56 protein-coding genes, 1 pseudogene and 1 other annotated feature (1 of these 58 running past the window's edge) are annotated in these 57,671 nt (G+C 51.5%); of the genes and pseudogenes, 26 read left to right on the top strand and 31 right to left on the bottom strand.

Annotated features, from left to right (window positions below):
• Positions 1-35 precede the first annotated feature (35 nt).
• From aroD to C2U41_RS07615, 3 genes and pseudogenes are all read left to right on the top strand, one after another.
• A complete protein-coding gene (gene aroD, locus C2U41_RS07625) occupies positions 36-794 on the top strand; it encodes a type I 3-dehydroquinate dehydratase (RefSeq protein WP_003836605.1) in 759 nt (252 codons plus the stop codon).
• A 155-nt stretch (positions 795-949) separates the two neighbouring features.
• Positions 950-2,545 (top strand): annotated as a pseudogene (locus C2U41_RS07620) (acyl CoA:acetate/3-ketoacid CoA transferase).
• Between the two features lie 13 nt (positions 2,546-2,558).
• A complete protein-coding gene (locus C2U41_RS07615) occupies positions 2,559-3,710 on the top strand; it encodes an acyl-CoA dehydrogenase (protein WP_003836610.1) in 1,152 nt (383 codons plus the stop codon).
• 54 nt (positions 3,711-3,764) lie between these two features.
• On the opposite strand, the gene C2U41_RS07610 is transcribed toward C2U41_RS07615, so the two are convergent.
• Positions 3,765-4,655 (bottom strand): AraC family transcriptional regulator, encoded by an 891-nt coding sequence (locus C2U41_RS07610; protein WP_003836612.1) that lies wholly within the window; start codon positions 4,653-4,655, stop codon positions 3,765-3,767.
• 474 nt (positions 4,656-5,129) lie between these two features.
• Between C2U41_RS07610 and C2U41_RS07605 the strand changes: the two genes are divergently transcribed.
• The 5 genes from C2U41_RS07605 (at position 5,130) to fadK (ending at position 10,208) form a co-directional block, all read left to right on the top strand.
• Positions 5,130-5,894: an electron transfer flavoprotein gene (locus C2U41_RS07605; protein WP_003843472.1), complete on the top strand. Its 765-nt coding sequence runs from the start codon at positions 5,130-5,132 to the stop codon at positions 5,892-5,894.
• Between the two features lie 21 nt (positions 5,895-5,915).
• On the top strand, positions 5,916-6,851 hold the full coding sequence (locus C2U41_RS07600; RefSeq protein ID WP_054528317.1) for an electron transfer flavoprotein subunit alpha: 936 nt from the start codon (positions 5,916-5,918) through the stop codon (positions 6,849-6,851).
• A 57-nt stretch (positions 6,852-6,908) separates the two neighbouring features.
• The gene (locus C2U41_RS07595; protein ID WP_003836619.1) at positions 6,909-8,198 is read left to right on the top strand and encodes an FAD-dependent oxidoreductase; all 1,290 of its coding nucleotides are present in this window, start codon (positions 6,909-6,911) and stop codon (positions 8,196-8,198) included.
• Positions 8,195-8,488 (top strand): 4Fe-4S ferredoxin, encoded by a 294-nt coding sequence (locus C2U41_RS07590; protein ID WP_003836621.1) that lies wholly within the window; start codon positions 8,195-8,197, stop codon positions 8,486-8,488. Before C2U41_RS07595 ends, C2U41_RS07590 begins: the two co-directional genes overlap by 4 nt.
• An 82-nt stretch (positions 8,489-8,570) precedes the next feature.
• On the top strand, positions 8,571-10,208 hold the full coding sequence (fadK, locus tag C2U41_RS07585; RefSeq protein WP_103848941.1) for a medium-chain fatty-acid--CoA ligase: 1,638 nt from the start codon (positions 8,571-8,573) through the stop codon (positions 10,206-10,208).
• Positions 10,209-10,275: 67 nt separating this feature from the next.
• On the opposite strand, the gene ppsA is transcribed toward fadK, so the two are convergent.
• Entirely contained in the window at positions 10,276-12,654 is a 2,379-nt protein-coding gene (gene ppsA / locus C2U41_RS07580) for a phosphoenolpyruvate synthase (RefSeq protein ID WP_003030548.1), read from the bottom strand.
• A 327-nt stretch (positions 12,655-12,981) separates the two neighbouring features.
• Here ppsA and ppsR point away from each other — a divergent pair, with 327 nt between their 5' ends.
• The 8 genes from ppsR (at position 12,982) to C2U41_RS07540 (ending at position 21,064) form a co-directional block, all read left to right on the top strand.
• A complete protein-coding gene (gene ppsR, locus C2U41_RS07575; protein WP_003030553.1) occupies positions 12,982-13,815 on the top strand; it encodes a posphoenolpyruvate synthetase regulatory kinase/phosphorylase PpsR in 834 nt (277 codons plus the stop codon).
• A gap of 126 nt (positions 13,816-13,941) precedes the next feature.
• Positions 13,942-14,988: a 3-deoxy-7-phosphoheptulonate synthase AroH gene (gene aroH, locus C2U41_RS07570; protein WP_049003462.1), complete on the top strand. Its 1,047-nt coding sequence runs from the start codon at positions 13,942-13,944 to the stop codon at positions 14,986-14,988.
• Positions 14,989-15,157: 169 nt separating this feature from the next.
• Positions 15,158-15,346: a hemin uptake protein HemP gene (hemP, locus tag C2U41_RS07565; protein WP_003030556.1), complete on the top strand. Its 189-nt coding sequence runs from the start codon at positions 15,158-15,160 to the stop codon at positions 15,344-15,346.
• A 74-nt stretch (positions 15,347-15,420) separates the two neighbouring features.
• Positions 15,421-17,403 carry a TonB-dependent hemoglobin/transferrin/lactoferrin family receptor gene (locus tag C2U41_RS07560; RefSeq protein ID WP_103848940.1) on the top strand — a complete coding sequence of 661 codons (1,983 nt, stop codon included), beginning with the start codon at positions 15,421-15,423 and terminating at the stop codon, positions 17,401-17,403.
• Positions 17,404-17,450: 47 nt separating this feature from the next.
• Positions 17,451-18,482, top strand: coding sequence for a hematinate-forming heme oxygenase ChuS (gene chuS, locus C2U41_RS07555; protein WP_003843464.1), 1,032 nt, complete (start codon positions 17,451-17,453; stop codon positions 18,480-18,482).
• The gene (locus C2U41_RS07550) at positions 18,479-19,300 is read left to right on the top strand and encodes a heme/hemin ABC transporter substrate-binding protein (RefSeq protein ID WP_003843463.1); all 822 of its coding nucleotides are present in this window, start codon (positions 18,479-18,481) and stop codon (positions 19,298-19,300) included. The genes chuS and C2U41_RS07550 overlap by 4 nt, the downstream gene beginning before the upstream one ends.
• A complete protein-coding gene (locus C2U41_RS07545) occupies positions 19,300-20,292 on the top strand; it encodes a FecCD family ABC transporter permease (RefSeq protein WP_103848939.1) in 993 nt (330 codons plus the stop codon). Before C2U41_RS07550 ends, C2U41_RS07545 begins: the two co-directional genes overlap by 1 nt.
• Complete coding sequence (locus C2U41_RS07540; RefSeq protein ID WP_103848938.1) at positions 20,285-21,064, top strand: heme ABC transporter ATP-binding protein; 780 nt, start codon at positions 20,285-20,287, stop codon at positions 21,062-21,064. The genes C2U41_RS07545 and C2U41_RS07540 overlap by 8 nt, the downstream gene beginning before the upstream one ends.
• Here C2U41_RS07540 and selO read toward each other — a convergent pair.
• The 14 genes from selO to thrS form a co-directional block, all read right to left on the bottom strand.
• Positions 21,061-22,503, bottom strand: a complete 1,443-nt coding sequence (gene selO / locus C2U41_RS07535) for a protein adenylyltransferase SelO (RefSeq protein ID WP_016150131.1) — start codon at positions 22,501-22,503, stop codon at positions 21,061-21,063. The genes C2U41_RS07540 and selO overlap by 4 nt on opposite strands.
• Before the next feature lie 61 nt (positions 22,504-22,564).
• Complete coding sequence (locus C2U41_RS07530; RefSeq protein WP_003836643.1) at positions 22,565-23,278, bottom strand: EAL domain-containing protein; 714 nt, start codon at positions 23,276-23,278, stop codon at positions 22,565-22,567.
• A 316-nt stretch (positions 23,279-23,594) separates the two neighbouring features.
• Entirely contained in the window at positions 23,595-24,059 is a 465-nt protein-coding gene (locus C2U41_RS07525; RefSeq protein WP_003836644.1) for an NlpC/P60 family protein, read from the bottom strand.
• 77 nt (positions 24,060-24,136) lie between these two features.
• Positions 24,137-24,886, bottom strand: coding sequence for a vitamin B12 ABC transporter ATP-binding protein BtuD (btuD, locus tag C2U41_RS07520; protein WP_003030567.1), 750 nt, complete (start codon positions 24,884-24,886; stop codon positions 24,137-24,139).
• Entirely contained in the window at positions 24,886-25,437 is a 552-nt protein-coding gene (locus tag C2U41_RS07515) for a glutathione peroxidase (protein WP_016150130.1), read from the bottom strand. The genes btuD and C2U41_RS07515 overlap by 1 nt, the downstream gene beginning before the upstream one ends.
• 60 nt (positions 25,438-25,497) lie before the next feature.
• The gene (gene btuC, locus C2U41_RS07510) at positions 25,498-26,478 is read right to left on the bottom strand and encodes a vitamin B12 ABC transporter permease BtuC (protein ID WP_003832584.1); all 981 of its coding nucleotides are present in this window, start codon (positions 26,476-26,478) and stop codon (positions 25,498-25,500) included.
• Positions 26,479-26,631: 153 nt separating this feature from the next.
• A complete protein-coding gene (gene ihfA / locus C2U41_RS07505) occupies positions 26,632-26,931 on the bottom strand; it encodes an integration host factor subunit alpha (RefSeq protein ID WP_003030571.1) in 300 nt (99 codons plus the stop codon).
• Positions 26,932-26,935: 4 nt separating this feature from the next.
• Positions 26,936-29,323: a phenylalanine--tRNA ligase subunit beta gene (pheT, locus tag C2U41_RS07500; RefSeq protein WP_103848937.1), complete on the bottom strand. Its 2,388-nt coding sequence runs from the start codon at positions 29,321-29,323 to the stop codon at positions 26,936-26,938.
• 15 nt (positions 29,324-29,338) lie between these two features.
• Positions 29,339-30,322, bottom strand: a complete 984-nt coding sequence (pheS, locus tag C2U41_RS07495) for a phenylalanine--tRNA ligase subunit alpha (RefSeq protein WP_003832580.1) — start codon at positions 30,320-30,322, stop codon at positions 29,339-29,341.
• Between the two features lie 124 nt (positions 30,323-30,446).
• Positions 30,447-30,571: a sequence feature (Phe leader region), on the bottom strand.
• A complete protein-coding gene (gene pheM, locus C2U41_RS29490; protein WP_001386830.1) occupies positions 30,522-30,566 on the bottom strand; it encodes a pheST operon leader peptide PheM in 45 nt (14 codons plus the stop codon). (Overlaps the previous feature by 45 nt.)
• Before the next feature lie 120 nt (positions 30,572-30,691).
• Positions 30,692-31,048, bottom strand: coding sequence for a 50S ribosomal protein L20 (gene rplT / locus C2U41_RS07485; protein WP_003030578.1), 357 nt, complete (start codon positions 31,046-31,048; stop codon positions 30,692-30,694).
• Between the two features lie 55 nt (positions 31,049-31,103).
• Complete coding sequence (gene rpmI, locus C2U41_RS07480; RefSeq protein WP_003030583.1) at positions 31,104-31,301, bottom strand: 50S ribosomal protein L35; 198 nt, start codon at positions 31,299-31,301, stop codon at positions 31,104-31,106.
• 96 nt (positions 31,302-31,397) lie between these two features.
• Positions 31,398-31,940: a translation initiation factor IF-3 gene (infC, locus tag C2U41_RS07475; RefSeq protein WP_048997935.1), complete on the bottom strand. Its 543-nt coding sequence runs from the start codon at positions 31,938-31,940 to the stop codon at positions 31,398-31,400.
• A gap of 3 nt (positions 31,941-31,943) precedes the next feature.
• Entirely contained in the window at positions 31,944-33,872 is a 1,929-nt protein-coding gene (thrS, locus tag C2U41_RS07470; protein ID WP_003832572.1) for a threonine--tRNA ligase, read from the bottom strand.
• Positions 33,873-34,176: 304 nt separating this feature from the next.
• Here thrS and yniD point away from each other — a divergent pair, with 304 nt between their 5' ends.
• Positions 34,177-34,284 (top strand): small membrane protein YniD, encoded by a 108-nt coding sequence (gene yniD / locus C2U41_RS07465; RefSeq protein ID WP_003030590.1) that lies wholly within the window; start codon positions 34,177-34,179, stop codon positions 34,282-34,284.
• 164 nt (positions 34,285-34,448) lie between these two features.
• Here the strand turns inward: yniD and C2U41_RS07460 are convergent, their stop codons facing one another.
• The gene (locus tag C2U41_RS07460) at positions 34,449-35,207 is read right to left on the bottom strand and encodes a DUF481 domain-containing protein (protein WP_003840911.1); all 759 of its coding nucleotides are present in this window, start codon (positions 35,205-35,207) and stop codon (positions 34,449-34,451) included.
• Between the two features lie 287 nt (positions 35,208-35,494).
• Here C2U41_RS07460 and pfkB point away from each other — a divergent pair, with 287 nt between their 5' ends.
• Positions 35,495-36,424: a 6-phosphofructokinase II gene (gene pfkB, locus C2U41_RS07455; RefSeq protein ID WP_003843456.1), complete on the top strand. Its 930-nt coding sequence runs from the start codon at positions 35,495-35,497 to the stop codon at positions 36,422-36,424.
• A 270-nt stretch (positions 36,425-36,694) separates the two neighbouring features.
• A complete protein-coding gene (locus C2U41_RS07450; protein ID WP_103848936.1) occupies positions 36,695-37,555 on the top strand; it encodes a fructosamine kinase family protein in 861 nt (286 codons plus the stop codon).
• Positions 37,556-37,619: 64 nt separating this feature from the next.
• On the opposite strand, the gene C2U41_RS07445 is transcribed toward C2U41_RS07450, so the two are convergent.
• Positions 37,620-38,156 (bottom strand): YniB family protein, encoded by a 537-nt coding sequence (locus C2U41_RS07445; protein ID WP_003030600.1) that lies wholly within the window; start codon positions 38,154-38,156, stop codon positions 37,620-37,622.
• Positions 38,157-38,323: 167 nt separating this feature from the next.
• Between C2U41_RS07445 and hxpB the strand changes: the two genes are divergently transcribed.
• From hxpB to tcyP, 4 genes are all read left to right on the top strand, one after another.
• Positions 38,324-38,992 (top strand): hexitol phosphatase HxpB, encoded by a 669-nt coding sequence (gene hxpB / locus C2U41_RS07440; RefSeq protein WP_003840908.1) that lies wholly within the window; start codon positions 38,324-38,326, stop codon positions 38,990-38,992.
• A gap of 147 nt (positions 38,993-39,139) precedes the next feature.
• Positions 39,140-39,901, top strand: coding sequence for a 2-dehydro-3-deoxy-D-gluconate 5-dehydrogenase KduD (gene kduD / locus C2U41_RS07435; protein ID WP_103848935.1), 762 nt, complete (start codon positions 39,140-39,142; stop codon positions 39,899-39,901).
• Positions 39,902-39,984: 83 nt separating this feature from the next.
• On the top strand, positions 39,985-40,584 hold the full coding sequence (locus C2U41_RS07430) for a metal-dependent hydrolase (RefSeq protein ID WP_103848934.1): 600 nt from the start codon (positions 39,985-39,987) through the stop codon (positions 40,582-40,584).
• A gap of 135 nt (positions 40,585-40,719) precedes the next feature.
• Positions 40,720-42,111, top strand: coding sequence for a cystine/sulfocysteine:cation symporter (gene tcyP, locus C2U41_RS07425; RefSeq protein WP_003843455.1), 1,392 nt, complete (start codon positions 40,720-40,722; stop codon positions 42,109-42,111).
• A gap of 63 nt (positions 42,112-42,174) precedes the next feature.
• Here tcyP and cedA read toward each other — a convergent pair whose 3' ends face one another.
• Complete coding sequence (cedA, locus tag C2U41_RS07420) at positions 42,175-42,417, bottom strand: cell division activator CedA (protein WP_229235686.1); 243 nt, start codon at positions 42,415-42,417, stop codon at positions 42,175-42,177.
• Between the two features lie 213 nt (positions 42,418-42,630).
• On the opposite strand from cedA, the gene katE reads away from it, so the two are divergent.
• Positions 42,631-44,889 carry a catalase HPII gene (gene katE, locus C2U41_RS07415; protein ID WP_103848933.1) on the top strand — a complete coding sequence of 753 codons (2,259 nt, stop codon included), beginning with the start codon at positions 42,631-42,633 and terminating at the stop codon, positions 44,887-44,889.
• Positions 44,890-44,925: 36 nt separating this feature from the next.
• Here the strand turns inward: katE and chbG are convergent, their stop codons facing one another.
• The 7 genes from chbG to osmE form a co-directional block, all read right to left on the bottom strand.
• Positions 44,926-45,684, bottom strand: a complete 759-nt coding sequence (gene chbG / locus C2U41_RS07410; protein ID WP_049003634.1) for a chitin disaccharide deacetylase — start codon at positions 45,682-45,684, stop codon at positions 44,926-44,928.
• Between the two features lie 12 nt (positions 45,685-45,696).
• The gene (locus tag C2U41_RS07405) at positions 45,697-47,052 is read right to left on the bottom strand and encodes a 6-phospho-beta-glucosidase (protein WP_103848932.1); all 1,356 of its coding nucleotides are present in this window, start codon (positions 47,050-47,052) and stop codon (positions 45,697-45,699) included.
• A 124-nt stretch (positions 47,053-47,176) separates the two neighbouring features.
• Positions 47,177-48,019, bottom strand: a complete 843-nt coding sequence (chbR, locus tag C2U41_RS07400; RefSeq protein ID WP_103848931.1) for a transcriptional regulator ChbR — start codon at positions 48,017-48,019, stop codon at positions 47,177-47,179.
• Positions 48,020-48,029: 10 nt separating this feature from the next.
• Positions 48,030-48,377, bottom strand: coding sequence for a PTS N,N'-diacetylchitobiose transporter subunit IIA (gene chbA / locus C2U41_RS07395; RefSeq protein WP_032936091.1), 348 nt, complete (start codon positions 48,375-48,377; stop codon positions 48,030-48,032).
• A gap of 54 nt (positions 48,378-48,431) precedes the next feature.
• Positions 48,432-49,790, bottom strand: coding sequence for a PTS N,N'-diacetylchitobiose transporter subunit IIC (chbC, locus tag C2U41_RS07390; RefSeq protein WP_003030619.1), 1,359 nt, complete (start codon positions 49,788-49,790; stop codon positions 48,432-48,434).
• An 87-nt stretch (positions 49,791-49,877) separates the two neighbouring features.
• Entirely contained in the window at positions 49,878-50,198 is a 321-nt protein-coding gene (chbB, locus tag C2U41_RS07385) for a PTS N,N'-diacetylchitobiose transporter subunit IIB (protein ID WP_003840900.1), read from the bottom strand.
• Between the two features lie 298 nt (positions 50,199-50,496).
• On the bottom strand, positions 50,497-50,838 hold the full coding sequence (osmE, locus tag C2U41_RS07375; RefSeq protein WP_003030621.1) for an osmotically-inducible lipoprotein OsmE: 342 nt from the start codon (positions 50,836-50,838) through the stop codon (positions 50,497-50,499).
• A 200-nt stretch (positions 50,839-51,038) separates the two neighbouring features.
• Here osmE and nadE point away from each other — a divergent pair, with 200 nt between their 5' ends.
• Complete coding sequence (nadE, locus tag C2U41_RS07370) at positions 51,039-51,869, top strand: ammonia-dependent NAD(+) synthetase (RefSeq protein WP_032936096.1); 831 nt, start codon at positions 51,039-51,041, stop codon at positions 51,867-51,869.
• Positions 51,870-52,000: 131 nt separating this feature from the next.
• Positions 52,001-52,888 carry an excinuclease Cho gene (gene cho, locus C2U41_RS07365; RefSeq protein ID WP_103848930.1) on the top strand — a complete coding sequence of 296 codons (888 nt, stop codon included), beginning with the start codon at positions 52,001-52,003 and terminating at the stop codon, positions 52,886-52,888.
• On the opposite strand, the gene ves is transcribed toward cho, so the two are convergent.
• The 5 genes from ves to astD all read right to left on the bottom strand — a co-directional run.
• Positions 52,848-53,423, bottom strand: coding sequence for an environmental stress-induced protein Ves (gene ves / locus C2U41_RS07360; RefSeq protein ID WP_003030626.1), 576 nt, complete (start codon positions 53,421-53,423; stop codon positions 52,848-52,850). The genes cho and ves overlap by 41 nt on opposite strands.
• A gap of 353 nt (positions 53,424-53,776) precedes the next feature.
• Positions 53,777-54,262 (bottom strand): ATP-independent periplasmic protein-refolding chaperone Spy, encoded by a 486-nt coding sequence (gene spy, locus C2U41_RS07355; RefSeq protein WP_103848929.1) that lies wholly within the window; start codon positions 54,260-54,262, stop codon positions 53,777-53,779.
• Between the two features lie 349 nt (positions 54,263-54,611).
• Positions 54,612-55,577: a succinylglutamate desuccinylase gene (gene astE / locus C2U41_RS07350; RefSeq protein WP_048216532.1), complete on the bottom strand. Its 966-nt coding sequence runs from the start codon at positions 55,575-55,577 to the stop codon at positions 54,612-54,614.
• Complete coding sequence (astB, locus tag C2U41_RS07345) at positions 55,570-56,913, bottom strand: N-succinylarginine dihydrolase (protein ID WP_003843447.1); 1,344 nt, start codon at positions 56,911-56,913, stop codon at positions 55,570-55,572. The genes astE and astB overlap by 8 nt, the downstream gene beginning before the upstream one ends.
• A protein-coding gene (gene astD / locus C2U41_RS07340) for a succinylglutamate-semialdehyde dehydrogenase (protein WP_032936103.1) crosses the window boundary here: on the bottom strand, positions 56,910-57,671 show its 3' portion. The gene runs 717 nt beyond the window's last position; the window shows 762 of its 1,479 coding nt (coding positions 718-1,479); its start codon lies off the right edge, out of view; it ends in the stop codon at positions 56,910-56,912. Before astD ends, astB begins: the two co-directional genes overlap by 4 nt.

The raw sequence follows: 57,671 nt of genomic DNA, 5'->3' as shown, positions 1-57,671 counted from the left end.
GGGCAAGCATTTGTAGAATAGTTAAAGGGTAATCAATGAAAACCGTAACCGTAAGAAATCTCGTTATTGGCGATGGTGCGCCGAAGATCATTGTGTCGCTGATGGGTATAGACATCGCAACGGTAAAAAGCGAAGCGCTGGCCTATCGCGAAGCGGATTTCGACATTCTGGAATGGCGCGTTGACCATTTCGGCGATGTCTCTTCCACAGATGCCGTGCTGGAAGCGGCTCGCGCCATCCGCGATGTGATAGCGGACAAACCGCTACTTTTCACCTTCCGCAGCGCCAAAGAAGGCGGTGAACAGGCACTGTCTGTCGAAAACTATATTGCACTTAACCGCGCGGCGGTAGACAGCGGTCTGGTGGATATGATCGATCTGGAACTGTTTACCGGAGACGAACTGGTCAAAGCGACCGTCGAGCATGCGCACGCGAAAAATGTCTTTGTGATTATGTCCAATCACGATTTTCATAAGACACCAGCTGCAGAAGAGATTGTCCAGCGCCTGCGTAAAATGCAGGAACTAGGCGCAGACATCCCCAAAATTGCCTTGATGCCGCAAAATAAAGCGGATGTTCTGACGCTGCTTAGCGCCACGCTGGAAATGCAAGAACGCTATGCCGATCGCCCGATAATCACCATGTCGATGGCTAAAACAGGGGTGATTTCACGTCTGTCTGGTGAAGTTTTCGGTTCAGCGGCAACCTTTGGGGCAGTAAAAAAAGCCTCCGCTCCAGGACAAATTTCGGTCACCGACCTGCGTACTGTATTGACAATATTGCATCAGGCTTAATTACAGATATATCCATATTAATATCAGTAATGCCCTACCCCAGATATTCGTCTAACCACGGATATCTGGCCGATGATTAAACTTTATTAAATAACTCACAATATTATTGTCGAATATAGCGACAGGTAGTCGCACGCATATAATCTGGAGTTCACATGAAATTTTCAAGACCAAATCGTATAGATGGTCGGGTACCCGTATTATCCGCAGCAGATGCAGTTAATTATATTCCTGATGAAGCAACTCTTTGTGTATTAGGTGCAGGTGGCGGTATTCTCGAAGCAACAACATTAATTAACGCGCTGGCTGAAAAATATAAAAACTCTCAGTCACCACGAAATCTAGCGTTGATTAGCCCTACAGGTCTGGGTGACCGTGCCGACCGGGGAATTAGCCCGCTGGCACAGGAAGGCTTAGTCAAATGGGCATTATGCGGACACTGGGGACAATCACCACGAATCTCCGACCTGGCGGAACAAAATAAAATTGCCGCCTATAACTATCCTCAGGGCGTATTAACCCAAACCCTGCGTGCATAGGCAGCCCACCAGCCTGGGATCCTCAGTGATATCGGCATCGGTACATTTGTTGACCCTCGCCAACAGGGCGGTAAGCTGAATGAAGTGACCACCGAAGATCTGATCAAATTGGTGGAAATTGATAACAAAGAGTACCTGTATTACAAAGCCATTGCGCCAAACATCGCCTTTATTCGCGCCACCACCTGTGACAGCGAAGGCTATGCCACCTTTGAAGATGAAGTTATGTATCTTGATGCGCTGGTGATTGCCCAGGCCGTACACAATAACGGCGGCATCGTTATGATGCAGGTGCAAAAAATGGTGAAGAAAGCCACTTTGCATCCGAAGTCGGTACGTATTCCCGGCTATCTGGTCGATATTGTGGTCATCGACCCCGACCAAACGCAACTGTACGGTGGTGCGCCGGTTAACCGCTTTATCTCTGGCGATTTTGTGCTCGATGACAGCCAACAAACTGCCCTGCCGCTCAATCAGCGTAAACTGGTGGCCCGACGCGCCCTGTTTGAAATGCGCAAAGGTGCGGTCGGCAACGTTGGCGTAGGTATTGCCGATGGCATTGGTCTCGTCGCGCGCGAAGAAGGCTGTGCTGACGATTTTATTCTGACAGTCGAAACGGGTCCGATTGGCGGCATCACCTCTCAAGGCATTGCTTTCGGTGCCAACGTCAACACTCGCGCCATTCTGGATATGACGTCCCAGTTTGACTTCTATCACGGTGGTGGGCTGGATGTGTGCTATTTAAGTTTTGCCGAAGTGGATCGCCACGGCAACGTCGGCGTACACAAATTCAATGGCAAAATCATGGGTACCGGCGGTTTTATCGATATTAGCGCCACTTCCAAAAAAATTATTTTCTGCGGCACGTTAACTGCCGGAAGTCTGAAAACGGAAGTTGCGGACGGTAAGTTAAATATCGTGCAGGAAGGTCGGGTGAAAAAATTCGTTAATGAATTACCTGAAGTGACTTTCAGCGGAAAAATTGCCCTCGAACGTGGACTTGATGTGCGTTACATCACTGAACGCGCTGTATTTACGTTAAAAGCAGATGGTCTTCATTTAATCGAAATTGCACCGGGAGTCTCTTTACAGGAAGACATCCTGGACAAAATGAATTTCACACCGATTATTTCCCCAGACCTGAAATTGATGGACGAAAGATTATTTATCGATGCCTCGATGGGCTTTGTATTACCCGACGCAGCCAATTAAAAGGAGTACCCTGATGGACTTTTCATTAACTGAAGAACAAGAACTGTTGCTTGCCAGCATTCGTGAGCTGATTACCAGCAATTTCCCGGAGGAGTATTTCCGTACCTGCGATCAGACGGCGACTTATCCGAAGGAATTTATGCGAGCCCTTGCGGACAACGGCATTTCGATGCTGGGCGTTCCGGAAGAGTTTGGCGGCATCCCGGCTGATTACGTCACCCAGATGCTGGCGCTGATGGAAGTGTCAAAATGTGGCGCGCCCGCTTTTTTGATCACTAACGGTCAGTGCATCCACAGCATGCGACGTTTTGGCTCCGCCGAGCAGCTGCGTAAAACAGCAGAAAGCACCATGGAAACGGGCGATCCGGCGTATGCGCTGGCATTAACCGAGCCGGGAGCAGGCTCCGATAATAATAGTGCCACCACCAGCTACACCCGCAAAAATGGCAAGGTGTATCTCAACGGACAAAAAACGTTTATCACCGGCGCTAAAGAGTATCCGTACATGCTGGTACTGGCTCGCGACCCGGAGCCGAAAGATCCGAAGAAAGCCTTTACGTTGTGGTGGGTGGATTCTAAGAAACCGGGCATTAAGGTTAACCCGCTGCATAAAATCGGCTGGCACATGTTAAGCACCTGCGAAGTCTATCTTGATGACGTTGAAGTGGACGAAAGCGATATGGTCGGCGAAGAAGGCATGGGCTTCCTCAACGTAATGTACAACTTCGAAATGGAACGCCTGATCAACGCCGCGCGCAGCACGGGTTTTGCCGAATGCGCCTTCGAAGATGCCGCCCGCTACGCTAACCAGCGCATCGCATTTGGTAAGCCGATCGGTCATAACCAGATGATCCAAGAAAAACTGGCGCTGATGGCAATCAAAATTGAAAACATGCGCAATATGGTGCTGAAGGTCGCCTGGCAGGCCGATCAGGAACAGTCGCTGCGAACCAGTGCGGCACTGGCAAAACTGTATTGTGCACGTACGGCAATGGAAGTGATTGACGACGCAATTCAGATCATGGGCGGACTGGGTTACACCGATGAAGCACGCGTATCCCGATTCTGGCGCGATGTCCGCTGTGAGCGCATTGGCGGTGGTACCGATGAAATCATGATTTACGTCGCGGGTCGCCAAATCCTAAAGGATTATCAGAATAAGTAAGCGGTATAACTGACCGGATAGCGCAGATACGCTATCCGGGACGGTGCGGGAGAATCAAACTTCAGGCATCAAGCATTCCTGCTCAGCAAGGTTATTTTTAAACTGCTTACGATAATCGCTGGGAGTACACCCCACATGCCGCTGAAAAAGTTTGGCAAAATGATCGACGTTTTCATACCCTACCCGCCACGAAATTTCCGCCAACGAGGCCTCCGTATTGGTCAGGGAAAATTTCGCTTCTGTCATTCGCCGTTGAATAACATAATTGATGGGTGATATACGATACTCGCGGGTAAATTCATGGCAGATATAGCTCACGCTGGCGCGGAATTTTTTAGATAACTGTTCGAGAGTAATTTTTTCGCGGAAGTTGTTATTTAAATAGACCAATACATCTTTAATTAAGACATCTTTTTTAATATATCCCTGTTCAGAGCGGTAAGCATTTTTAAAGTTTTCGTAATATAACACGGTTAATGCATACGCGAATGCGTCATAAGCGGAAGACGTCAGGTTGTTCTTGCTCTGCGGGAGCATCACCCCCAGCTCATTAAAAATACTCTTAATAACCTCTTTACCCTGGCTGACGCTAATGACCGGACACGAGTGCATCTGCAATAGCTGATTGTCCTGCCAACTGTTAAACCGGAAACCGTAGAGTGCGCAGGTGTAAGTGGTAGCAGGTGCGCTGCTATCAGATGCAACCGCATGCAATCGCCCTTGCTCAATCACCACAATGTCCCCGGCATGCGCGACATACAGCGAAGAGTCGATGATTAATCTTGCAACCCCCTTTTTAACATAGATAAGCTCCGTTTCATTATCATGAACATGATGTCCGGACTCCCAGTTAGGATCATCGCTAATGACGAATCGGGAAAATCTCGGCGTTTTCCCCTGCTCAAAAAGGGTCTCAATGGCATTATCAAAGCAGCGTTGATACATGACAACCTCCACCTAAAGGCAGTAATTTTGTGAATAATGAATATCGAAAAGTGAAAACGATAATAACGTTATACAACGTTATTCCTTGCTGGCGAAACAAAATTATTTGCGTCGACTGCAAGATGATACCTCCTGCCTCATTGCGTTGTTTTCCACGTTTATTTCCGTTTGATAAAAAACGAAAAGAATAAATGTTATTAATTCAACATTAACAATTTACATATCAGAAACAAATTAAGCGTAAAAACGATAAAAAACATGATGCATTTCGCAATTATCCTTCCCTGGTTTGTTTGCTCTTTTTTCTCTTCAGTACACAAGGCCGAGCTCTCGTTTATAAAACAAGCATTCCCGCAGCACTTTTTTTTGCAAGATTGTTGGGAATGAAAACAGATTGCCCCGTCGAAAACTGTCCCCTCTCTGCCGCAAACTATTTTCAGTTAATTTTCCCTACTGTGGATGACTGGAGATGCCATGAAAATAATAACCTGCTTTAAGTTGGTGCCTGAAGAACAGGACATTGTTGTTACCCCACAGCATTCGCTTAACTTTGACCGGGCCGATGCCAAAATCAGCCAGTTTGATCTGAATGCGATTGAGGCCGCGGCGCAACTGAGTGCGGAGGGTGATGAAATCGTCGCTTTAACCGTGGGCGGATCGCTACTGCAAAACTCCAAAGTGCGTAAAGACGTGCTGTCACGTGGACCGGACAGTTTGTTCATGGTGCAGGATCCGCAATTGGAGCATTCATTGCCCCGCGACACCGCTCAGGCGCTGGCCTGCGCGGCCAAAAATATGAATTTCGACCTGATGCTGTTCGGAGAAGGATCGGGGGATATCTATGCCCAACAGGTTGGCTTACTGGTTGGCGAACTGTTGCAACTCCCGGTGATTAACGCCGTCAGCAACATCCAACGTAACGGCGACCGCATTGTGGTTGAGCGCGTGCTGGAAGACGAGGTTGAAGTGATCGACCTGCCGCTCCCCGCCGTACTCTGCGTAACCTCGGATATCAACACGCCGCGTATTCCCTCAATGAAAGCCATTCTCGGCGCGGGTAAAAAGCCCGTCACACCATGGCAAGCCAGCAATATTGGCTGGACGCCTGCGTCACCGTTAGCGGAACTGGTAAGCCTCACCGTACCGCCACAAACGGAACGTAAGCATATCATTTTGGAAAATGACTCGGCTGAAGCCATTGCCGAACTGGCTGAACACCTGAAAAAAGCCCTGAACTAAGCTCAACGGAGAGAAATTGTCATGAGTAAATTAGCTAACGTATGGGTGTTCAGCGATAACGTAGAACGCTATGCAGAATTAATGACCGGCGCGCGTCAGTGGGGTGAGCATGTCCATCTTATTGTACAAGGCAGCGAACAGGCTAATCAGGTTAAACCTCTGGGTGCCGATGAAATAATCGTGCTCGAAGCCCCCTCCGGTTTACAGCGTGTAGAAAATTACGCCGAAACCATCGCGGCGCTGATGCAAGAACACGCCGGAATGCTGTTGATGCCAGCCACAAAGCGCGCGAAATCACTTGGGGCACGGTTAAGCATCCAACTCAATGCCGCGATGGTGAACGACGCAATATCGGTGACTCTTGAGGATGGCACAGTGTTCGCAGAGCACCGAATGTATGGTGGGCTGGCATTCGGCAAAGAAAAAATCAAAAGCGCGCTGGCAATTATCACTCTTGCCCCTGGCCTGCTTGAACCTGTAGCGGAAAACGCCTCGTACAACTGCCCTGTTGTCCCAGTAGCTTACATCGCACCGCTTCATAAAATTATGTGCCAGGAACGTCGCGCTAAATCCGTGAGCAGCGTGGACCTCAGTAAAGCCAAACGTGTGGTTGGCGTGGGTCGCGGCCTGGTTGCGCAACACGATCTGGAGATGGTGCATCAGTTGGCATCGGTACTGGGGGCAGAAGTGGGCTGCTCGCGCCCGATCGCCGAAGGCGAAAACTGGATGGAGCGCGAACGCTACATTGGCGTTTCTGGTGTGTTACTGAAGTCAGACCTTTATCTGACGTTGGGCATTTCAGGACAAATTCAGCATATGGTCGGTGGTAACGGCGCGAAAGTCATTGTTGCTATCAACAAAGACAAGAAAGCCCCTATTTTCAATTATGCCGATTACGGCCTGGTAGGCGACATCTACAAAGTTGTTCCGGCCCTTATCGAACATCTCAGCCGCTAATCCCCCCATTTAACGCACATCTCCCGCTGCCCTTGCAGCGGGAAAGGAGCATAAAGCATGTCAGATGAAAAATTTGATGCCATTGTGGTCGGTGCTGGCGTGGCGGGTACGGTTGCAGGCTACGTTATGGCTCTGTCCGGACTGGACGTGCTGGTCATTGAGCGCGGAAACAGTGCAGGCAGTAAAAATATGACCGGCGGAAGACTCTACGCGCATAGCCTTGAGCGCATCATGCCAGGGTTCGCGCAGGAGGCGCCGCTCGAGCGTAAAGTCACCCGCGAAAAAATCTCCTTTCTGACCGAAGAAAGCGCCGTCACTCTCGATTTCCATCGTGAAAAAGCTGACGCACCAACGCAGGATTCGTATACCGTTTTGCGCAACAGACTCGACCCATGGCTAATGGAAAAAGCGGAACAAGCTGGCGTGCAGTTCATCCCCGGTGTGCGCGTCGATGCTCTGATCCGCGAAGGTAATAAGGTCACCGGAGTCCAGGCCGGTGACGATATCCTGGAAGCCAATATTGTCATCCTGGCCGATGGCGTCAACTCTATGTTGGGGCGGTCCCTGGGGATGGTTCCTCCCTCTTCTGCACATCACTATGCCGTTGGCGTAAAAGAGCTGATCGGCTTACCTCCAGCGGTCATTGCAGATCGCTTCAACCTTTCAGGTAATGAAGGCGCGGCCTGGCTGTTTGCAGGCTCACCGTCTGATGGATTGATGGGAGGAGGTTTTTTGTATACCAACCAGGACTCCATCTCTCTGGGGCTGGTGTGTGGTCTGGGGGATATTGCCCATGCCACAAAAAGTATTCCACAAATGCTGGAAGACTTTAAGCAACATCCAACTATTCGACCATTGATTGCCGGTGGTGAATTACTGGAATATTCCGCGCATATGGTGCCGGAAGGCGGTCTGGCAATGGTTCCAAAGCTGGTCGATGACGGTGTGATGATCGTCGGTGATGCCGCCGGTTTCTGTTTGAACCTGGGTTTCACGGTGCGAGGTATGGATTTGGCCATCGCTTCCGCAGAAGCCGCTGCCCAAACAGCCATTGCAGCAAAAGAACGACAGGATTTCTCTGCCAGCAGCCTGATGGACTACAAACGCGCGCTTGAACAAGGCTGTGTGATGCGTGATTTACAACATTTTCGCAAGATCCCGGCGTTGATGGAAAACCCACGTCTGTTCACCCAGTATCCGCGTATGGTGGCCGACATCATGAGCGATATGTTCACCGTTGACGGACGTCCAAATCAACCGGTTCGCAAGATGATTATGTCCCATGCCAAACAAATCGGACTGATGAACTTACTGAAAGACGGTATCAAGGGGGCAACTGCACTATGAGTCAGGACAATACTGTTAACGTTGACGTCAAACTGGGCGTCAATAAATTCAATGTCGATGAAGGCCACCCGCACATCATCCTGGCCGAACATCCAGACCTTAATGAATTTCGCAAGCTGCTGAAAGCCTGCCCCGCCGGGCTCTATAAGCAGGACGAGAGTGGAAACATTCATTTTGATTCTGCTGGTTGCCTGGAGTGCGGAACGTGTCGAGTACTGTGCGGCGACACGATCCTCGACCAATGGGAATATCCGGTCGGAACATTTGGCATTGATTTTCGCTACGGCTAACGGATTTTACCTGTAGTACACCGGTTCGGCCACGCCGGCCATCCGGTCAGATGTATGCCGAAATCATCCAGGGAATAACTTCATGAGTATCACACTAACGTTTAACGCCGAACGTCGCGAAGTCTGGCGGCAACAGGGTTTATGGGGAGATGCTTCGCTTGGCGATTACTGGAACCAAACTGCCAGAGCCATGCCAGATAAAATCGCCGTGGTTGATAACCATGGCGCTTCATACACCTATGCCGCACTCGACAGCGCGGCCAGCAGTCTGGCAACCTGGTTTTTAGCCTGCGGTATTCAACCTGGCGATCGCATTGCCCTCCAGCTACCGGGCTGGTGCGAGTTTACGATTATCTACCTGGCCTGCCTCAAAACCGGGGCCGTTTCCGTACCGCTGCTGCCAGCGTGGCGTGAAGCAGAGCTGGTATGGGTGCTGAATAAGTGCAAAGCGAAGATTTTTTTCGCACCGACGCTGTTTAAACAGACCCGACCGGTCGATCTGATCCTGCCCTTACAAAACCAGTTGCCACATCTACAACAGATCGTTGCCGTGGATAAACTGGCTCCGGCAACGACCTCGCTAGCGCTCAGCCAACTGCTTTTAGCTCCGCCATTAACCCAAACGATTAATGTTCACGCCGATGAACTGGCGGTGGTGTTGTTTACCTCCGGTACCGAGGGAATGCCAAAAGGCGTAATGCTGACCCACAACAACATTCTTGCCAGCGAGCGCGCCTACTGTGCCCGCCTTAATCTCACCTGGCAGGATGTGTTTTTAATGCCAGCACCACTGGGACACGCTACCGGTTTTCTGCATGGCGTTACCGCACCGTTTTTAATCGGCGCACGCAGCGTATTGTTAGATATTTTCACCCCAGCCGCCTGTCTTGAACTGCTGGAACAACAACGCTGTACCTGTGTGCTCGGCGCAACGCCCTTCGTCTACGACATGTTGTGTAGCATGGACAAACGGCCAAGCGATCTCTCATCGCTACGCTTTTTCTTATGTGGGGGCACAACCATTCCACAGAAGATTGCCCGTGACTGCCAGCAGCTCGGCATAAAATTATTAAGCATTTATGGCTCGACAGAGAGTTCCCCGCATGCGCTGGTCAATCTCGATGATTCGCTTTCTCGCATGATGGATACCGACGGATATGCTGCTGCAGGCGTCGAAATTAAAGTCGTCGATGAAGCGCGCAATACGTTGCCTGTGGGTGTAGAAGGCGAAGAAGCCTCACGCGGTCCCAATGTGTTTATGGGCTATCTCGATGAACCCGAACTCACCGCCCGTGCGCTGGATCAAGACGGCTGGTATTACAGCGGCGACTTATGCCGAATGGACGATGCGGGGTACATCAAAATCACCGGACGGAAAAAAGATATCATTGTCCGCGGTGGAGAAAACATCAGCAGCCGCGAAGTTGAGGATATTTTATTGCAGCACCCCCGCATTCACGATGCCTGCGTTGTCGCGATGCCGGACGAACGCTTAGGTGAAAGGTCATGTGCTTATGTGGTGCTAAAACCGCCGCATCATTCGCTGTCACTGGAGTCAGTGGTAGCCTTTTTTAGTCGCAAGCGGGTGGCAAAGTACAAATACCCTGAGCACATTGTGATCGTGGAGAAATTACCACGCACAGCGTCCGGTAAAGTACAAAAATACCAACTGCGTCAGGATATTATTCAGCGTTTGAGCGTGGAGAGTGTTGCAGGATAAAGTGCCGGATGGAGACGCTAGCGTATCTTATCCGGCCTACGTTGAATAGGCCGGATAAGGCATGATGTTACTTGTTCAGTTCAGCCAGACTTAGCCAGGTCTGTACGACAGTGTCCGGGTTCAGCGACAGGCTGTCGATCCCCTCTTCCATCAGCCAGGCCGCAAAGTCTTCATGGTCAGATGGGCCCTGACCGCAAATACCCACGTATTTGCCCTGTTTCTTGGCTGCACGAATCGCCATTGACAGCAGCGCTTTCACCGCGTCGTTACGCTCATCAAACAGTTCAGAAACCACACCAGAGTCACGATCCAGACCCAGCGCCAACTGCGTCATGTCGTTTGAGCCGATGGAGAAGCCGTCGAAGTACTCGAGGAACTGCTCGGCCAGCAAGGCGTTAGACGGGATCTCACACATCATGATGATCTTCAGTCCGTTCTCACCGCGTTTCAGCCCCTGGCGTGCCAGCTCTTCCACCACCGCTTTCGCCTGGGCAACGGTACGTACAAACGGTACCATCACTTCAACGTTAGTCAGGCCCATGTCGTTACGGACACGTTTTACTGCATCGCATTCCAGCGCGAAGCAGTCGCGGAAGCTATCGGCAACATAACGGCCCGCCCCACGGAAGCCCAGCATCGGGTTCTCTTCATGCGGTTCATAACGCTCACCGCCGACCAGGTTGGCATATTCGTTGGACTTAAAGTCAGACATACGCACGATGACGCGTTTAGGATAAAACGCCGCTCCCAGCGTCGCGATCCCTTCCGTCAGACGACCAACGTAGAATTCACGCGGAGAATCGAAACCTTTCATCATGGCGCGGATTTCATTTTGTAGCTCAGGCGTCTGGTCATCAAACTCCAGCAGTGCACGCGGGTGGACGCCAATCATACGGTTGATGATAAATTCCAGACGCGCCAGACCGACACCTTCGTTTGGCAGGCAGGCGAAGTCGAAAGCGCGGTCCGGGTTACCGACGTTCATCATCACCTTCAACGGCAGATCCGGCATGGTCTCCACGCTGGAACTCTTCACGCTAAAATCGAGCATGTCAGCGTAAACATAACCGGTGTCGCCTTCGGCACAAGAGACAGTAACCTTCTCACCATCTTTCATGCGCTCGGTCGCATCGCCACAGCCCACCACGGCGGGGATCCCCAGCTCACGGGCAATGATTGCCGCGTGACAGGTACGACCGCCACGGTTGGTGACAATCGCCGCTGCTTTCTTCATGATCGGTTCCCAGTCCGGATCGGTCATGTCGGTAACCAGTACGTCGCCTGGTTCGATACGGTTCATTTCGCTGATGTCCTGGATGACTTTAACCGGACCCGCGCCAATGCGGTGACCGATGGCACGACCTTCAGCAATAATTTTACCCTGCGCATGCAGCGTATAACGCTCCATCACCTGGCCACGAGAACGCACGGTTTCAGGGCGCGCCTGCACAATGAACAGCTTACCGGTATGACCGTCTTTCGCCCATTCGATATCCATCGGACGGCCGTAGTGCTTCTCGATCTGCACCGCCTGCTTGGCCAGTTCCTGCACTTCTTCGTTAGTCAGGGAGAAAATGTCGCGTTGTTCCTGCGGCACATCTTCGATCGTTACCTGCTTACCGTGTTCCTGAGTCGGCGCGTAGATCATGCGGATTTTTTTCGAACCCATGGTGCGACGAACGATAGCCGGACGATTAGCCGCCAGCGTCGGTTTATGCACGTAAAATTCATCCGGGTTAACGGCCCCCTGCACGACCATCTCGCCCAGGCCCCATGCAGAGGTAATAAACACTACCTGATCGAAACCGGATTCGGTATCGATGGAGAACATGACGCCGGAAGACGCGAGGTCAGAACGCACCATCCGCTGCACACCCGCAGAGAGCGCTACGCCACGATGGTCATAACCCTGGTGGACACGATAAGAGATCGCACGGTCGTTAAACAGCGAGGCAAATACGTGTTTGATGGCAACCAGCACGGCATCAAATCCCTGGACGTTGAGGAAGGTTTCCTGCTGACCGGCAAATGACGCATCTGGCATATCTTCTGCGGTAGCGGAAGATCGCACAGCAAAAGAGGCATGGGCATCGTCCGCTGACAGCTGCGCGTAGGCATCGCGGACGGCATTTTCCAGCTCCGGCTGGAAAGGAGTGTCGATAATCCACTGGCGGATCTGCGCGCCGGCTTTTGCAAGCTCGGTGACATCGTCAATATCCGTTTTATCCAGCAGCTCATAAATGCGCTGGTTTACACCGCTCTGGTCCAGAAACTGGTTAAACGCGTCGGCGGTCGTTGCAAAACCATTCGGTACGGAAACACCCATACCTGAAAGGTTAGTAATCATTTCACCCAGGGAGGCATTTTTGCCCCCAACTCTGTCTACATCATTCATGCCGAGTTGGTTATACCAAAGCACCAGCGGTGACGAGCCATTGTTGGACATCGAACAATCCTTATATTTGAACGAGGTTAGGAAACTCAATTTTGCGTAATTATCTTTGCATATTTACTCCAGCGAAAAAAACGGTGAATCGTTCAAGCAACTTTATTTTTTATTTTTTCAGATTGTTTCCGCATTTGCGCAAACCCGCGAGCCACAGGGGATCTCCACAAAAACTACCGGTATAAACATTTGTTCCGAAAAATGAAATGTACTTTTCATTAATTATAAAAATACCGTTTCATTTTATAAAAAAGATGCAGCAATATTCGCTTCTGGCGAATTTTAATTTATGCTTTCAGAGAATTATGTCTGCCCAGGATGAGCAAAATGGATAATGCTGTTGATCGTCACGTATTTTATATTTCTGATGGTACGGCCATCACCGCCGAGGTCTTGGGTCACGCGGTGATGTCGCAATTTCCGGTCACGATCAGCAGCATTACGCTGCCGTTTGTGGAAAATGAGAGTCGTGCGCGCGCGGTTAAAGACCAGATTGACGCGATCTACCAACAAACTGGCGTGCGCCCTTTGGTGTTTTACTCCATCGTCCTGCCCGAAATTCGCTCAATCATTCTGCAAAGCGAGGGATTTTGTCAGGATATAGTACAGGCGCTGGTTGCCCCACTACAACACGAGATGAAGCTCGACCCTACACCTATCGCCCATCGCACGCACGGTCTGAATCCCGGTAACCTCAACAAGTACGACGCGCGCATTGCCGCCATTGACTACACCCTCGCCCACGACGACGGTATTTCGTTGCGCAACCTTGATCAGGCCCAGGTGATCCTGCTTGGTGTTTCTCGTTGCGGCAAAACCCCAACCAGTTTGTATCTGGCCATGCAGTTTGGTATCCGCGCCGCCAACTACCCCTTTATTGCCGATGATATGGATAATTTGGTGCTGCCCGCCTCCCTCAAGCCGCTGCAGCATAAGCTGTTCGGTCTGACTATCGACCCTGAGCGCCTGGCGGCCATCCGCGAAGAGCGCCGTGAGAACAGCCGGTACGCTTCGCTGCGCCAATGCCGAATGGAAGTTGCTGAGGTAGAAGCGCTGTACCGGAAAAACCAGATCCCCTGGCTGAACAGTACCAATTATTCGGTAGAAGAGATTGCTACCAAGATCCTCGATATCATGGGACTGAATCGCCGCATGTACTAGAATGCTAGTGCATTGGTTCGATTTTTTGTTATTATGCTCGCCACCAGGCAGGATGAGTGTGATATTGTGATGTACATCACTTCCCGGTAGTCCTGCCGTTGAAGCAACAAATTTCTGAGACAAGTAATGAACAGAACCGATGAACTCCGTACTGCGCGTATTGACAACCTGGTCACTCCAGCAGAGCTTGCGCAACGGCATCCTGTTTCATCCTCCGTCGCCCGTCATGTTACGGACTCCCGACGTCGGATAGAAAAAATTTTAAATGGTGAAGATCCCCGTTTACTGGTGATCGTAGGTCCCTGCTCGATTCACGATCTTGATGCCGCGATGGAATACGCGACACGATTACAGACGCTGCGCACAAAGCACCAGGCGCGTCTGGAAATCGTGATGCGTACCTATTTTGAAAAGCCACGCACCGTCGTGGGTTGGAAAGGCCTGATTTCCGACCCGGATTTGAACGGCAGTTATCGTGTAAACCACGGTATTGAACTGGCGCGAAAACTGCTGTTGCAGGTCAACGAACTGGGCGTCCCCACGGCGACTGAATTCCTCGACATGGTGACCGGCCAGTTTATTGCCGATTTAATCAGTTGGGGAGCTATTGGCGCGCGCACCACCGAAAGTCAGATCCATCGTGAAATGGCCTCCGCGCTCTCCTGCCCGGTCGGTTTTAAGAACGGAACGGATGGCAACACGCGCATCGCCGTCGATGCGATTCGCGCCTCCCGCGCCAGTCACATGTTCCTCTCGCCGGATAAAACCGGTCAGATGACCATTTATCAGACCAGCGGTAACCCTTACGGGCATATCATCATGCGTGGCGGTAAAAAGCCGAATTATTATGCTGAAGATATTGCCGCCGCCTGCGATACCCTGCACGAATTTTCCCTGCCTGAGCATCTGGTGGTCGATTTTAGCCACGGCAATTGCCAGAAGCAGCATCGTCGTCAGTTGGACGTTTGTGACGACGTGTGCCAGCAAATTCGTAACGGTTCGACGGCAATTGCCGGGATCATGGCGGAGAGTTTCCTGCGTGAAGGTACTCAAAAAATCGTTAGCGGCCAGCCGTTGGTTTACGGTCAGTCCATTACCGACCCGTGCCTGAACTGGGAAGATACTGAACTGTTGGTTGAAAAACTCGCCTCTGCGGTTGATAGCCGTTTTTAATGCTGTTCGCCGGGCAATATCACTTTGCCCGGTGCTAATCCTTTGTTTTTCCCCGCTTGTTGTGCAAAAAACGTTCTCGTCACAATTATTTCACAAAAACGCTTGCCGCAAATTTGCAGTTTGATGATAATGATTATCATTGTTACATTGATTGTTATTTTTAAACACTATGTCACGTATGGATAACACAACGGCTACGCCTACAAAAGACACAACACCGCCTTCCGTCGCGCCAAACGAGCGACGAATTGACAGTAAAACCCTGCTGGGTAACGAAGGACGCGTGATCATAGAACATGATGGTCAGCACTACCTGCTGCGCCAGACGCAAGCCGGAAAACTCATTCTGACTAAATAAACAACACATTTCGCCAGCCACCCAGGTCATACCCAGGCAGCCAGCGCTTTTCGATTTCCTAATGGAGAGTTGCTATGCCTTACCTGCACACCGCTTCCCTGCGCCCATCGCTGTTGGCGCTGGCGATTGTCAGTAACCTGCCCACCGTAGCCTATGCGGCGGTCGAGGATATGACCGTCACCGCCACCGGCAATGCCCGTAGTGCCTTTGAAGCGCCGATGAAGGTCAGCGTGATTGATGCCACCGCCCCGGAAAACCAGACCGCCAGTTCGGCAGCCGATCTGTTGCGGACGGTTCCGGGTCTAACCCTCGATGGAACGGGTCGTACCAACGGCCAGGACGTGAATCTGCGCGGCTACGATCGACGTGGCGTTCTGGTACTGGTTGACGGCGTTCGTCAGGGAACTGACACCGGACACCTGAACAGCACCTTCCTCGACCCGGCGCTTATCAAACGTATCGAAGTCGTTCGTGGCCCTTCCGCACTACTGTACGGTAGCGGCGCGCTGGGCGGCGTGATCGCCTATGACACTGCGGATGCCAAAGATCTGCTGGAAGCCGGACAAAACAGCGGTTACCGCGTGTTCGGTACCGCGGCAACCGGCGATCACAGCCTCGGTATGGGCGCCAGCGCATTTGGGCGCACCGATACGCTGGACGGACTGCTTGCATGGTCGAGTCGCGATCGCGGTGATTTGCGCCAAAGCGACGGTACTACAGCGCCAAACGATGAAGCGATCAACAATATGCTGGCGAAAGGTAGCTGGAAAATTGACAGCGCCCAGACGTTGGCCGGCTCGCTGCGATACTACAACAATGACGCCCGGGAACCTAAAAACCCGCAGACCAGTGCGGCGGATGCCAGCAACCCGATGACCAACCGTTCAACGATCCAGCGTGATGCGCAACTGACCTACTCGCTTGCTCCTGCGGACAATGACTGGCTGAACGCGGATGCCCGTATCTACTGGTCCGAAGCGCGCATTAATGCTCAGAACGCAGATAACACTGGCGAATTTCGCAAGCAAACCACCAAAGGCGGGAAGATCGACAACCGCAGCCGCCTGTTTACCGACTCTTTTGCATCTCACCTGCTGACCTACGGCGGTGAGTACTATCGCCAGGAACAACAACCGGGTGGTTCAACCACCGGTTTCCCGGAGGCAAAGATCGATTTCAGCTCCGGTTGGCTACAGGATGAAATCACCCTGCGCGACCTGCCGGTTACGCTGCTGGGCGGTACCCGTTATGACTCTTATCGCGGCAGCAGCGACGGCTATGAAGATGTTGATGCTGACAAATGGTCGTCCCGCGCCGGACTCACCGTTACGCCAGCCGACTGGCTGATGCTGTTCGGTTCATACGCTCAGGCCTTCCGTGCGCCAACCATGGGCGAAATGTATAACGATGCGAAACACTTCTCGATTGGTCGTTTCTACACTAACTACTGGGTTCCAAACCCTAACCTGCGCCCGGAAACCAACGAAACGCAGGAATACGGATTTGGCCTGCGCTTTGACGATCTGCTGATGGCGAGCGATGCGCTCGAATTTAAAGCCAGCTATTTCGACACCAAAGCAAAAGATTACATCTCCACCAGTGTTGACTTCGCCGCTGCGACAACCATGTCCTATAACGTTCCCAATGCCAAAATCTGGGGCTGGGACGTGATGGCGAAATATACCGCCGACCTGTTCAGCCTCGACATGGCCTATAACCGCACACGCGGCAAAGATACTGACACAGGTGAATACATTTCCAGCATTAACCCCGACACCGTCACCAGCAAACTGAATGTGCCGGTTGCGCACAGCGGTTTCTCCGTAGGCTGGATTGGGACATTTGCTGACCGTTCAACGCATATCAGCAGCACCTACGCTAAACAGCCTGGCTATGCGGTAAACGATTTTTACGTGAGCTATCAGGGCCAACAAGCGCTGAAAGGCATGACCACCACGCTGGTACTGGGCAACGCCTTTGACAAAGAGTACTGGTCGCCGCAAGGCATTCCGCAGGATGGTCGTAATGGCAAAATTTTCGTGAGTTATCAGTGGTAATCACTTTTCCCCGGTTCGCCGGGGCCGCAATCTGGAAGGAAGAGACAATGAATCATTACACACGCTGGCTGGAACTGAAGAAAGAAAATCCCGGAAAATACGCACGTGACATTGCAGGATTGATGAATATTAGCGAAGCCGAACTGACCTTTGCGCGCGTCGGCCATGACGCCTGGCGCTTACGTGGCGAAGTCCGCGAAATCCTCGGCGCACTGGAAGCCGTAGGTGAAACCAAATGCATTTGCCGCAACGAATATGCGGTGCATGAACAGGTTGGCGCTTTTACCAATCAGCACCTGAACGGCCATGCCGGGCTAGTTCTTAATCCGCGTGCCCTCGACCTGCGCCTGTTCCTCAATCAGTGGGCAAGCGCTTTTCATATCAGTGAGACTACCGCCCACGGCGAGCGTCAGAGCATTCAATTCTTTGACCATCAGGGAGACGCACTGCTGAAGGTCTATACCACACAAAATACCTTCGTTGAGGAATGGGCGGCGTTGCTGACCCGTTTCATCTTTGCAGAAAACCCGCCGCTGGTGCTGCAACCCGTCAACAATTCTGTGCCTGCCGCCGTCACTGTCGACGCACAGACTGTTGATCAAGAGTGGCGAGCGATGACCGATGTCCATCAGTTCTTCGGTCTGCTGAAACGCCACGATCTCACCCGCCAACAGGCGTTTAATCTGGTTGGCGACGACCTGGCCTGTAAGGTTTCTAATAGCGCACTGGCGCAATTGCTCGACACCGCGCGTCAGGATGGCAACGAAATTATGGTTTTTGTGGGTAATCGCGGCTGTGTACAGATATTTACCGGCGTAATAGAAAAACTGGTGCCGATGAAAGGCTGGCTGAACATCTTCAACCCAACATTTACCCTGCATCTACTGGAAGAGAGCGTGGCGGAAACGTGGGTGACGCGTAAACCGACCGCCGATGGTCACGTCACCAGTCTGGAGCTGTTTGCTGCCGACGGCACGCAAATCGCCCAGCTGTATGGTCAACGTACGGAAGGCGAGCCGGAGCAGACACAATGGCGCGCACAGATTGACGCACTGACGCCGAAAGGACTGGCCGCATGAAAAAACTGCTGGCCCTGATCGCGCTGCTGCCCTTCGCGGCGCTGGCTGCGCCCGAGGAACGGGTTGTTGCGCTCGGTGGCGATGTCACCGAGATTGTCTACGCACTGGGAGCACAACCCTCCCTTGTGGCGAGAGACAGCACAAGCCAGTGGCCTGTTGCGGCAACCGCGTTACCTGATGTTGGTTATTTGCGCCAGCTCAACGCCGAAGGGATCCTGGCTACCCGCCCTACGCTGGTCCTTGCCAGCGCGCAGGCACAGCCCTCTTTAGCGCTAAAACAGCTTGAGCAGAGCAACGTCAGGGTTGTCACGATCCCAGCAAGCAACGATCTTAACGCGATTGATGAAAAAGTTCGGGTTATCGCTGAGGCTACTCATCGGGAGGCCGACGGCGAAACGCTGCGCGCAACGTTACGTCAGGAACTGGCGACGCTCCCGTCGTCTGAACTTAATAAACGTGTGCTGTTTATTCTCAATCATGGCGGGATGACCGCAATGGCGGCGGGCCAGCAAACCGGAGCCGATGCGGCGATTCGTGCCGCAGGTCTACGCAACGCCATGCAGGGCGTTAATCGCTATCAGCCGCTGTCACAAGAAGGCGTCATTGCCAGCCAACCCGATCTGGTGGTGATTTCGCAGGACGGCGTTAAGGCGATGGGTGGCGAAGATAACCTGTGGGCGCTACCGGGACTTGCGCAAACACCTGCCGGAAGGAATAAACAGGTATTGCAGGTTGACGATATGGCGCTGTTGGGCTTCAGCGTTCGCACGCCACAGGCTATTTTGCAGCTTCGTGCTAAAGCGGAGCAATTGCCCTGATGTCCCGGCGGATCACCTGTTCGTTGTGGATGTTGGCATTGATGCTGGTTGCAATGACGGTTCTGGCTACCGGTTTTGGCGCGTTGCGCCTGCCGGTAAGTCTGCTCTGGCGTGATGGCGATGAGGCACTGCGTCAAATCTGGATCACGATTCGCCTTCCCCGCATCCTGCTGGCGCTGGTGATTGGCGGTTCTCTGGCGCTCGCTGGCTGCGTGATGCAGGGACTGTTTCGCAATCCGCTTGCAGACCCTGGATTACTGGGAATAAGCAGCGGCGCCGCCTGCGCTGTGGCACTGTGGGTGGTGCTGCCTGTCTCTTTGCCCGCGCTGATGATGTTGTATGCTCCAATGCTGGCCGCTTTTTTCGGCGCGCTAGCGGCAACAGTAGTGATTTTTATCCTCAGCCAACAGCGCGACGGTTCGCTCTCCCGCCTGCTGCTGGTCGGCATTGCCATCAACGCGCTCTGCGGGGCGGCGGTTGGCGTACTGTCGTGGGTCAGTAATGATTCGCAACTGCGCCAGCTGTCGCTATGGGGAATGGGAAGTCTGGGGGCCGCACAGTCGTCCACGCTGTTGGCTGTCACTTCGCTGACAATCCCGACAGTGCTGATCATCTGGCGACTTGCTCCGGCGCTGAATCTTCTGCAACTGGGTGAGGAAGAGGCGCATTATCTCGGCGTTGATGTACGTACAATACAGCGTATTTTGCTGCTTTGTAGCGCATTACTGGTTGCCTCAGCCGTGGCGGTAAGCGGCGTGATTGGCTTTATCGGGTTGGTAATCCCACATTTAATACGTATGTGGCTCGGCTCAGACCATCGGGCCGTTATTCCGGGTTCCGTGCTGGCGGGCGCGTTTTTATTGCTGATTGCCGACACCCTGGCCCGTACTGCGGCTGCGCCTGCGGAGATGCCAGTCGGTCTGTTGACCAGTCTTCTCGGCGCTCCGTGGTTTTTATGGCTTATTTTTCGTCAGCGAGGAGCGCATGGCTGAACATTTCATCGCTGAAGGGCTTCACTATCACGTAGCTGGCAGAGCGGTGATTGACGACGTATCGCTCACCCTTACAAAAGGTGAACTGGTTGCGCTCATCGGCCCAAACGGTGCGGGGAAATCCACCCTGCTGCGCCTGCTGACCGGTTTTCTCAAACCAGCAACCGGGCGCTGCGTGCTGGCAGACAAACCGCTGGAGGAATGGCCTACCCAGACCCTGTCGCGGCATCGGGCAGTAATGCGCCAGCAAACACAGTTGGGATTCGACTGGCCGGTAGAGGCCGTCATCGCGATGGGCCGCGCGCCGTGGACCCAACAGCAGGAGCCCCGGCTTATCGCTCAGGTGATGGAAATGACCGGATGCACACCGTTGGCGGGTCGGCAATACGCCGCGCTTTCCGGCGGTGAGCAACAGCGAGTACAGTTGGCCCGTGCGCTGGCACAACTCTGGTGCGACGGTACTCCTCGCGGTTGGTTATTCCTTGATGAACCGACCTCCGCGCTGGATCTTTACCACCAGCAGCATCTGTTGCGCATGCTAAAAACGCTTACCTCTTCGGGAGAGCTGCATGTGTGCATTGTGCTTCACGATCTGAACCTCGCCGCACTGTGGGCAGACAGAATAGTGCTGCTGCACAACGGCAGGCTGGTATCGCAGGGAACACCGGAAACTGTGTTACAGGCCGATGACCTGAAGCGCTGGTACGGTGCTCAGGTACACGTTGGCCAGCATCCGGCCAACGCCTCCCCGCAGGTATTTCTGGCCCCTTAGCTTGAACAACTCACTTCCAGCCGTTTTCCCCAGTCAGGTGGACGGCTGACATAGTCATCATCACGATCGGCAAACGGGGTACGCAACGCCTGGTGCAACCGATGCAGCTCGGCGTAATCCCCCTGCTCTGCCTGACTAATCGCCCGTTGCGCCAGCCAGTTACGTAATACCATCGCCGGGTTAGCCGCCTTCATCTGTGTTTGTCTGGCAGCATCGGCAATATTGTCTTGCTGAAGGCGTGAGCGATACCGCGTGAACCAGTCGTCAAACGCTGCGCGGTCGATAAACTCATCGCGCAACGGAGATTGCGCACTGTGTTGTTCCGTTTGGCTGAGCATGCGAAACGTTCGCGTATAGTCGCTTCTTTCCCGCGACATCAGACTAAACAGCTCGCTAAGCAGTTCGTTATCGTCTTTCTGCTCGCTAAAGAAGCCGAGCTTTTGCCGCATCCGCTGACCGTAGCGAGTTAACAGCGCCAGTTGGTAACTGTCCAGCGCATCATTGAGCGCCTCGACCGGGATAAACGGCGACAGGGTTTGCGCCAGACGTTGCAGGTTCCACAACGCGGCGGCCGGTTGATTATCGAAACTGTATCGCCCCTGGTTGTCAGAGTGATTGCAGATATAATCGGGCACGTAATCATCAAGAAAACCGAATGGACCGTAATCCATCGTCAGACCCAGAATCGACATGTTGTCCGTGTTCATAACACCATGCGCAAATCCTACCGCCTGCCAGTCAGCGATTAACGTCGCAGTACGCGTGACAACATCGTTAAACCACAGCTGATATTTATCGGCGTCTTCCTGCCATTGCGGCCAGTAATGGCGAATCGCAAAGTCAGCCAACTGGCGCACTTTTTCCGGCTCCCGGCGATAGTAAAAATGCTCAAAATGGCCAAACCGCATATGGCTTTGCGCCACGCGGATAAGCATCGCCCCCGCTTCGACCGTTTCGCGATACACCGGCGTGTCGCTGGTGACAATCGACAATGCCCGCGTGGTCGGTATTCCCAGGTAGTGCATCGCTTCACTGGCCAGGCTTTCGCGAATGGTCGAGCGCAGCACGGCGCGCCCATCACCCATGCGGGAATACGGCGTGAGTCCGGCGCCTTTCAGGTGCCAGTCAAACGTTGAACCATCCGCAAGCTGTTGTTCGCCCAGCAGGATCCCACGTCCGTCGCCAAGCTGACCAGCCCAGACGCCGAACTGATGCCCACTATAAACCTGGGCTAAAGGCGACATTCCGGGAAGCAGCGATTCGCCTCCCCAAACGCCCGCACCAGTTGAAATATCAAATAGCGCCGCAGGAATAGCTAATTGCTCCGCCAGCGCATCGTTATGCCAGATAAGGCGCGCATTTTTCAAAGGGGTGGGTGAAAGCGCGGTATAAGTTGCTGGTAGTTCATCACGCCAGCGAGTGGTAAAAGACAGGGTCATAGGGCCTCCTGCCTCTAGTGTAGACTGTTAATAGCCTGTTAAACACCAGCAAATAAAAGGGTTATATCTTAGCAAGCGAAATTATCTGCGCAGGAGGCACTGCAGGCCACAATCCTCCCTGCATGGCACTGAATCCCACAGGCAAAACACGCTCCAGCATCTCTTGTGTATCAATTCCGCTAATGATTATTGACTCACAACTGGGAGATAGTTGCGCCAGAATAGCCCGCATAAACGGTTCAAACGAAATATGTGCAATCCTTTGTTGAACAAAGTTTTTATCCAGAACGACGCGTTTGAACAGACCGTCAAAAATTGCCCGGGTTGATATACCGCCAGCACCATAGTTTGTCAGGACTAATGGAAATCGCGCAGCAAGTGCGGCCAATGTTGGATTATCTTTACCTTTGTTTAACTCCGGATAGCTTTCATTAATAGTCAGCTCCAGAAATGAAAATCGTTCAACTTGTGAAGCAAGTTCAGTATCTGATAATAAAGTATTAGCAATTGCTGGCGTTAAATTAATCCAGGCAAATACTTTTCGCTGAATAAAAAAATGTTGGCACGTTTCGATTAATTCTAGTTTTTCTACAAATAAACGACATTGTTCGTCGTCTGACATCCGAGGTAGGACCAGCTCGGTGGGTATACGCACATCCCCATGTGCACTGGCGAAATTGGTGATGATGTCGACGAATTCAAGATCGCCTTTTTCGCTTCTCGCAGGAAGAAAAGAGAACTCAGAATGGTAAAGATTATCCAGTGAAACAATCATCGTGCCAGCCCCGCTGCATGGGTGTTATCCGGCATCCTGTAGCAAAGGATGAAGAAATACGTTACTGCTGATGCAAGTAGAGGCCCTTTCATTTTTCCCTTTTTAGCCGGTAAATCGAATCCTTTTTTTTAGCTTATCCTGATTATAAGCGAATATCCAGCTTTGCACTTTTTAATATCTCGGAATAAATCATATTTTTAGCAAGATACGCTCTTAATGTTCATGGGTATTGTCTAACCAAAAGCAGAAATAAAAGTTAACTTTCAAACGGTGATGTTGAGGCTGCCACTCGATGGCAGCCTCGGAGTTGTGAGGATTAAATACGTCGCGCCTGCCAAAAGTTTTTACGCCAGTAAACGTTATCCAGAGACGAGCGCATCACTCCACGGCTGGTTGAAGCATGAATAAATTGATTATTGGTATCGTAAATACCGACATGCAGACCGCTTTCCCCAGACCCGGTTTTAAAGAAAACCAGATCACCGGGCAGCAAATCGTCTTTATCAATTTCGGTACCAATCTTTGATTGCGTACGCGTATCGCGTGGGAGTTGCAGATCGAATTTATCGCGCATCGTCATCAAAACAAATCCAGAACAATCCACCCCGCTACGACTCATACCACCATAACGATAGGGTGTGCCATGCCAGGTTTGTAGCTGATCATTAAGACCGGCGATAACGGCGATTGAATCCGACAAGCGGGCATTTGGCGCAGGCGCACGATGGCTGCTGCAGCCCGCCAAAAACAATGCTGTGATTAAAAGGAGCCAAAAGCGCATTCAGTACGAATCCTCTGAATTTTATTTTTATACCAATTTAGCGTGGAAATTATATGATTTTCAAGAACCCATTTAACTTAAGTGGTTGATATGAGCATTCTATGCCCTTCAATATCCAAACGTCGGAAGTTGACACCATAGGCCGCAGACAGATTGGCCGGCGTCAGTACCGCATCTCGAGAACCACTGGCAAGCAGTTTCCCACGTTTGAGTAGCCAGGCTTTATGCGCATGGCGTAAGGTGTGATTAAGGTCGTGACTACTCATCACAATCGCTATGCCCTGCAAACACAGCTGACTCAACAATCGATCCAGTGCGTTTTGTTGCGCGACGTCCAGACTGTTCATCGGCTCATCCAGGAGTAAAAGCTGACCTAATGGATTCGCTTGTGGGCAAATCTGCAGGATAACCGCAGCCAGGCGCACACGCTGCCACTCACCGCCGGAGAGTTGGTTCACGCCGCGCCCCAGTTTATCTCCCAGGCCGAGCGCATCGGCGACCTCCTGTAACAGATCGGTACGTGCTTTGTCGGGTTGATGCAGCGTCAGAAAATGCCAGACCGGCATCGCAAACGGCGGATTTTGCTGTTGCGCAAGATAGGCACGATATTGCGCCAGCCTGGCAGCCGGCCATTCCTCCAACGGCATATCACCAAAAGTGATGCTGCCCTCTCCGTTCGTCAGACCCGCCATACGCGCCAACAGCGTACTTTTTCCGGCACCGTTTGGTCCCACTAAATGCAGGATCTCTCCTGCTTTTATCTCACCAGAAAGCGGGCCAAGACGGGTCGATTCCGCGACGTCCTGTAGCTGCATCAATCGAGACATTAGTTTGCCAGCGCCTGCTTGATGGTTTGCAGCAAAATGGGATCCTCAGGCGTCATATCCGGTGAGAATCGTTGCAGCACTTTTCCATCGCGACCCACTAAAAACTTCTCGAAATTCCACAGAATATCGTCCGGGTAGAGCGGCGCACGACCTTTGCTCGCCATTCGCTCATAGAACCCACTGTCCGCAGGTGCAACGGCCGTTGGTGCGGCATCAATCAGCTTCTGATACAGCGGATGGCGTCCCTCGCCGTTGACGTCAATTTTGCTGAACATCGGGAAAGTTACGCCCCAGGTGGTACTGCAGTACGTTTTTATTTCCTCTTCGCTGCCCGGCTCCTGGCCCAGAAACTGATTGCAAGGGAAACCAAGAACGCTGAAGCCCTGTTGGTGCCAGGTTTTCTGCAGATTCTCCAGTTGCTCGTACTGCGGCGTCAGTCCACATTTTGAAGCAACGTTGACGATTAACAGCACATTTCCGGAATACGGCTGCAGTGAGGTAACCTCGCCGTCGATGGTCGTCACTTCTGTATCGAGGATAGTGTTTTGCATAGCATCTCCAGAACAACAGATGGATTTTCAGTTTTTAATCATAGACCGAACCAACGCGTTCTAGCGCGCGGCTTTTAACAATAGCCAGATAAATACCGGTGCGCCCATGGTGGCCGTCACCACGCCGATAGGTAACTCAGCCGAGGCCAGCACCAGACGCGCGACAACATCAGCAAACAGTAATGCGATTGCACCAGCCAACGCACAACCTGGCAATAAAACACGGTGATCGGTGAGGCCGCACAGTCGCAAAATATGCGGGATCACAAGCCCAATAAAACCAATCGCCCCTGCCAGAGCCACGCTCACGCCGACCATCCAGCCTGTGGCGACCACCAGCAGGTTGCGCCAGAACCATAGGGGCAGCCCCAGCTGACGAGCAGACGTCTCTCCTAATGCCAGCATATTCATCGGCTGCGACTGACAGCAGATCCACACCAGTACCGGAATCAACGCCACCATGAGCCAGGCCTGATGCCAGTCTACGCCACCGAAGCCCCCCATCATCCAGTACATCAGCTGTCGTAAGTCAAATGAGGTGGAGAAGTAGATGGCCCATGTCATCAGCGCGCTACAGATAATCCCCAGCGCCACCCCTGCCAGTAGCAGACGGCTGGTAGACAAATGACGGCGGGCGAAACGTAGCAGTATGAGCGTGATAATCAGCGCCCCGGCAATGGCGCAAAGGCCCAATGCCCAGCCGGGAAGTTGCCCCTGCCCCAGCAGCACCGCCGCGATAAGCCCGACTCCCGCGCCGTTAGACACGCCTAATAATCCCGGCTCGGCGAGCGGATTTTCAAAGAGAGCTTGCATCACTGCGCCTGATAAGGCCAACGCAGCGCCTACCAGCAAAACGGCAAGGGTACGGGGAAGTCGGATTTGCCAGACGAACAGATCGCCGCGGGCGCTGAACCAGTCGCCGGGAGCGATCCATTGTTCTCCTGCGCACAAGCTTAGAATCGTTGCCAGTAGCATAAGTACTGACAGTGACAGTATCCAGCGCACATTTCGACGCTGCTGTTGATGGGCGAAAGTCAGCATGTTTTCCATTCTGCTGAAAAGAGATGAAGGTGATTCTACGGTGCTGATTCGGTAGTGAAAAGGAAAAAGGCCGCAGAGCGGCCTTTTTAGTTATATATCATGGTTTGCGCTGCCGCTTTGATGGCAGAGCAAGTGACTTAACGGATCGTTAAATCACTCTTCTTTGGGCGTTGCGTTTTCGACCCGGCTTTTTAACTTCTGTCCGGGTCTGAAGGTCACCACGCGCCGTGCTGTAATGGGAATATCTTCGCCCGTTTTCGGGTTACGGCCCGGACGTTGATTCTTATCACGCAGATCGAAGTTACCAAAACCAGAGAGTTTTACCTGCTCACCATTTTCCAGAGCACGACGGATCTCTTCGAAAAACAGCTCGACCAGTTCTTTGGCATCCCGCTTGCTAAGCCCAAGCTTATCAAACAGATATTCTGACATTTCAGCTTTTGTAAGCGCCATAGGTTCAATCCCTCAATGATGCCTGGAATCGCTCTTTTAATGCCTCTACACATTTGGCGACGGTAGCGGCAATCTCCTCTTCTTCAAGTGTACGGCTGGTATCCTGAAGGATCAGGCTGATAGCGAGGCTCTTATAACCCTCCGCAACACCCTTACCGCGGTACACGTCAAATAAGTTTACGCCAACTACCTGATTTACGCCAACTTTCTTACACTCGGATAAAATATCCGCAGCGGGAACGTTTTCGGCCACAACAACCGCGATGTCGCGACGGTTCGCCGGGAAGCGAGAAACTTCACGCGCCTGAGGCACCACGCGGTCTGCGAGCTTATTCCACTCCAGTTCAAACACCAGAGTGCGACCGTTCAGATCCAGTTTACGTTCCAGTTCAGGATGAACAACCCCAATGAAACCAATACGTTCACCTTTCAGATAAATCGCCGCAGACTGACCCGGATGCAGTGCTGGATTCGCTTCAGCTTTGAACTGAATGTCTGCCAGTTTGCCGGTCAGGTCGAGAACCGCTTCCAGATCGCCTTTCAGATCATAGAAATCAACGGTCTCTTTTGCCAGATTCCAGTGTTCATCATGACGGTTACCGCAGATCACGCCCGCCAGCATCAGATCCTGACGGATCCCGAGATTGGCCTGTGTATCCGGTACGAAACGTAAACCCGTTTCAAAAATACGTACGCGGTTCTGCTGACGGTTCTGGTTATACACTACCGTAGACAGCAAGCCGGTCCACAGGGACAAACGCATAGCCGACATATCAATAGAGATTGGGCTTGGCAGCAGCAGCGCTTCTTCACCCGGGTGCAGCAGCGACTGGACTTTCGGGTCGACGAAGCTGTAGGTAATTACTTCCTGGTAGCCTTTGTCATTCAGCATGGTTTTTACACGTTTCAGCGACAAATCCGCTTCACGATGCGTACCCATGATAAGACCCGCCTGAATCGGCGTGTTCGGGATATTGTCATAACCGTATACGCGGGCGACTTCTTCGACCAGGTCTTCTTCGATTTCCATATCGAAACGCCAGCTCGGCGCGACCGCTTTCCACTCATCCTGCCCTTCCGTCACGTCACAACCCAGACGACGCAGAATGTCGCTCACCTGCTCATCCGCAATATGGTGTCCGATCAGACGATCCAGTTTGCTACGACGAAGCGTAATGGTTGCGCGTTTTGGCAGCGTGTCTTCGTTCATCACGTCAATGACTGGACCCGCTTCGCCGCCGCAGATATCGATCAGCAGGCGCGTTGCACGTTCCATGGCCTTATGTTGCAGAGCCGGATCAACACCACGCTCATAGCGGTGAGAAGCATCGGTGTGCAGACCGTGACGACGTGCGCGACCGGTAATAGACAGCGGGCTGAAGAATGCACATTCCAGCAGGACGTTTTGCGTTTCATCATTCACGCCGGAATGTTCGCCACCAAAGATGCCGCCCATCGCCAGCGCTTTGTTATGGTCCGCAATCACCAGCGTATCCGCATTCAGCTTCGCTTCGCTGCCATCCAGCAATACCAGGGTCTCACCCTCTTTTGCCATACGGACAACAATTCCGCCTTCAATGCGGTCTTTGTCGAATGCGTGCATCGGCTGGCCCAGTTCGAGCAGCACATAGTTAGTCACGTCAACCACGGCATCGATTGAACGAATACCGCAACGACGCAGTTTTTCTTTCATCCACAGCGGGGTCGGCGCTTTAACATTGATGCCTTTAACCACGCGGCCCAGATAGCGTGGACAGGCTTCCACGGCTTCAACCTGAATCGGCAGGACGTCGCTAATGGTTGCCGCTACAGGCGCGATTTCCGGCTCAACCAGCGGAGCTTTATTCAGCACAGCAACATCACGTGCGACACCGATAATGCCTAAGCAGTCGGCGCGGTTCGGCGTGACGCTGATTTCGATAGTGTTGTCGTCAAGCTTCAGGTATTCACGGATATCGGTGCCAATTGGCGCATCGGCCGGCAGTTCGATAATCCCGTTATGATCGTCGGAAATACCCAGCTCAGAGAATGAGCACAGCATACCTTCAGACGGCTCACCGCGCAGTTTCGCGGCTTTGATTTTGAAATCGCCCGGCAGAACGGCACCAACGGTTGCCACAGCCACTTTCAACCCCTGACGGCAGTTTGGCGCACCGCAGACGATATCCAGCAGACGGTCACCGCCTACATTCACTTTGGTGACACGCAGTTTGTCAGCGTTCGGGTGCTGGCCACATTCAACCACTTCACCCACCACAACGCCGTTGAACGCACCGGAAACAGGTTCCACACCGTCAACTTCCAGACCCGCCATTGTGATTTGGTTTGACAGAGCATCGCTATCAATCGCCGGGTTTACCCATTCGCGTAACCACAGTTCACTGAATTTCATTGTTTTATCCTGCCTTTATTTAAACTGTTTGAGGAAACGCAGATCGTTTTCGAAGAAAGAACGCAGATCGGTAACACCGTAACGCAGCATGGTCAGACGCTCCATCCCCATACCAAATGCAAAGCCCGAGTAGATTTCCGGATCGATGCCAACATTACGCAGCACGTTCGGGTGAACCATCCCGCAACCCAGTACTTCCAGCCACTTACCGTTTTTGCCCATCACGTCTACTTCCGCAGAAGGTTCAGTGAACGGGAAGTAGGAAGGACGGAAACGAACCTGCAGGTCTTCTTCAAAGAAGTTGCGCAGGAAATCGTGCAGCGTGCCTTTCAGGTTGGTGAAGTTGATGTTGGTATCAACAATCAGCCCTTCCATCTGATGGAACATCGGGGTGTGAGTCTGATCGTAATCGTTACGATATACACGGCCCGGGGCGATAATACGGATCGGCGGCTGTTTTTCCTTCATGGTGCGGATCTGCACGCCGGAAGTCTGCGTACGCAGCAAACGCGTCGCGTCAAACCAGAAAGTGTCGTGGTCAGCGCGCGCCGGATGATGGCCAGGAATGTTCAGCGCATCGAAGTTATGATAGTCATCTTCGATTTCCGGACCAGTCGCCACGGTAAAGCCCAGCTCACCAAAGAAACTTTCAATCCTGTCAATTGTACGCGTTACAGGATGCAGACCGCCGTTTTCGATACGACGCCCTGGCAGGGAGATATCGATAGTTTCTTCTGCCAGACGAGCATTCAGGGCAGCACTTTCTAATTCGGCCTTACGCGCGTTCAGCGCTTGCTGCACCTGCTCTTTGGCTTCGTTTATCACCGCACCTGCTGCCGGGCGCTCTTCTGGCGGCAGTTCGCGCAGGGTTGTCATCTGAAGGGTCAGGTGCCCTTTCTTGCCCAAATATTCGACGCGGACATTGTCTAACGCGGCAACATCTGAAGCCTGGTTAATGGCGGCCGTTGCACTGGCAACCAGCTCTGCGAGATGTGACATGGTTTTCCTCGTTATGTTGCGATATTCACTAGTCGCTCATATATACGCAAAATCATTCAAGTTGTATCAACGCAGTAAAAGAGCGAATGCAGCCAATACAGAGACAACTTGAAGGATGACGCGTATAAAAAAAGCCTCCACCAGGGAGGCTTTTAGGCGCTGTTTTCCGTTTCTTCTTTCACGCGCAAGCCTCCTGATTTCAGGTGCTAAAGTAAAAGAAGAAGCGGAAAATAGCAGCATTCATGCTTGCGTTACCTTGTGTGGTAAAAACCGGACAACCTTTATTGAAAAGGCTCACGGATAAATTGTCAACTAATTGATTGTACTGCAAATAAAAGAGAGGGAGCCAGGCTCCCTCTTTTCACCGGCTTATGCCAGAGCTGCTTTCGCTTTTTCGACCAGAGCGGTGAACGCTACTTTGTCGAATACTGCGATGTCAGCCAGGATCTTACGGTCGATTTCAACAGAGGCTTTTTTCAGGCCGTTGATGAATTTGCTGTAAGAAATACCGTTCTGACGTGCTGCTGCGTTGATACGCGCAATCCACAGTTGACGGAACTGACGCTTTTTCTGACGACGGTCACGATAAGCGTACTGACCAGCTTTGATAACAGCCTGGAAGGCAACGCGGTATACGCGAGAACGCGCACCGTAGTAGCCTTTAGCTTGTTTCAAAATTTTCTTGTGACGTGCACGGGCAACTACACCACGTTTTACGCGAGCCATATGTGCTCTCCTGTATCTATATTCTTAGTAAAAAAATGAATTAAACGTTAACGGCTTATGCGTACGGCAGGCACGCGATAACCAGACCCAGATCGCCTTTAGACACGAGGCCTTTTGGACGCAGGTGACGTTTACGCTTAGTAGATTTTTTGGTCAGAATATGACGCAGGTTTGCGTGCTTACGCTTAAATCCACCACCACCGGTTTTTTTGAAACGCTTAGCAGCACCGCGTACGGTCTTAATTTTTGGCATTTTAATAACTTCCACTTCGCATTGTTAATAAACGAAACGTAGGCGAACAACGGCTGTGGAACCCGTAGGCTCCACAGACATTGCTACTTGAAGGCCTTACTGTTTCTTCTTAGGAGCGAGCACCATGATCATCTGGCGGCCTTCGATCTTCGTAGGGAAGGATTCGACTACTGCCAGTTCACTCAGATCGTCACGGACGCGGTTGAGCACTTCCATACCGATCTGTTGGTGGGCCATCTCACGACCGCGAAAACGCAGTGTGATCTTAGCCTTATCGCCATCTTCCAGAAAGCGTACCAGGCTGCGGAGTTTTACCTGGTAATCGCCATCGTCGGTGCCAGGACGGAATTTAATTTCCTTAACCTGGATAACTTTTTGCTTTTTCTTCTGTTCCTTAGAAGACTTACTCTTTTCATAAAGGAACTTGCCGTAGTCCATAATACGACAAACTGGCGGTTCGGCGTTAGGGCTGATTTCAACTAAATCTACTCCAGCTTCTTCAGCTTTTTCGATCGCTTCTCTCAGACTCACAATACCCAAAGCTTCGCCTTCCAGACCTGTTAAGCGAACTTCCAGGGCGCGAATCTCGCCATTGATACGATTCGGACGTGCCGTTTGAACTCGTTTTCCGCCTTTAATACCTTATTCCTCCAGTTGTTGAAGACTGCGGCTGCGAATCTCTTGTTGCAGCTTCTCAATCACTTCATTTACGTCCAGGCTGCCCAAGTCTTTGCCACGACGGGTGCGCACGGCAACTTTGCCTGCTTCTACCTCTTTGTCGCCACAGACCAACATGTAAGGGACACGACGTAAAGTGTGCTCGCGGATTTTAAAGCCAATCTTCTCATTTCTCAAGTCTGCTTTTACACGAATACCCGCATTTTGTAGTTTCTGCGTTAATTCGTTAACGTATTCAGACTGAGAATCGGTGATGTTCATGACCACAACCTGAACCGGCGCAAGCCAGGTCGGGAAGAAGCCAGCGAACTCTTCGGTCAGGATACCGATGAAACGTTCCATCGACCCAAGAATTGCACGGTGAATCATAACCGGCACCTGACGTTCGTTGTTTTCGCCAACGTAAGAGGCGCTTAAACGGGACGGCAGGGAGAAGTCCAGCTGTACAGTACCGCACTGCCATGCACGATCGAGGCAGTCATACAGGGTAAATTCAATTTTCGGACCGTAGAACGCGCCCTCACCCAGTTGGAACTCAAACGGGATGTTGTTTTCTTCCAGCGCAACGGCCAGGTCAGCTTCAGCACGGTCCCACATTTCATCGCTACCGATACGTTTTTCGGGGCGAGTGGACAGTTTGACGACGATTTTCTCGAAGCCAAAGGTGCTGTACATATCGTAGACCATACGAATGCACGCGTTAACTTCATCACGAATCTGCTCTTCAGTACAGAAGATATGCGCATCATCTTGAGTGAAGCCACGAACACGCATCAGTCCATGCAGCGCACCTGACGGTTCATTACGGTGGCAGCTACCAAACTCAGCCATACGCAGCGGCAGATCGCGATAGGATTTCAGACCCTGATTAAAGATCTGTACGTGGCCAGGGCAGTTCATTGGCTTAATGCAGTATTCACGGTTCTCAGAAGAGGTGGTGAACATCGCATCTTTGTAGTTGTCCCAGTGACCTGTTTTTTCCCACAGCACGCGGTCCATCATGAACGGACCTTTCACTTCCTGATACTGGTATTCTTTCAGTTTTGAGCGAACAAAGACTTCCAGTTCACGGAAGATAGTCCAGCCATCGTTGTGCCAGAACACCATACCCGGCGCTTCTTCCTGCATGTGATACAGGTCAAGCTGTTTACCGATTTTACGGTGATCGCGTTTGGCCGCTTCTTCCAGACGTTGCAGGTAGGCATTCAGGGCTTTTTTATCTGCCCATGCAGTACCATAAATACGCTGCAGCATCTTGTTATTGCTGTCGCCACGCCAGTATGCCCCTGCGGTCTTCATCAGTTTGAAGTGATGGCAGAAACGCATATTCGGCACGTGCGGGCCACGGCACATATCGACATATTCTTCATGATGGTACAAGCCAGGCTTGTCATCATGGGCAATGTTTTCATCAAGAATGGAGACTTTATAGGTCTCGCCACGCTTCACGAAGGTTTCACGCGCTTCGTACCAGCTGACTTTCTTCTTAATGACATCGTAGTTTTTCTCAGCGAGCTCGTGCATCCGCTTCTCAAGCGCGTCGACGTCTTCCTGGGTTAACGTACGGTCAAGATCGATATCGTAGTAAAAACCGTTATCAACAACCGGTCCGATCGCCATTTTGGTGTGCGGCCAGAGTTGTTTGATCGCGTGCCCTAACAGGTGCGCACAGGAGTGACGAATGATCTCCAGACCTTCTTCATCCTTCGCGGTGATGATGGAGAGCTTCGCATCATGCTCAATCAGATCGGAAGCATCTACCAGCTCACCGTCAACACGGCCAGCAATAGTGGCTTTCGCCAGACCTGGACCGATGTCCAGCGCAACATCCATGGGGCTTACAGCGTGGTCGTAATGGCGTTGGCTGCCATCAGGAAGAGTAATAACAGGCATGTTATATCCTTATTTGCAGTGGTGACCCACACGTAAGATCACATACAAAGATTCAATATTTAAAATTATCAAAAAGGTGTGGGCTGATTCCCGCTTCACTCTGCGAAATATGTCACTGGTCGCCTTAAAGACCACACTGGACCTACACCCGCTTTTTGATAACACCGTTTGACAGTGTACACGGCATTACGGGTCGATCAAAGCAGCAATCAACGTGCGCTCTATGATGTAAATCAATTCACTGACACCCAACCATCTTTGTTACACTTGCACAAAGTCATCTAACCTGAGCAGGAAAAAAACAATGCCCACAAATCGCTTTGCGAAGAAACACTGGAAGATGGTTGTGATTCTGCTCGTTATTTGTGCGGCCATGTTGATGCTGCGCTGGGCTGCGATGATCTGGGGCTAAATGACGCTCACCCGCTGTTCCGATTTCGTTTATTTATCGATTAATCGAATTCGTCTGAAAATAACGCGTTATGGCCAGGTAGAAAAATAAAACGCAAATTAAATATTAAATAAACTTAACTTTAATTTAGAAAAGCCAGGCCATTTATTTGACCCGGCTTGTCACTACATCCGATAGCCGAGGGAAACTGTCGTGCGGCGATCGGTATGCTCCGGCGCTGTTGCCGGTGGTTCAGAGTTCCAGGTCACATTGTAAGCCACCTTTAACCCAAAGTGTTCGTTGATGGCAACGTTCAGGGCAGTTTCAGAGTTGAGTGTGGTATCGTCAGCGCCGAATACCGACACACCCTGAGTAAACTTGGTATTGTCCGTCATCTGCCATGCATAGGCCCCGGACGCATAGCCCAGCGGCTGTGTTTCGGTGGTGCCATCCGTGTGCTCGTCATAGCGCACGCCAGGACCGAATTCGAAACGGAAGCTGTGCACAGGCCCGTTGAGGAACTGACGACCATAACCCGCGGTCAGCACGTCACGCTCGCGGTAGCCGTTGTAGCGGTCGGTCAACCAGCTTGCCTGTCCAAAGAGATAGTCATAGTCGGTCATGTTGTAACGACTACGGCCACCTACGGCATATTTCTCCGATGAACGCTCATCATTTGAGGAGGTATTACTGGCATTTCCCCACAGAGACCATGCGGTCGTTTGGCCGTACCAGGTCATGGTGGTATCTGCGGTTAAAGAAGAACTTTTTGTGTTGCCTGACTGGGCGAGATATCCCGCGTTCAGGTTACCTTCAAAGGGTTTTTTCGCGCTGGAAGGGTCATCCATGACAGTAAAAACGGAATCATCGGCGGCAGCATGCATTGACGCAAGCAGGCCTCCCGTCAGCAGTAATGCTGCGGGCACTGTCTTCAAAAGCTTCATTTATTAAGAGTCCGTACAACAAAAAAAGAGACCATTACGGTCTCGGAAACTTTCATATGGATCAATGACAAAAGACCCTTGAAAGGTAACAAATTATAAAAAGACTCGAATAACATAGCAATAAATTCTTATTTCATTTTTTGAATAAGAGCGTTCCTAAACCTTTATTTTATTTATATAACTTTATGACGATAATTTTAAATAAAGATATGAAAAATCATGTTGTTAATTACTTCACTTTCGGGAGGTTAAGTGCCAGACTGAGGACAGCCTAACAGGAGGTAAAGATGGTACGTATCTATACGTTAACACTTGCGCCCTCTCTCGATAGCGCAACAATCACTCCGCAAATTTACCCGGAAGGTAAGCTTCGTTGTACCTCGCCAGTTTTTGAACCCGGCGGCGGCGGCATCAACGTTGCTCGCGCAATTGCCCATCTTGGCGGAACCGCAACGGCGATTTTCCCCGCGGGGGGTGCAACCGGAGAGCATCTTATTGCATTGCTCGCCGACGAAAATGTTCCCGTATCCACTGTCGAAGCCAAAGATTGGACCCGACAAAATCTTCATGTCCACGTTGAGTCCAGCGGCGAACAATATCGTTTTGTCATGCCTGGCGCTGCGCTGACCGATGACGAGTTCTACCAACTTCAGGATCAGGTGCTGGAAATTGAATCTGGTGCATTGCTGGTCATCAGCGGTAGTTTGCCGCCCGGCGTACAGCTTGAGAAGTTGACCCGACTGATTACCACCGCACAAAAACAGGGGATCCGCTGTATTGTCGACAGTTCAGGTGAAGCACTGACGGCGGCGTTAGCCATCGGCAATATCGAACTGGTCAAACCTAACCTCAAAGAACTGAGTGCGCTGGTAAATCGAGAACTGACACAGCCCGATGATGTGCGCAAGGCCGCACAGGAAATCGTACATAGTGGAAAAGCGCACCGCGTTGTGGTCTCGCTTGGGCCGCAAGGAGCGCTGGGCGTAGATCGAGATACCTGCGTTCAGGTGGTTCCGCCACCGGTGAAAAGTCAAAGCACCGTAGGCGCGGGCGACAGTATGGTCGGGGCCATGACGCTTAAACTGGCTGAGAATGCACCTTTTGAGGATATTGTCCGTTACGGCGTCGCCGCAGGTAGCGCTGCAACGCTAAATCAGGGTACGCGCCTGTGCTCTTTGGACGACACGCAAAAAATTTATTCGTATCTCACTCAGTAATGACACCGCCCCTCTTTTGAAGAGAAAGGGGGATTCTCGCGTAAAACTGTCAGCATGGATGTTATGCGACTATGATAAAAAATCACGTGATTACAAAGAAGTGAATCATGTGCAGTCAGACGTCTCCACAACGGTACGGGGTGAAGAAGAGCGACAAACATTAAGTGCCTTTCCAGCGATGACGCGTCCGTGGTGTGCGTCAGTTCGTGTTTTTTAACCGCATTCTTGCGCTAACCTTATGATCTGGCAGACAACATGGGGAGAGACATCATGTGGCAGGCTATCAGTCGTCTTTTAAGCGAGCAATTAGGTGAAGGCGAAATCGAACTGCGTAATGAACTGCCCGGCGGAGAGATTCACGCCGCATGGCATTTACGCTATGCGGGGCGAGATTTTTTCGTCAAATGCGATGAAAGAGAGCTGTTAACCGGCTTTACGGCAGAAGCCGATGAGCTGGAGCTACTTTCCCGCAGTCAAACTGTATCGGTACCGAAAGTCTGGGCAGTAGGCGCAGACAGAGATTACAGCTTTCTGGTGATGGATTTCCTCCCTCCCCGTCCGCTTGATGCGCATAACGCGTTTATCCTCGGTCAACAGCTTGCGCATTTGCACGAATGGAGCGACCAGCCTCAGTTTGGTCTCGACTTCGATAACGCGCTCTCTACCACACCGCAGCCCAATACCTGGCAACGTCGCTGGTCAACCTTTTTCGCCGAGCAGCGTATAGGCTGGCAACTGGAACTCGCCGCTGAAAAAGGCATTGCGTTTGGCAATATTGATGCCATCGTCGAACATGTCCAGCAACGTCTCTCTTCTCATCAGCCGCAGCCGTCTCTCCTGCACGGTGATTTGTGGTCCGGGAACTGCGCCCTCGGTCCTAACGGTCCGTACATCTTTGACCCTGCCTGCTACTGGGGGGACAGAGAGTGCGACCTGGCAATGCTGCCGTTACATATCGATCAGCCGCCGCAAATTTATGACGGTTACCAGTCTGTCTCACCACTACCGCTGGACTTTCTTGACAGGCAGCCAATCTACCAGCTCTATACGCTGCTGAATCGAGCAATTCTGTTCGGAGGACAGCATCTGGTTGTGGCGCAGAAAGCGCTGGATAGATTACTCGCTGCTTAACTACGTACCGCGTTGCTTATCAGGCCTGCCGTTTCGCAACATGGCAGGCCCGATAGAGCGGCACTTACAAAAAGCCCAGCAATGAGAAGAAGAAGTAGCCGATCACGATAACGATCACCGGCAAAATATAAAGCGGGAAAATTTGTAAGAAGATCGTATGGTGCGGTACCACAATTCGCGACTCAAGTTGCTCGCGGGATAATCCTTCACTGCCTTTTGCCTGTTCCAGAATCAGCTGATCCTCAACGCCTTCGCGTAAGAAACGTGCCTGGCGGCTCATTCTGGCGCCTGAATCCTGCAACGCCAGACCGATAAAAATCAGGATGAATATCAGCCAAAAAACGAGATTCAGTCCACTTTGAAAATCGGGTGTTGGCGAGTTATACCAGAACACGTTAAGAAAAGGTGTATTAACCCGCATCATATCGATCATCACGTGAGCAAAATCGAGCATGACCGCGTTAATTCCCTCCTGCTTTTCGCTGTGCGCATACATAAACTTCAGTACAGAAACCAGTGTTGAAATCAGCGCGGGAATGAAAATTACCCATCCCGCCAGCCTTTTCAAGACGGCAATGCGTCCAGCTTGTTGATACGTCATGAGTTCCCCTTGATAAAGACGTGTCATTTTGGCCTAAGTTTACCCGCTGATAACCATTTTCGCCTGATCTTTAAAGGCGGTATACTGCTGAATTAGCCATAATGAACGCTCAGAGCCTGTTATTACTGGCTCTTAATCCCTTTTATCACCGTAAAGGAGAGGTTGTAATGTCAACCCCGCGTCAAATTCTTGCTGCAATTTTCGATATGGATGGGTTACTGGTCGATTCTGAACCGCTTTGGGATCAGGCTGAACTGGATGTGATAGCAAGTTTAGGCGTTGATATCTCCCGCCGCCATGAACTTCCCGATACTCTTGGCTTACGCATCGATATGGTGGTCGATTTGTGGTTTGCGCAGCAACCGTGGAACGGTCCCTCACGTCAGGAAGTCACCGAGCGCATCATCACCCGGGCCATTGCGTTAGTGGAAGAAACAAAACCACTGCTGCCGGGTGTGCGTGAAGCCGTGGCGTTGTGCAAATCTCAGGGAATCAAAGTAGGACTGGCATCCGCCTCGCCGCTGCATATGCTGGAAAAAGTGCTGACCATGTTTGATCTGCGCAGCAGCTTCGACGCTCTGGCTTCCGCAGAAAAACTGCCCTACAGCAAACCGCACCCGCAGGTTTATCTCGATTGCGCCACAAAACTGGGCATTGACCCGTTAAACTGCGTAGCACTGGAAGACTCGGTAAACGGCATGATTGCTTCGAAAGCCGCCCGTATGCGTTCCATCGTCGTACCAGCGCATGAGAATCAGGACGATCCCCGCTTCGTTCTTGCCGACGTCAAACTAACCTCGCTCACCGAACTTACTGCCGTTCATCTGCGCGGCTAATCCTGTAACGGGCAATGATCGTATTGCCCGCCCTCTCAGATCTTTTATTTTTAAAACATCGTTTCATTTTTAATTGTGTTTCTGTTTAACCTCTCCTATCCTTGCCCTATAGAGCAAGCGTTAATGACATAAATAGTTGAGGTAAACATGATTCAGGAAGCTTTTCGTCTCGAAGGTAAAGTAGCCATCGTCACTGGATGTGACACCGGCCTTGGGCAGGGTATGGCAGTGGCGCTGGCTGAAGCGGGCTGCGATGTAGTCGGCGTGAATCGTAAAATACCACATGAAACCGCAGAGAAAATTAACGCCCTCGGTCGACGTTTTATGGCTATTCAGGCCGACCTCAGCCAACAAGATGCTCTCACCAGCATCGTGACACAATCGGTGTCGGCGTTTGGCCGGATCGATATTCTGGTCAACAATGCGGGAACCATACGCCGTCAGGATGCGCTGGACTTCAGTGAAAAGGATTGGGATGACGTGATGAATCTGAATCTCAAATCTGTTTTCTTTCTGTCACAGGCCGTGGCGCGCCAGTTTCTGACTCAGGGCAATGGCGGAAAAATTATTAACATTGCCTCGATGCTCTCTTTTCAGGGCGGAATCCGCGTCCCTTCCTATACAGCATCAAAAAGCGGCGTACTGGGCATCACTCGCCTGCTCGCCAATGAATGGGCGGCCAAAGGAATTAATGTCAATGCTATCGCACCCGGCTATATGGCGACCAATAATACCCAGCAGCTGCGCGCAGACAGCGAGCGCAATCAGGAGATTATCGATCGTATTCCCGCAGGGCGCTGGGGCACGCCAAATGATCTGAAAGGCCCGGTCGTATTCCTCGCAAGTTCCGCCTCTGACTATATTCATGGCTATACGCTAGCCGTGGATGGCGGTTGGCTGGCGCGGTAATGGCGCACTTGTGACAAAGGGTTACAACGTCACCTCTTCCGCCTACTGTATAAAACCCCTATACTGTATGAATCGACAGTTTATTGGGTTTTATCATGACGGCGGAAGGCCACCTTCTTTTTTCTATTGCCTGTGCGGTATTTGCCAAGAATGCCGAGCTAACGCCCGTTCTTGCGCAGGGTGACTGGTGGCATATTGTTCCTTCCGCCATTTTAACGTGCCTGCTGCCGGATATTGATCATCCCAAATCCCTGCTGGGGCAGCGTCTGAAGTGGATATCAAAACCCATTGCCCGGGCATTTGGTCATCGCGGGTTTACGCATAGCCTGCTTGCAGTCTTTGCCCTGCTGACCACGTTTTACCTGAAAGTCCCGGACACCTGGATAATACCGGCTGATGCCTTACAAGGTATGGTTCTCGGTTATCTCAGCCATATTCTGGCCGATATGCTGACCCCGGCGGGCGTTCCCCTGCTTTGGCCCTGCCGCTGGCGTTTTCGTCTGCCCATCCTCGTGCCGCAAAAAGGCAACCAACTGGAGCGGTTTCTGTGCATGGCACTGTTCGCATGGGCAATCTGGATGCCGCAGACCGTACAAGAGAACAGCGCTGTACGCTGGTCTTCGCAGATGATTAATACGCTACAAATGCATTTCAATCGTTTCATAACGCATCAGATTGACTAATAAATCAGCCAAAAAGTCATTTTCGGTATAAACAATTCCATTTGAATATAAGAGGCATGTCACAGTTCTGCTAATCTTGCGCCAACAGAATCACCTTTAAGCGGTGATACGCATAATAAGATCAGGAGAACGGGGATGAACTTTCCTTTAATCGCGAACATTATCGTGTTCATAGTGCTGCTGTTCGTGCTGGCGCAAGCCCGGCACAAACAGTGGAGTCTGGCCAAAAAAGTACTGGTCGGTCTGGTCATGGGTGTCGTGTTCGGCCTTGCCCTGCACACCATTTATGGTTCCGACAGCCAGGTTCTTAAAGATTCCGTACAGTGGTTCAACATTGTCGGCAACGGTTATGTCCAGTTGCTGCAGATGATTGTTATGCCGCTGGTATTTGCATCTATTCTCAGCGCCGTTGCGCGTCTGCACAATGCCTCTCAGTTAGGTAAAATCAGCTTCCTGACCATCGGAACGCTACTGTTTACCACGCTGATTGCCGCACTGGTTGGGGTTCTGGTGACCAACCTGTTCGGCCTGACCGCCGAAGGTCTGGTGCAAGGTGGTGCCGAGACGGCCCGTCTGAACGCGATTGAAACCAACTATGTTGGCAAAGTGGCTGACCTCAGCGTTCCGCAACTGGTGCTGTCGTTTATTCCGAAAAACCCGTTTGCCGATCTGACTGGCGCCAACCCGACGTCGATTATCAGCGTAGTTATCTTCGCAGCATTCCTGGGTGTAGCCGCACTGAAACTGCTAAAAGATGATGCACCAAAAGGCGAGCGCGTTCTGGTGGCTATCGATACCCTGCAAAGCTGGGTGATGAAGCTGGTTCGTCTGGTGATGCAGTTGACGCCGTACGGTGTTCTGGCGCTGATGACCAAAGTGGTTGCCGGTTCCAACCTTCAGGACATCATTAAGCTGGGTAGCTTCGTCGTGGCCTCTTATCTCGGTCTGGGCATTATGTTCGTGGTTCACGGGATCCTCTTGGGTATTAACGGCGTTAGCCCGCTGAAATACTTCCGTAAGGTGTGGCCGGTGCTGACTTTCGCCTTCACCAGCCGTTCCAGCGCAGCCTCAATTCCGCTGAACGTTGAAGCGCAAACCCGTCGTCTGGGCGTGCCTGAATCCATCGCCTCTTTCGCCGCCTCTTTTGGCGCCACGATTGGCCAGAATGGTTGTGCGGGTCTGTACCCGGCAATGCTGGCAGTAATGGTCGCGCCGACCGTTGGAATCAACCCGCTGGACCCAATGTGGATTGCCACGCTGGTTGGTATCGTGACCGTGAGTTCCGCAGGGGTTGCGGGTGTCGGTGGCGGTGCAACGTTTGCCGCGCTGATCGTTCTGCCTGCTATGGGTCTGCCGGTCACGCTGGTTGCGCTGTTGATCTCCGTTGAACCGCTGATCGACATGGGTCGTACTGCGTTGAACGTAAGCGGTTCCATGACTGCCGGTACGCTGACCAGTCAATGGCTGAAGCAGACCGATAAAACAATTCTGGACAGCGACGATAACGCCGAACTGGCGCATCGCTAAGTCTGTCAGCTAAAAAACAAAAAACCGCCGGAGTATCATGCTCCGGCGGTTTTTTTATATCCATTAATCGCTCAGTTCATTTTCCTGACGAACCTGATTAGCCCAGCGCTGCGCTGATTCCGGGACCGTAAATGCAGGCGAACGTTGAAACGACTCCCCCATTAAGACAAAAGCGACATATTTTCCGCGCAGTATCCATACGTCACGAAACGCATCCATTTTAATCGCATGCTCTGGTGGAGCGGGCTCCACGCGAGGAACATAGCTGATAACCGGACGATTTTGTTGGCGAAGAGGTTTCATAATCAGTTGCTTCACTAAAGACAAATTCTAAAAATCAGAAAACCGCTATCTTAGCCGATTTTGCCTCCTGACGTCCTGCCTTGCGTGCGCTGTTTGCCTGGTTCATCGCGCTTTACGTCATCGGCCTGTACCTGCGCCGCTGAATGAGTGGTCTATAGTTAAAGTTTTTGACAGCAACAACGACCCTTTCAGCGATGAAAACAGGAGACGAGTTTAATGTCACAGAACGATAAGCACCCACTCCATCACTCAGCGCCGGTTCATGATGCCAGCGAATCCCAGCCAGGACTTGACTCACTGGCGCCAGCAGACGGTTCACATCAGCCAGCGCCTGAACCCACGCCACCAGGCATGCAACCCACCACATCCGGCAGCTTAAAAGCGCCTGACGTCACAAGTGACAAACTCAACGCGCTGGACAGTTTTCGCAAAGGAAGCGAGGATTTTGCCCTGACCACCAATCAGGGCGTGCGCATTGCGGACGATCAAAACTCTCTGCGCGCCGGAAACCGTGGGCCAACTCTGCTGGAAGACTTCATCCTGCGGGAAAAAATCACCCATTTTGATCATGAACGCATCCCGGAGAGGATCGTACATGCCCGAGGTTCTGCCGCTCACGGTTACTTTCAGCCCTATGCCAGTCTCAGCGCGACGACGAAAGCGGACTTTCTGAGTGATGAAAATAAAATCACCCCGGTTTTTGTCCGATTCTCTACGGTTCAGGGCGGCGCAGGCTCTGCGGATACGGTCAGAGATATACGGGGATTTGCGACCAAGTTTTACACTGAAGAGGGCATTTTCGACCTGGTGGGAAACAATACTCCCATCTTCTTTATTCAGGATGCCCATAAATTCCCAGATTTCGTCCATGCGGTTAAACCGGAGCCGCATTGGGCCATCCCGCAGGGCCAAAGCGCCCATGACACCTTCTGGGATTATGTCTCATTACAGCCTGAAACGTTGCACAACGTCATATGGGCAATGTCCGATCGGGGTATTCCGCGCAGCTATCGCACGATGGAAGGCTTTGGTATTCACACATTTCGGTTGATTAATGCGCAAGGGAAAGCCACCTTTGTCCGTTTCCACTGGAAACCGCTGGCAGGCAAAGCTTCGCTGGTATGGGATGAAGCGCAAAAACTTACCGGTCGGGATCCCGACTTTCATCGCCGCGATCTGTGGGAGGCGATTGAAGCGGGCGATTATCCGGAATATGAACTGGGGCTACAGCTCATTCCTGAAGAGGACGAATTCAAGTTCGATTTTGACCTGCTCGATCCAACGAAATTGATACCTGAAGAACTGGTTCCGGTACAACTCGTCGGTAAAATGGTGCTAAACCGCAATCCGGACAATTTTTTCGCCGAAAATGAGCAAGTGGCTTTTCATCCCGGACACATCGTCCCGGGCATCGATTTTACTAACGATCCCTTGTTGCAGGGCCGCTTGTTCTCCTATACCGATACCCAGATCAGTCGTCTGGGCGGGCCCAACTTCCATGAAATCCCAATTAATCGCCCAACCTGTCCGTATCATAATTTCCAGCGTGACGGCATGCATCGCATGGACATCGATACCAACCCAGCCAACTATGAACCGAATTCCATCAATGATAACTGGCCGCGTGAAACACCTCCGGGGCCAAAACGCGGTGGATTTGAGTCGTATCAGGAACGGATTGAAGGAAACAAAATCCGCGAACGCAGCCCCTCTTTCGGCGAATACTATGCGCAGCCTCGTCTGTTCTGGCTAAGTCAGACGCCAATTGAACAGCAGCATATTATCGGCGGATTCAGTTTCGAACTTAGCAAAGTTACGCGCCCCTATATCAGAGAAAGAGTGGTCGAACAGTTAGTTCATATTGATACTGCCCTCGCCACGGCGGTTGCCAGGAATCTGGGTTTTGAACTCACTGAGGAACAAACCAAAATTATGCCGCCGGCCAACGTCAACGGTTTGAAAAATGCGCCGTCACTCAGTTTATATGCAGGTGCGCAAGGTGAGATTAAGGGCCGTGTGGTCGCCATTTTACTTAATGACCAGGTGAAATCGGCCGATCTGCTCGCCATCATGCAAGCCCTACAGGCCGAAGGTGTTCATGCCAAACTGCTCTATTCCCGAATGGGGAATGTGGTTGCCGACGATGGCTCCGTTCTGACAATCGCCGGTACCTTTGCGGGTTCGCCATCCCTGACGGTCGATGCAGTCATTGTTCCATGTGGGAATATTGCGGATATCGCAATGAACGGAGATGCCCGATATTACTTACTCGAAGCGTATAAACACTTAAAACCTATCGCCCTGGCTGGCGATGCTCGTCAGTTTAAAGCAACGTTGAATATCAAAAAGGAAGGAGAAGAAGGCGTGGTGGAAGCGGACAGTGCAGACACACAGTTCATGGATACCCTGCTGACGCTGATGACCGCGCACCGCGTCTGGTCACGCGCCGGAAAAATAGACACGATTCCGGCCTAAAAAAATGCGGCGCATCAAGCGCCGCAAACTCAGGAATTACACGTTTAGAAAACTGCCAAGACGATAACCGCGCTCCGCAATAGCATATTTCAGTGACGAAGACGTCAGCACGTCGAGCTCAGTTAAGCGGGGGTAACAGTAGGCACTTTGACGAATAATGTCATCGATAAAAGCCGGATGACACATCACTTCCAGAGAGGATTCTCCGCGATCGGCTGACGCATCAAGCATCTGCAAAAACAGAGCTTCAGAAATCGCCTCACCGTAAAACTCGCTGCTGAATCCCTGGGAAGTCCGTAAGGTTTCCGGTAAGTCAGACGCCTGGAATACGGCCTGACGATCGATACGCAACGCAATCCCCTTCTGGGCAGCAAACCCTGCTACGATAGGGAAAATTTGCGGGAACATATGCACATGGTGATGGCTATCCAGATGCGTCGGCTCCCGCCCGAACAGGTCAATAAAACGCTGATACTGTGCGGCCAGTTCCTGAGAAATTTCATCCAGCGGCAAAGTGTCTTCCTCCGCCATCTGCCAGATCCATTTCCCCAGTACCCCGTCACGAGTAAGGCCCGGCATTGCCGTCAACGGCCTGCCCAGCGTCAGAACAAAGTGCATTCCGACGGCAAGTTCAGGTATGTCGCGACTCAGCTGTACCGCATGGTCAATTGCCGCACCGTTAATCAGCGCCGTTGTCGAGGTGACAACACCATTGCGACAAGCTTCAACAATGCCGTAGTTTTGTCCTTTACTCAGGCCAAAATCATCCGCATTCACAATCAGTACGCGTTCCATAGCCGACCTCAGTTAGTGTTGTTCGCTTTTGAGTTTCTCAATGCACCCGGCGAAGTTTGGCAGCCATTTTTCATGCGCCAGAATCAGTTCACGCGCCAGAATTTCGGCATCGCTGTCAGAATGCACCAGCGGGCTCAGGTTCAGCGCCAGCAGCACATCATTCAGCTCACCGCTCAACGCTGCGTTGCTCGCCGCCACTTCAAAACCTTTAATGGTATAGATAAGGCCGAGCACTTTCTCATCAAAATGGGTAATTCGCGGATGCGGCGTAGCACCGTTGCGCCCCAGCGTACAGGTCATCTCAACCGCCCAGTTGGCAGGAATATTATCAACATGCCCATGGTGAGGAATGTTGACATAGTGCTCGGTCTGTTTGTCATTGTAGATGGCATTGATCACTTCACAGGCCGCATCGGAGTAATAGGCCCCGCCGCGCTGCTCCAGCTCTTTCGGTTTAACGTTTAGCTCAGGATTTTTGTAGAGCTCAAACAGTTGTTTTTCAACTTTTTGTACTACCTGAGCACGTGCGCCACCCTTATAGTACTCGCCCATTTCGATCGCCAGCATCTCTTTTGGCTTGAAGTAGTACAGCAGATACGAGCACGGCAGCAGCTTCAGCGAACGAATCAATCCTTCGCTGAACGGCAGGTCGAAGATGTTCTTCACGCCAGAGGCTTTCAACTGACCCGAAGCAACGCCGTCAAGCAGTTCATCAAAGCGTGACACACCGTTGACCAGAACATCCTTAATGAAGACCATATGGTTCAGACCAAACAGGTCGATAGATAAGTCATCGCTCTCTTTCAGCGCCAGCACGTCGCTGATGAACATTTTCATGCCGATCGGAATATTACATACGCCGATGAATTTCTTGAAATTCGTATGGCGATAAACCGCCTCAGTCACCATCCCGGCTGGGTTAGTGAAGTTGATCACCCACGCATTCGGGCACAGTTCTTCCACATCTTTAACAATATCAAAGATAACCGGAATGGTACGCAGGCCTTTGAACAACCCGCCAGCGCCGTTGGTTTCCTGCCCCAGATGCCCGTGGCTCAGCGGAATGCGTTCATCCTTTTCACGGGCTTGCAGTTGCCCTACACGCAACTGGGTGGTAACGAAATCAGCATCTTTCAGTGCTTCACGGCGATCCAGCGTTTTAAACAACTTCATCGGCACGCCGGCTTTATCGATCATGCGCTGGCATAGGTCAAAAATAATGTCCAGTTTCTCTTTTCCACCGTCGACATCAACCAGCCACAACTCAGAAACCGGTAATTCATGATAGCGCTTAATAAAGCCTTCAAGTAATTCAGGGGTGTAGCTGCTCCCGCCACCGATAGTGACGACTTTTAATTTCTGGCTCATACTTTCTCCCTTCAGTGTCAAAACACTGACGTGTATTATGCTCAACCCGTATGTCAGGTATAGCGTGGCTGTCCCGACGCTATTTTGGGCAAGCTATAAAAAATGGGTTATTGGCAAATAATATCTACTGATTAAATTCAGTTAATTTCTTACGGTAGCTATTCGGTGTAAACGACGTCAGCTTTTTAAACGTTTTAATAAACAGGCTTGGACTACTGTAGCCAGACTCGTAAGCAATATCCGTTACAGAATAGTTCGTCATTTCCAGCTGTTTTTTAGCAAAGTTAATGCGGATTTCATTAATAATCTGCATCGGCGTTTTGCTGTAATAACGCTGGGTTGCACGGGTCAGATACTCCTGGGATTTCGCGGACAGGTGTACCATATTTTCCAGCGCGTTCTCGCTAAACTGCCGTTTGTCGTGCATGGTCTCGACGGTGGTTTTAAGCCACTGCGGAATATCATCCAACACCTGCTCTTCGCGATGATGACGTAACCGATTAATAATATAGAAGGTGACCACTTCTACAAATTCATCCAGTCCGCTCTCGCGAAAGTTAAGTGATGCAATAACCGTTTCAATATAGGTAAGAAACGAGTTATTCGCCCGATAGACCTGCGATGCAACGAAACAAAATGGCAGCAGCGGGTGATAGTGCTGTTCAAAAAAACGTTTACTGATGACGACGTTAAGGATCCTTGTCGCACCAAAATCATAAAAACTTTGGTGGTGCGATCCCAACGGGATAAAAACAAAGTCTCCACGTTCGAGTAGTACGCGTTTACCGTTGATTTCCTGATAATAGCGCCCGGTTAAAACCAGGGTAAATTCATAGTAGTCATGCTGATGCAGCCCGCTGATACTCTCAGTTTTGTTATAGATGAACACATGGAAATTTTTGCCATTAAACAGCTGCTGTTCATAAACGGTTTTGATTTCCGGTGCGTTAATCTGTAGCTGCATTATACACTCCTCGCTATTTCAGCTTTTCGTGAAGTTCAATCAGTTCAGTCACCAGCTCACGCGCCAGCATTGATGTCATCAGGTGGTCCTGCGCGTGGACCAGCACCAGGCTAACTTTCATTTTACCTTCGCCCTGATCGCCTTCAATCAGTTTCGTTTGCACGAGGTGCGCTTCGTTCAGCGCCAGACGAGACTGGTCCATCATGGCCTTGGCCGACTCGAAATCGCCTTGCTTGGCCATTTTGAGTGCGCCATACGCCAGGCTACGCGCCTGACCGGAGTTGATGATGAGGCCCATCACCACTTCTTCAAGTTCTTCTGCTGCGGATTGCGTGTCGACGATATTCTCGATATCCAACATACTTTTTTCCTCTGGTTCAGTCCGGCATGACAGTGAAGCCATGCCGGATTAAATTTAGAATTTCAATGCGTTAGCGATATCTTCTTCGCTTTCTTCTTGGTCAATAACATTCTGCGCTTTGTTGGCTACCACCACGAACGGCAGGTAAACCAGCGTTGCAATACCGAGGTTGAACAGCGCGACCAGCAGAGCAGCGACACTACCGTTGGTGTTAAAGAACGCGCCCAAACCGGTTGGCATGGTCCACGGTGCAATGTTGGTAATCGGTGGAATAATGCCTGAGTAATAAGCTGCCAGCGTAATCGCCGCCAGAATCGGCTGAACCAGGATGAACGGGATAAACATCACCGGGTTCATGATGATCGGCAGACCGAACAGGATAGGTTCGTTAATCTGGAACAGACCTGATGGCAGTGCCAGTTTAGCAACCTGACGATAGTCAGGACGACGCGATGCCAGGAAGATAGCGATAATCAGACCCAGCGTTGCCCCGCTACCTCCAAGGAAAATATAGGAGTCGAGCATCGGTTTCGCCCAGACGTGGAACGTCTTACCGGCTTCCAGCGCGGCATCTACGGAACCAAACTGTTGGTAGATAGAGATGTTTTCCAGCGCCCATGGCGTCATGATACCGCTGTCCAGCGCAGTCAGCGCCAGTGAACCGTGAATACCAAAGAACCACAGCAGCGGAACAAAAATCACGTAGGCCCAGCCCACCACGCTGCCCAACGACGCCAGCGGAGTTGAAATGGAATCCATAATGATCTGGTGGAAGTTCGTACCCCAGGTGTTCAATGCCCAGGCGATGATCCCCATAATGGAGAGGATAAGGAAGCCAGGAATCAGCGCAGAGAATGAGCGCGATACAGATGTCGGTACGCTATCAGGTAATTTAATGACCCAATTGCGACGAACCACAAAGGTGAACATTTCCGCGACCGCGAGGCCGATAATGATACCGGAAATAATATTGGCACCGCCGAGCCAGTTCGCGCCAACGGCATAGGCTTCACCCACGCTATAAGGCGTTACGGTCATAAACGCGGCGACAGATAACAGCCCGGCAGCCAGTGAGTCGACTTTACGTTCTTCTGCCAGCGCCATGCCGATAAAGAACGGTGCCATCAATGACATGATACCCAGCGTACCGTTATAGACGTTTCCACCAATGCCTTTCAAGCTATTCAGCGTTTCAATAGTTGAAGCATCAAGTCGAATGCCCATTGAATAAAAAAACGACCCCTCCCCAAAGCTCAGGAAAACGTTATTGATTAATACAAACATGGCCCCTGCGAGGGTTAACGGCATTAAACGAATAAAACCGTTCTTGATTGCATTAACGTGTGGCTGCTTTCCAATTTTTACAGCAAAAGGAAGGAGTACCTTTTCAAGTGAAGCAATAGCGTTACTCATAGAAAAATACCCTTAAATACCGCAATTAAAAATTGCGGTGAATGTTAATGAAATAACTCTTTGACGGGAAAAATTAAAATAAAATAATTAATTTGCTGCGGCTTTTTTAATTGCTGCAACAGCAGCCTTAAGCACGCCTAAACCATCGACTTTGCCATACAGCAGCGAGTCAATCACTTCCACAGGCTTGTTGGGTAACAAACGCTGAATTTCGGGCAACATATAAGCAATTTGTGGACCTAATAACACGACATCGGCCGTTGGACCTTTTTCTCCGGCCAGCGTTTCAGGAAACGCTTCAATAATAACCGGCACTTCGTATTTTTCGGCCTGAGCACGCATCTTCGAAACCAACAATGAAGTCGACATGCCCGCAGAACAAAACAGATAAATGTGTTTCTTTTCCATTAAAACGATCCTCATATGCGATTATCTGTCAACCAGACACTCCGCAAGCCATAACCTGCATCCATGCTCTGGGTAACTTGCGTCAGCTAAATTACTTTTTTAGGTGGCTGAAATGAGTATACGGGATTGCACCAGTGGATGGTATTTCCTTGACCAACTAAATTGTCTCTCCTTGACCTGTCGTTATGACCCCCCTCACATTTCGGGCAAATAATTCGCGGCAATAAATAAGATCGTTCGGCACAAAAAAACCGGCACGATGGCCGGTTCGTCTGAATGCTCAGGCAATAAGCAGTTGTTACTTCTTCGCCGCCTGCGGGTCGGTGTCGTACTCTGCGCAGGTCTGGTAACCGGAGTTAATCACATGTCCGGTGTCATCTAAAGCAACAAAATAGGTTTCAGCTTTACCATCTCGTTGACCCAGGATGTAGGTCTGGCATGTCCCTCGCGCATGAATCATGCTGACTTCAGAAGAAGGTTTACCGGCAATCTGCGCCACCTGCGCCCGGCTCATCCCTTTCTTCACATCTTTCACCACGGGCTGAACAAATTGGTCTTTGGTACGATCGTAAGCCGTACACCCTGCCAGCATAGTCAAAACAGCCGCTGCACTCAGAATTCCTGTTAGGTTCTTGTTCATATTCCGTCCTCTTGTATTTCAGCGTGTTATATAAGCCTGGAGCACAACAACGCATTTTTCAAGCAATCAGATGATACTTAGGCAGTTTCGGAAAATTCTATTAAAACAAAATGATGCTCGCATCCCTTGTCGTTTGGGCCTCAACGCGATAATTTTAACACATCATTTTTTTGATCATTTTATTTTCCATAGGGGGTTAAATGACTCTGCAGCAAGAGATAATCCAGGCGCTTGGCGCAAAACCGCACATCAATGCAGAAGAAGAAATTCGCCGCAGCGTGGATTTCCTTAAATCTTATCTGCAGACCTACCCCTTTCTGAAATCACTGGTATTAGGGATTAGCGGCGGGCAGGACTCAACGCTCGCGGGAAAACTATGCCAGATGGCTATTTCCGAGCTTCGCGAAGAAACGGGGAATGACGCGCTGCAGTTTATTGCCGTACGTCTGCCATATGGCGTTCAGGCTGATGAACAGGACTGTCAGGATGCCATCGCCTTTATCCAACCGGACCGCGTACTCACCGTCAATATTAAGGGTGCGGTACTGGCCAGTGAACAGGCCCTGCGTGAAGCGGGTATTGAACTGAGCGATTTTGTCCGTGGCAATGAAAAAGCCCGTGAACGTATGAAGGCTCAGTACAGTATCGCCGGCATGACCAGCGGCGTTGTCGTGGGAACCGATCATGCAGCAGAAGCCATCACCGGATTTTTCACCAAATACGGCGATGGCGGTACTGACATTAACCCTATTTTCCGTTTGAACAAGCGTCAGGGTAAGCAACTGCTTGCCGCGCTGGGTTGCCCGGAACATTTATATAAGAAAGCACCAACCGCCGACCTCGAAGACGATCGTCCTTCTCTGCCGGATGAAGCCGCATTAGGCGTCACCTATGACAACATCGACGATTATCTGGAAGGAAAAACGCTGGCTGCCGACGTCGCGAAAAAAATTGAAGGCTGGTATCTGAAGACCGAGCACAAACGTCGCACACCGATTACGGTGTTTGATGACTTCTGGAAAAAAGCGTAATTCTTTTAGTCACATATTGCCGGATAGCACTGAGATCACCGCTGTCCGGTCCCTTTTCCTGATCTGATGCCGCTTTTTTAATCGGTTCCAAACTGTTACACTGGATGGATAACCAGCATCCGGAGTGAGAAGTGGTACGGCGTCAATCAGCCCCGCGCCTGACATTTGAGGCAGCGGCAATCTATGAATATCCTGAGCACCTGCGTCCATTTTTGAGTGCGCTTCCCGCCGTGCCAGGCGTCTATCTGTTTCACAGTGAAAGCGACACTATGCCGCTCTATATTGGTAAAAGCGTCAATATTCGCAGCCGCGTGATGGCACATCTGCGTACCGCAAACGAAGCAGCAATGCTGCGTCAGGCCAAACGCATTAGCTGGATTTGTACCGCGGGAGAAATTGGTGCCCTGCTGCTGGAAGCGCGATTGATCAAAGAACAGCAGCCGTTGTTTAATAAACGACTGCGGCGCAATCGTCAGCTTTGCGCCTTGCAGCTTACCGACCGAACTGTTCAGGTTGTCTACGCACGAGATATTGATTTCTCCCATGCCCCCAATCTGTTTGGCCTGTTTGCCAATCGTCGCGCAGCGCTACAAGCGTTGCAAAGCCTCGCGGATGAACAACAGCTGTGCTACGGCCTGTTGGGGCTGGAACCCCTGAGTCGCAGGCGCGCCTGTTTTCGCTCCGCGCTTAAGCGATGCGCCGGAGCGTGCTGCGGGAAAGAGAGTCATGAAGCCCATCATTTGCGTCTGTTAGAGGCGCTGGAAAGAGTGAGAGTGATTTGCTGGCCATGGAGCAATGCCATTGCGCTGCAGGAAACCCGCGCTGAAATGACACAGTACCATATCATCAACAACTGGCTGTGGCTGGGAGCCGTTTCAACGCTGGATGAAGCGGCTACCCTGGCGCGTATGCCGGCCGGCTTTGACCATGATGGCTACAAAATTCTCTGTCGGCCTGTTCTGTCTGGTCAATATGACATTATTGAACTGCGTCCGGAGAATGGCCCGGCATCCAGTTAATCTCGCTGAACAGCAGTTTTCCCTCGCGCTCCAGCAGTCGTAAGGTGTGTTTACCGTCGTGCCAGCTTGCACCCTGATCGGCGGTCAGTAGCTTATCGCCCAGTTGCCAGGCACCGCTGATAACAAATACCACGCCGCCGCGCGAACCAAAAGTCGTAAACGTGCGGTCGGCAACTCTGACTTTCGCCTGGCAGACATCCCGTCGGGTCATGATATTGAAATCCATCGACATCTGCCCTTCTGTCAGCTTCGCTTTTACCACCTTGTCACCGGCAAAGGTAAAAGGCTGATGCTGTTTCAGAGTATGTGTGAAGGTGTTTGACTCTTCCAGGGTCACTTCTCCACCTTCCAGCAGGGTAATCACGCGTTCTACGCCGGGAAAGAGAGAAAACTCTCCGTTGGCTGCAATGGAGGCGATACTCGCCCGCCAGTGAAAATCTCGTGTTGCTGGCGGAAAACAGCAAATCTCACGGGTTTCTCCCGCACCATTTCGCCACAGATTGACCGGCATTTTGCGGATATCAAAGTATTCCATCATCCCTCCAGAAAGACGCAGCACGGCAACCCGCCGTAAACAGGCAGCCATAAATCATCATTGGTATGTTCACCCTGCAGATTATTGTTATCGGCAGCAGAGTTGATTTGCCTTAGCGATGAACCCGGTGTTTTGCAAAAAAGAATAACGCGCTGATCCAGGTAGAATTTTCACGGGCTTCAGGAGAATAGCGTGTCGTGTGTCCGGTGCAATAGGCAGGAAAGAAAAAACCGCCGATCCTGCCCACATCGTTAAACGTGTTGTGGACAAGAGCGGCGGTCTTGAGTTTGGTTTCACGCTGTGCGGCAATCAGTGCAACACAGCATGAATGATTTAGTGTAGACGCTGATCGATTACTCGGCAGCTTGTGGCATTTTACCTTTCTGCGCTGCACGTTCTGTCAGACGCTTCTCAAAATTGGCATTAAACTGCTTTTTCTGTTCCGGGGTCAGAATGTTGTAAATCTTGTTCTGAGTTTCCATATGCGCCAGCATGTTGGCTTTGCGCTGTTCTTCCATCTTCGCAATCTGCGCTTCGGCTTTCGCTTTATCGAAACTATCGCTGGCAATAATGTCGTGCATCGCGCGACGCTCTTCCAGCGGCGGACGTTTCATCTGGTCGCGTTGACCTTTCATGATCTCGCGAATCTGCTGTTTCTGAGCATCGGTCAGGTTCAGGTCTTTGAACATCATGTCGTGATGCGGGGCGAATTTACCGTTGTGGTGCATCATCGGTTTGGCATCAGCTGGCGCAGTTGTTGTCGTGTCAGCGGCGTGAGCCAGGTTGGCAGCACCCAGGGCCAGAGTAGAGGCAACAAACAGAGCAGTCAGTTTACGCATGATTTCTATCCTTTCTTTCAGTTATTTTTACGACACTCATGCGACTCTTATGCAATGTGATGTCGTGTTGACGAGATTAACTTTACCGGCTTAAGCGTCAATTAATCAGAGCAACGGTAAAACAGTGAAAGTATAAAAAACAAATTTTCATCAATTATGAAGAAAAAAAGAATAAATTGCGCAGAGTTGCAATAAAAAATTACAACAGGATGATTTTGAAAGGATTATGAAGAACTATACCTGAAACCTGATTATTAAGAAAGCAATTCACCAGGAATAATCCGTAATAAATAAAAACAGCACGCAAAAATAAGCCCTGAAGGATAAACCTGCAAGGCATATATATTTATCACATTTTTTGGAGCATCAGCCCGGCACGTAAACCACAGGCCACGTTGGGATTCGGAAAGAGAACGTATTCAACATCATGGGTGACAATAAAACGTTCATCACCGTCCTGCGCCAGCAAGGTTCCCTCTTTAAAAGGGGTAAAGTTGAGCGTCTGGTTATCCATATGAAGAATGAAATCGTCGCTACGTCGCGTGATTTGCGACACTACGCGGTAGCGCAGCGGAGATGTTTCTCCCGTCGATACTCGCTCGCCTCGCAGCAACTGCGCCAGTGCGTCTGCCGTTTGCGCAAACTGGGACAGATCGTTTTGTCCAAACGGCAGCGCTTTACCGAGTTCCAGCGTACAGGCCAGTGCGCCAAAATGTTCCCCGCTAAAATGGGTGAACGTGCCGCCAGGCGTCTGATGAAAGACCAGCGCCTCCAGTCCCGCATATCCCAGCCATTCAAGAAAACCCTCATCCCAGGCAACGTTGCGTTGTGGCAACACGCCAAAGCGCAGATGCTGTGAACCGCGAATCGCGGTGTGTAGATCCAGATGCCAGCGTGCTGGCTCTTTCGCCCGCGAATAAAAATCCTCCAGACACAGCTCAAGCTCATGGGCTCGGCGCGTTTCTTCACTCGCGGTAAAAATCTGCCACCGGCCGCCAAACATACGATTCAGGTCGCTATGACAATACCGTTTTCCCGCAGCAAGCGCCTGCGGGTTTCCCAGAATCACCAGTAGCCGCCATGTTAGTGCCAGCTCGCCGCTAAATAACCTGGACAACAATGAGTCGAGTATCTCTACCGGCGCGGTTTCATTGCCATGGATCCCCGCAGACAGCACCAGAGAATGTTCAACGGGTGCAAGCGGCGTCAATTCCAGAATTCCGTGACCGATCCACTGCCAGTCAAAACCATGAATGGTTCCTTGCGTTTTCTCTGGAGTGGCGCCTGCGAGCGTGATAGCCAGAAAGTTATCCATGGCGCATCCCCTCCAACTGGAAAGGATACACAGAGCCGAGGTTAAGCAATTGCGTCAGCGTATCCAGCGCTTCACGCCCCTCGCGCAACAGCTGTGGGTCGGCAAGGTCGGCAGCGGTAAGACGATCGCGATAGTAACGGTCAACCCAGTTATTCAACGTGTTAAACAGCATATCGTTCATGATAACCGCCGGATTCACCGCCTGCTGTTCCTGCAAGGTGAGCACCACTCTCAGGCGCAAGCATGCCGGACCGCCGCCGTTGGACATACTTTCACGCAGATCGAATACCCGCAGGTCATCGATCGGATTGTCTTCCTCGAGAAGACGGTTCAGATACCGCCACACGCCAGTATGCTCCCGGCACTCCTGCGGCAGGACCAGCATCATCGAACCGTCGTCACGACTCAGCAACTGACTGTTAAACAGATAGGTAGTCACCGCATCCTGCACCGAAACTTCCGCAGTCGGGACTTCCAGCGGGGTAAAACCTGCCACCTGACTACGCAACTGCTCTAATAACGCCTGCTGTCTGACAAACGCCTGCTGATGACAAAACAACACCTGGCGATTCGACACCGCAATCACATCGTTATGAAACACACCAAGATCGATGACATCCGGATTTTGCTGAGCAAAAATACACTGATGCGGGTTAACCTGATTCAGTCGTGCGACCGCCTCACTGGCCTCACGGGATTGCCTTGCCGGATAGCGCTTCGGCTGGGATGCATTGCCTTCTTCACGACCGTAAACAAATAGCTGTACACCGGGATCGCCGTAATCTCCACCGAGGCGGTTATGGTTTGCCGCCCCTTCATCACCGAAAAGCGCAACCTGGGGTAACGCACCGTGGACAGCAAAACTATTCTCATCACGGAAAATCGCCCGTAGCAACGCTTCGGTAGTAGGAGCTTCCAGCGAACGGTGGAACTTATTATTCAGATTCGCCACCGTCAGATGCACTTTCCCGTCCAGCGAATCTGCTGAAGGGCAAACCGTTGCCGCATTCGCTACCCACATAGGCGATGCGGAGCTGGCACTGGAGAGCCAGTGAGGTGCCTGACGCGCCACTTTCTCCAGCACCTGTTCATCACTGCCGCTAAAACCCAACTGACGCAGAACCGGAATAAAAGGCCGCTCGTGGGGGGGGATCACCGCCTGAGGAAAACCCGCATCCGCCAACGCTTTCATCTTTAGCAGACCTTGCTTCGCCGCCAGACGCGGGTTCGACACCTGAAATCGATGTTTGGTTGAGGCCTCATTACCAAATGACAATCCAGCATAGTGGTGAGTCAGTCCCACCAGGCCATCAAAATTTACCTCACGGGCTTTCATAGATTATCCTCGCGAGAAAAATCCAGCCCGGGGCTAAGCGCCGTTGGCAGCGTTAAGACCGGTGATTCCAGACTTGCCATCGGCCAGGCGCAATAATCTGCGGCATACCACGCGCTGGCGCGATGGTTCCCGGAAGCGCCAACGCCGCCAAACGGTGCGGTACTCGCAGCGCCGGTTAACGGCTTATTCCAGTTGACGATCCCTGCTCGTGCCTCCAGCAGTAGCTGTTCAAACTGGCCGCGATCGGGCGAAACTAACCCACACGACAGTCCAAAGCGGGTGTTGTTCGCCACACGAATCGCCTCATCAAAACTGTCATAACGCCATACGCCAAGCAGCGGCCCAAAAACCTCTTCATCAGGTACGTTCGCCGCCCCGGTCAGTTCAATGATTCCAGGGGTCAGCAGTGACGTTCCGGCTTTCACCAGACGTGGCGCCAACAGCGTACGTCCCCCCAACGACGCCAGACGCTGCCAGGCATCATAGACATGCTGCGCGGCCTGTTCGGAAATCAGTCCGCCCATAAACGGCTGCGGTTCCGCATCCCAGTTGCCGGGCATTAAACGCTGACTAACCTCCACCAGACGCGTCAGGAACGCATCACCCTGCGCGCCTTTTTTTACCAGCAGGCGGCGGGCACAGGTACAGCGTTGTCCGGCGGTGACAAATGCGGACTGAATGGTCAGATGCACGGCGGCATCAATATCCTCCGGATTCTCAATAATCAGCGGGTTATTACCCCCCATCTCGAGGGCGAG

Origin of the sequence: Citrobacter freundii complex sp. CFNIH4 (assembly GCF_002934505.1) — a bacterium.
GTDB lineage: Bacteria > Pseudomonadota > Gammaproteobacteria > Enterobacterales > Enterobacteriaceae > Citrobacter > Citrobacter freundii.
Note: the sequence above shows the minus strand (reverse complement) of the source record. Positions and strands in the feature narration are given on the sequence as shown.

What these genes read in the sequence shown, in the direction of transcription:
- ppsR (WP_003030553.1), top strand. Translation starts at nt 12,982, where the DNA reads ATGGATAATGCTGTTGATCGTCACGTATTTTATATTTCTGATGGTACG.
- aroD (WP_003836605.1), top strand. Translation starts at nt 36, where the DNA reads ATGAAAACCGTAACCGTAAGAAATCTCGTTATTGGCGATGGTGCGCCG.
- C2U41_RS07545 (WP_103848939.1), top strand. Translation starts at nt 19,300, where the DNA reads ATGTCCCGGCGGATCACCTGTTCGTTGTGGATGTTGGCATTGATGCTG.
- aroH (WP_049003462.1), top strand. Translation starts at nt 13,942, where the DNA reads ATGAACAGAACCGATGAACTCCGTACTGCGCGTATTGACAACCTGGTC.
- ves (WP_003030626.1), bottom strand. Translation starts at nt 53,423, where the DNA reads ATGGAATACTTTGATATCCGCAAAATGCCGGTCAATCTGTGGCGAAAT.
- chuS (WP_003843464.1), top strand. Translation starts at nt 17,451, where the DNA reads ATGAATCATTACACACGCTGGCTGGAACTGAAGAAAGAAAATCCCGGA.
- fadK (WP_103848941.1), top strand. Translation starts at nt 8,571, where the DNA reads ATGAGTATCACACTAACGTTTAACGCCGAACGTCGCGAAGTCTGGCGG.
- C2U41_RS07405 (WP_103848932.1), bottom strand. Translation starts at nt 47,052, where the DNA reads ATGAGCCAGAAATTAAAAGTCGTCACTATCGGTGGCGGGAGCAGCTAC.
- C2U41_RS07515 (WP_016150130.1), bottom strand. Translation starts at nt 25,437, where the DNA reads ATGCAAAACACTATCCTCGATACAGAAGTGACGACCATCGACGGCGAG.
- C2U41_RS07460 (WP_003840911.1), bottom strand. Translation starts at nt 35,207, where the DNA reads ATGAAGCTTTTGAAGACAGTGCCCGCAGCATTACTGCTGACGGGAGGC.
- spy (WP_103848929.1), bottom strand. Translation starts at nt 54,262, where the DNA reads ATGCGTAAACTGACTGCTCTGTTTGTTGCCTCTACTCTGGCCCTGGGT.
- thrS (WP_003832572.1), bottom strand. Translation starts at nt 33,872, where the DNA reads ATGCCTGTTATTACTCTTCCTGATGGCAGCCAACGCCATTACGACCAC.
- chbA (WP_032936091.1), bottom strand. Translation starts at nt 48,377, where the DNA reads ATGTTGGATATCGAGAATATCGTCGACACGCAATCCGCAGCAGAAGAA.
- pheS (WP_003832580.1), bottom strand. Translation starts at nt 30,322, where the DNA reads ATGTCACATCTCGCAGAGCTGGTTGCCAGTGCAACGGCCGCCATTAAC.
- hxpB (WP_003840908.1), top strand. Translation starts at nt 38,324, where the DNA reads ATGTCAACCCCGCGTCAAATTCTTGCTGCAATTTTCGATATGGATGGG.
- btuD (WP_003030567.1), bottom strand. Translation starts at nt 24,886, where the DNA reads ATGTCTCGATTGATGCAGCTACAGGACGTCGCGGAATCGACCCGTCTT.
- chbB (WP_003840900.1), bottom strand. Translation starts at nt 50,198, where the DNA reads ATGGAAAAGAAACACATTTATCTGTTTTGTTCTGCGGGCATGTCGACT.
- C2U41_RS07615 (WP_003836610.1), top strand. Translation starts at nt 2,559, where the DNA reads ATGGACTTTTCATTAACTGAAGAACAAGAACTGTTGCTTGCCAGCATT.
- selO (WP_016150131.1), bottom strand. Translation starts at nt 22,503, where the DNA reads ATGACCCTGTCTTTTACCACTCGCTGGCGTGATGAACTACCAGCAACT.
- C2U41_RS07530 (WP_003836643.1), bottom strand. Translation starts at nt 23,278, where the DNA reads ATGATTGTTTCACTGGATAATCTTTACCATTCTGAGTTCTCTTTTCTT.
- astE (WP_048216532.1), bottom strand. Translation starts at nt 55,577, where the DNA reads ATGGATAACTTTCTGGCTATCACGCTCGCAGGCGCCACTCCAGAGAAA.
- pfkB (WP_003843456.1), top strand. Translation starts at nt 35,495, where the DNA reads ATGGTACGTATCTATACGTTAACACTTGCGCCCTCTCTCGATAGCGCA.
- C2U41_RS07595 (WP_003836619.1), top strand. Translation starts at nt 6,909, where the DNA reads ATGTCAGATGAAAAATTTGATGCCATTGTGGTCGGTGCTGGCGTGGCG.
- hemP (WP_003030556.1), top strand. Translation starts at nt 15,158, where the DNA reads ATGTCACGTATGGATAACACAACGGCTACGCCTACAAAAGACACAACA.
- katE (WP_103848933.1), top strand. Translation starts at nt 42,631, where the DNA reads ATGTCACAGAACGATAAGCACCCACTCCATCACTCAGCGCCGGTTCAT.
- C2U41_RS07445 (WP_003030600.1), bottom strand. Translation starts at nt 38,156, where the DNA reads ATGACGTATCAACAAGCTGGACGCATTGCCGTCTTGAAAAGGCTGGCG.
- ppsA (WP_003030548.1), bottom strand. Translation starts at nt 12,654, where the DNA reads ATGTCCAACAATGGCTCGTCACCGCTGGTGCTTTGGTATAACCAACTC.
- chbC (WP_003030619.1), bottom strand. Translation starts at nt 49,790, where the DNA reads ATGAGTAACGCTATTGCTTCACTTGAAAAGGTACTCCTTCCTTTTGCT.
- tcyP (WP_003843455.1), top strand. Translation starts at nt 40,720, where the DNA reads ATGAACTTTCCTTTAATCGCGAACATTATCGTGTTCATAGTGCTGCTG.
- C2U41_RS07600 (WP_054528317.1), top strand. Translation starts at nt 5,916, where the DNA reads ATGAGTAAATTAGCTAACGTATGGGTGTTCAGCGATAACGTAGAACGC.
- btuC (WP_003832584.1), bottom strand. Translation starts at nt 26,478, where the DNA reads ATGCTGACTTTCGCCCATCAACAGCAGCGTCGAAATGTGCGCTGGATA.
- chbG (WP_049003634.1), bottom strand. Translation starts at nt 45,684, where the DNA reads ATGGAACGCGTACTGATTGTGAATGCGGATGATTTTGGCCTGAGTAAA.
- astB (WP_003843447.1), bottom strand. Translation starts at nt 56,913, where the DNA reads ATGAAAGCCCGTGAGGTAAATTTTGATGGCCTGGTGGGACTGACTCAC.
- C2U41_RS07540 (WP_103848938.1), top strand. Translation starts at nt 20,285, where the DNA reads ATGGCTGAACATTTCATCGCTGAAGGGCTTCACTATCACGTAGCTGGC.
- osmE (WP_003030621.1), bottom strand. Translation starts at nt 50,838, where the DNA reads ATGAACAAGAACCTAACAGGAATTCTGAGTGCAGCGGCTGTTTTGACT.
- kduD (WP_103848935.1), top strand. Translation starts at nt 39,140, where the DNA reads ATGATTCAGGAAGCTTTTCGTCTCGAAGGTAAAGTAGCCATCGTCACT.
- rpmI (WP_003030583.1), bottom strand. Translation starts at nt 31,301, where the DNA reads ATGCCAAAAATTAAGACCGTACGCGGTGCTGCTAAGCGTTTCAAAAAA.
- C2U41_RS07590 (WP_003836621.1), top strand. Translation starts at nt 8,195, where the DNA reads ATGAGTCAGGACAATACTGTTAACGTTGACGTCAAACTGGGCGTCAAT.
- C2U41_RS07550 (WP_003843463.1), top strand. Translation starts at nt 18,479, where the DNA reads ATGAAAAAACTGCTGGCCCTGATCGCGCTGCTGCCCTTCGCGGCGCTG.
- ihfA (WP_003030571.1), bottom strand. Translation starts at nt 26,931, where the DNA reads ATGGCGCTTACAAAAGCTGAAATGTCAGAATATCTGTTTGATAAGCTT.
- C2U41_RS07605 (WP_003843472.1), top strand. Translation starts at nt 5,130, where the DNA reads ATGAAAATAATAACCTGCTTTAAGTTGGTGCCTGAAGAACAGGACATT.
- nadE (WP_032936096.1), top strand. Translation starts at nt 51,039, where the DNA reads ATGACTCTGCAGCAAGAGATAATCCAGGCGCTTGGCGCAAAACCGCAC.
- yniD (WP_003030590.1), top strand. Translation starts at nt 34,177, where the DNA reads ATGCCCACAAATCGCTTTGCGAAGAAACACTGGAAGATGGTTGTGATT.
- C2U41_RS07560 (WP_103848940.1), top strand. Translation starts at nt 15,421, where the DNA reads ATGCCTTACCTGCACACCGCTTCCCTGCGCCCATCGCTGTTGGCGCTG.
- C2U41_RS07450 (WP_103848936.1), top strand. Translation starts at nt 36,695, where the DNA reads ATGTGGCAGGCTATCAGTCGTCTTTTAAGCGAGCAATTAGGTGAAGGC.
- rplT (WP_003030578.1), bottom strand. Translation starts at nt 31,048, where the DNA reads ATGGCTCGCGTAAAACGTGGTGTAGTTGCCCGTGCACGTCACAAGAAA.
- C2U41_RS07525 (WP_003836644.1), bottom strand. Translation starts at nt 24,059, where the DNA reads ATGCGCTTTTGGCTCCTTTTAATCACAGCATTGTTTTTGGCGGGCTGC.
- pheT (WP_103848937.1), bottom strand. Translation starts at nt 29,323, where the DNA reads ATGAAATTCAGTGAACTGTGGTTACGCGAATGGGTAAACCCGGCGATT.
- C2U41_RS07610 (WP_003836612.1), bottom strand. Translation starts at nt 4,655, where the DNA reads ATGTATCAACGCTGCTTTGATAATGCCATTGAGACCCTTTTTGAGCAG.